50 protein-coding genes and 1 riboswitch (1 of these 51 cut by a window edge) are annotated in these 56,249 nt (G+C 71.1%); of the genes, 22 read left to right on the forward strand and 28 right to left on the reverse strand.

Annotated features, from left to right (window positions below):
• A protein-coding gene (locus H4W80_RS64160; RefSeq protein ID WP_192792097.1) for a helix-turn-helix transcriptional regulator crosses the window boundary here: on the reverse strand, positions 1–120 show its beginning. Its footprint begins 687 nt before the window's first position; 120 of the gene's 807 nt are visible here — the first part of the coding sequence; the start codon lies at positions 118–120; its stop codon lies beyond the left edge, outside the window.
• Between the two features lie 172 nt (positions 121–292).
• Here H4W80_RS64160 and H4W80_RS53585 point away from each other — a divergent pair, with 172 nt between their 5' ends.
• Positions 293–1,621 (forward strand): P-loop NTPase family protein, encoded by a 1,329-nt coding sequence (locus H4W80_RS53585; protein WP_192792098.1) that lies wholly within the window; start codon positions 293–295, stop codon positions 1,619–1,621.
• A gap of 65 nt (positions 1,622–1,686) precedes the next feature.
• Here H4W80_RS53585 and H4W80_RS53590 read toward each other — a convergent pair whose 3' ends face one another.
• From H4W80_RS53590 to H4W80_RS53630, 8 genes are read right to left on the reverse strand one after another with little or no spacing between them, the layout of a single operon-like run.
• Positions 1,687–2,919: a PP2C family protein-serine/threonine phosphatase gene (locus H4W80_RS53590; protein WP_192792099.1), complete on the reverse strand. Its 1,233-nt coding sequence runs from the start codon at positions 2,917–2,919 to the stop codon at positions 1,687–1,689.
• Complete coding sequence (locus tag H4W80_RS53595; RefSeq protein ID WP_225966262.1) at positions 2,885–3,343, reverse strand: ATP-binding protein; 459 nt, start codon at positions 3,341–3,343, stop codon at positions 2,885–2,887. Before H4W80_RS53595 ends, H4W80_RS53590 begins: the two co-directional genes overlap by 35 nt.
• Positions 3,343–3,648 carry an anti-sigma factor antagonist gene (locus tag H4W80_RS53600; RefSeq protein WP_192792101.1) on the reverse strand — a complete coding sequence of 102 codons (306 nt, stop codon included), beginning with the start codon at positions 3,646–3,648 and terminating at the stop codon, positions 3,343–3,345. Before H4W80_RS53600 ends, H4W80_RS53595 begins: the two co-directional genes overlap by 1 nt.
• Before the next feature lie 16 nt (positions 3,649–3,664).
• The gene (locus H4W80_RS53605) at positions 3,665–5,680 is read right to left on the reverse strand and encodes a glycogen debranching protein (RefSeq protein WP_225964181.1); all 2,016 of its coding nucleotides are present in this window, start codon (positions 5,678–5,680) and stop codon (positions 3,665–3,667) included.
• The gene (locus H4W80_RS53610) at positions 5,677–6,012 is read right to left on the reverse strand and encodes an STAS domain-containing protein (protein ID WP_192792102.1); all 336 of its coding nucleotides are present in this window, start codon (positions 6,010–6,012) and stop codon (positions 5,677–5,679) included. The genes H4W80_RS53605 and H4W80_RS53610 overlap by 4 nt, the downstream gene beginning before the upstream one ends.
• 7 nt (positions 6,013–6,019) lie before the next feature.
• Positions 6,020–8,416, reverse strand: a complete 2,397-nt coding sequence (locus tag H4W80_RS53615) for an AGE family epimerase/isomerase (protein ID WP_318787502.1) — start codon at positions 8,414–8,416, stop codon at positions 6,020–6,022.
• Positions 8,417–8,426: 10 nt separating this feature from the next.
• Complete coding sequence (locus H4W80_RS53625) at positions 8,427–10,016, reverse strand: thiamine pyrophosphate-binding protein (protein ID WP_192792103.1); 1,590 nt, start codon at positions 10,014–10,016, stop codon at positions 8,427–8,429.
• A gap of 2 nt (positions 10,017–10,018) precedes the next feature.
• Entirely contained in the window at positions 10,019–10,843 is an 825-nt protein-coding gene (locus H4W80_RS53630) for a type 1 glutamine amidotransferase domain-containing protein (protein WP_192792104.1), read from the reverse strand.
• 152 nt (positions 10,844–10,995) lie between these two features.
• Between H4W80_RS53630 and H4W80_RS53635 the strand changes: the two genes are divergently transcribed.
• The gene (locus H4W80_RS53635) at positions 10,996–12,624 is read left to right on the forward strand and encodes an NAD(P)/FAD-dependent oxidoreductase (RefSeq protein WP_192792105.1); all 1,629 of its coding nucleotides are present in this window, start codon (positions 10,996–10,998) and stop codon (positions 12,622–12,624) included.
• A 7-nt stretch (positions 12,625–12,631) separates the two neighbouring features.
• On the opposite strand, the gene H4W80_RS53640 is transcribed toward H4W80_RS53635, so the two are convergent.
• The 7 genes from H4W80_RS53640 to H4W80_RS53670 all read right to left on the reverse strand — a co-directional run bounded on the left by H4W80_RS53640 (position 12,632) and on the right by H4W80_RS53670 (position 21,491).
• Positions 12,632–14,032: an ATP-binding protein gene (locus H4W80_RS53640; RefSeq protein WP_192792106.1), complete on the reverse strand. Its 1,401-nt coding sequence runs from the start codon at positions 14,030–14,032 to the stop codon at positions 12,632–12,634.
• A complete protein-coding gene (locus H4W80_RS53645; protein ID WP_192792107.1) occupies positions 14,011–15,090 on the reverse strand; it encodes an IS701 family transposase in 1,080 nt (359 codons plus the stop codon). The genes H4W80_RS53640 and H4W80_RS53645 overlap by 22 nt, the downstream gene beginning before the upstream one ends.
• A gap of 112 nt (positions 15,091–15,202) precedes the next feature.
• Positions 15,203–16,783, reverse strand: coding sequence for a GMC family oxidoreductase (locus H4W80_RS53650; RefSeq protein ID WP_192792108.1), 1,581 nt, complete (start codon positions 16,781–16,783; stop codon positions 15,203–15,205).
• A gap of 11 nt (positions 16,784–16,794) precedes the next feature.
• Positions 16,795–18,306 carry a GMC family oxidoreductase gene (locus H4W80_RS53655; protein ID WP_192792109.1) on the reverse strand — a complete coding sequence of 504 codons (1,512 nt, stop codon included), beginning with the start codon at positions 18,304–18,306 and terminating at the stop codon, positions 16,795–16,797.
• Positions 18,306–18,998, reverse strand: a complete 693-nt coding sequence (locus H4W80_RS53660; RefSeq protein WP_192792110.1) for an EthD domain-containing protein — start codon at positions 18,996–18,998, stop codon at positions 18,306–18,308. The genes H4W80_RS53655 and H4W80_RS53660 overlap by 1 nt, the downstream gene beginning before the upstream one ends.
• A 120-nt stretch (positions 18,999–19,118) precedes the next feature.
• Positions 19,119–20,738 carry an FAD-binding oxidoreductase gene (locus tag H4W80_RS53665; protein WP_192792111.1) on the reverse strand — a complete coding sequence of 540 codons (1,620 nt, stop codon included), beginning with the start codon at positions 20,736–20,738 and terminating at the stop codon, positions 19,119–19,121.
• A 150-nt stretch (positions 20,739–20,888) separates the two neighbouring features.
• On the reverse strand, positions 20,889–21,491 hold the full coding sequence (locus H4W80_RS53670) for a TetR/AcrR family transcriptional regulator (protein ID WP_318787503.1): 603 nt from the start codon (positions 21,489–21,491) through the stop codon (positions 20,889–20,891).
• Between the two features lie 80 nt (positions 21,492–21,571).
• Here H4W80_RS53670 and H4W80_RS53675 point away from each other — a divergent pair, with 80 nt between their 5' ends.
• Together H4W80_RS53675 and H4W80_RS53680 are read left to right on the forward strand one after the other, a co-directional pair.
• Positions 21,572–22,408, forward strand: a complete 837-nt coding sequence (locus H4W80_RS53675) for an NAD(P)H-binding protein (protein WP_192792112.1) — start codon at positions 21,572–21,574, stop codon at positions 22,406–22,408.
• 27 nt (positions 22,409–22,435) lie between these two features.
• Complete coding sequence (locus tag H4W80_RS53680; protein ID WP_192792113.1) at positions 22,436–23,281, forward strand: alpha/beta fold hydrolase; 846 nt, start codon at positions 22,436–22,438, stop codon at positions 23,279–23,281.
• A 52-nt stretch (positions 23,282–23,333) separates the two neighbouring features.
• Here the strand turns inward: H4W80_RS53680 and nadA are convergent, their stop codons facing one another.
• On the reverse strand, positions 23,334–24,485 hold the full coding sequence (nadA, locus tag H4W80_RS53685) for a quinolinate synthase NadA (RefSeq protein ID WP_192792114.1): 1,152 nt from the start codon (positions 24,483–24,485) through the stop codon (positions 23,334–23,336).
• A gap of 164 nt (positions 24,486–24,649) precedes the next feature.
• Between nadA and erpA the strand changes: the two genes are divergently transcribed.
• Positions 24,650–25,003 (forward strand): iron-sulfur cluster insertion protein ErpA, encoded by a 354-nt coding sequence (erpA, locus tag H4W80_RS53690; RefSeq protein WP_192792115.1) that lies wholly within the window; start codon positions 24,650–24,652, stop codon positions 25,001–25,003.
• 98 nt (positions 25,004–25,101) lie between these two features.
• A complete protein-coding gene (locus H4W80_RS53695; RefSeq protein ID WP_192792116.1) occupies positions 25,102–26,088 on the forward strand; it encodes a carbohydrate kinase family protein in 987 nt (328 codons plus the stop codon).
• 59 nt (positions 26,089–26,147) lie between these two features.
• Here H4W80_RS53695 and H4W80_RS53700 read toward each other — a convergent pair whose 3' ends face one another.
• From H4W80_RS53700 to H4W80_RS53710, 3 genes are all read right to left on the reverse strand, one after another.
• Positions 26,148–26,582 carry a CBS domain-containing protein gene (locus H4W80_RS53700; protein ID WP_192792117.1) on the reverse strand — a complete coding sequence of 145 codons (435 nt, stop codon included), beginning with the start codon at positions 26,580–26,582 and terminating at the stop codon, positions 26,148–26,150.
• A gap of 63 nt (positions 26,583–26,645) precedes the next feature.
• Positions 26,646–26,891, reverse strand: coding sequence for a sulfurtransferase TusA family protein (locus tag H4W80_RS53705; RefSeq protein ID WP_043638353.1), 246 nt, complete (start codon positions 26,889–26,891; stop codon positions 26,646–26,648).
• Complete coding sequence (locus H4W80_RS53710; protein ID WP_225964185.1) at positions 26,888–28,030, reverse strand: cysteine desulfurase family protein; 1,143 nt, start codon at positions 28,028–28,030, stop codon at positions 26,888–26,890. The genes H4W80_RS53705 and H4W80_RS53710 overlap by 4 nt, the downstream gene beginning before the upstream one ends.
• Positions 28,031–28,220: 190 nt before the next feature.
• Between H4W80_RS53710 and ctaC the strand changes: the two genes are divergently transcribed.
• The 4 genes from ctaC to H4W80_RS53730 all read left to right on the forward strand — a co-directional run bounded on the left by ctaC (position 28,221) and on the right by H4W80_RS53730 (position 32,478).
• Complete coding sequence (ctaC, locus tag H4W80_RS53715) at positions 28,221–29,000, forward strand: aa3-type cytochrome oxidase subunit II (protein ID WP_465263722.1); 780 nt, start codon at positions 28,221–28,223, stop codon at positions 28,998–29,000.
• Positions 29,001–29,038: 38 nt separating this feature from the next.
• A complete protein-coding gene (gene ctaD / locus H4W80_RS53720) occupies positions 29,039–30,661 on the forward strand; it encodes an aa3-type cytochrome oxidase subunit I (protein ID WP_192794292.1) in 1,623 nt (540 codons plus the stop codon).
• Complete coding sequence (locus tag H4W80_RS53725; protein ID WP_185072874.1) at positions 30,661–31,074, forward strand: cytochrome c oxidase subunit 4; 414 nt, start codon at positions 30,661–30,663, stop codon at positions 31,072–31,074. Before ctaD ends, H4W80_RS53725 begins: the two co-directional genes overlap by 1 nt.
• Before the next feature lie 201 nt (positions 31,075–31,275).
• Positions 31,276–32,478: a L,D-transpeptidase gene (locus H4W80_RS53730; RefSeq protein ID WP_192792120.1), complete on the forward strand. Its 1,203-nt coding sequence runs from the start codon at positions 31,276–31,278 to the stop codon at positions 32,476–32,478.
• Positions 32,479–33,453: 975 nt separating this feature from the next.
• Here the strand turns inward: H4W80_RS53730 and trpD are convergent.
• On the reverse strand, positions 33,454–34,500 hold the full coding sequence (gene trpD / locus H4W80_RS53735; RefSeq protein ID WP_192792121.1) for an anthranilate phosphoribosyltransferase: 1,047 nt from the start codon (positions 34,498–34,500) through the stop codon (positions 33,454–33,456).
• Between the two features lie 6 nt (positions 34,501–34,506).
• A complete protein-coding gene (locus H4W80_RS53740; protein WP_090930538.1) occupies positions 34,507–34,905 on the reverse strand; it encodes a hypothetical protein in 399 nt (132 codons plus the stop codon).
• Positions 34,906–35,115: 210 nt separating this feature from the next.
• Between H4W80_RS53740 and ctaE the strand changes: the two genes are divergently transcribed.
• From ctaE to qcrB, 4 genes are read left to right on the forward strand one after another with little or no spacing between them, the layout of a single operon-like run.
• Complete coding sequence (gene ctaE / locus H4W80_RS53745) at positions 35,116–35,769, forward strand: aa3-type cytochrome oxidase subunit III (RefSeq protein ID WP_192792122.1); 654 nt, start codon at positions 35,116–35,118, stop codon at positions 35,767–35,769.
• A gap of 14 nt (positions 35,770–35,783) precedes the next feature.
• Entirely contained in the window at positions 35,784–36,593 is an 810-nt protein-coding gene (qcrC, locus tag H4W80_RS53750) for a cytochrome bc1 complex diheme cytochrome c subunit (RefSeq protein ID WP_192792123.1), read from the forward strand.
• A complete protein-coding gene (gene qcrA / locus H4W80_RS53755) occupies positions 36,590–37,702 on the forward strand; it encodes a cytochrome bc1 complex Rieske iron-sulfur subunit (RefSeq protein ID WP_192792124.1) in 1,113 nt (370 codons plus the stop codon). The genes qcrC and qcrA overlap by 4 nt, the downstream gene beginning before the upstream one ends.
• Positions 37,699–39,357 carry a cytochrome bc1 complex cytochrome b subunit gene (gene qcrB, locus H4W80_RS53760; RefSeq protein WP_192792125.1) on the forward strand — a complete coding sequence of 553 codons (1,659 nt, stop codon included), beginning with the start codon at positions 37,699–37,701 and terminating at the stop codon, positions 39,355–39,357. Before qcrA ends, qcrB begins: the two co-directional genes overlap by 4 nt.
• A gap of 396 nt (positions 39,358–39,753) precedes the next feature.
• Here the strand turns inward: qcrB and H4W80_RS53765 are convergent, their stop codons facing one another.
• Positions 39,754–40,041 carry an Lrp/AsnC family transcriptional regulator gene (locus H4W80_RS53765; RefSeq protein ID WP_080041188.1) on the reverse strand — a complete coding sequence of 96 codons (288 nt, stop codon included), beginning with the start codon at positions 40,039–40,041 and terminating at the stop codon, positions 39,754–39,756.
• A gap of 17 nt (positions 40,042–40,058) precedes the next feature.
• Positions 40,059–41,783, reverse strand: coding sequence for a DEDD exonuclease domain-containing protein (locus H4W80_RS53770; RefSeq protein WP_192792126.1), 1,725 nt, complete (start codon positions 41,781–41,783; stop codon positions 40,059–40,061).
• Positions 41,784–41,858: 75 nt separating this feature from the next.
• Here H4W80_RS53770 and H4W80_RS53775 point away from each other — a divergent pair, with 75 nt between their 5' ends.
• The 3 genes from H4W80_RS53775 (at position 41,859) to H4W80_RS53785 (ending at position 46,530) form a co-directional block, all read left to right on the forward strand.
• Positions 41,859–43,364, forward strand: coding sequence for a serine/threonine-protein kinase (locus tag H4W80_RS53775; protein WP_192792127.1), 1,506 nt, complete (start codon positions 41,859–41,861; stop codon positions 43,362–43,364).
• The gene (locus H4W80_RS53780) at positions 43,354–44,793 is read left to right on the forward strand and encodes a serine/threonine-protein kinase (protein WP_192792128.1); all 1,440 of its coding nucleotides are present in this window, start codon (positions 43,354–43,356) and stop codon (positions 44,791–44,793) included. Before H4W80_RS53775 ends, H4W80_RS53780 begins: the two co-directional genes overlap by 11 nt.
• Positions 44,794–44,955: 162 nt before the next feature.
• Positions 44,956–46,530, forward strand: coding sequence for a hypothetical protein (locus tag H4W80_RS53785; RefSeq protein WP_192792129.1), 1,575 nt, complete (start codon positions 44,956–44,958; stop codon positions 46,528–46,530).
• A gap of 209 nt (positions 46,531–46,739) precedes the next feature.
• Here H4W80_RS53785 and H4W80_RS53790 read toward each other — a convergent pair whose 3' ends face one another.
• The 3 genes from H4W80_RS53790 to H4W80_RS53800 are packed head-to-tail and all read right to left on the reverse strand — an operon-like array spanning position 46,740 to position 49,068.
• Positions 46,740–48,347 (reverse strand): PH domain-containing protein, encoded by a 1,608-nt coding sequence (locus H4W80_RS53790; RefSeq protein ID WP_192792130.1) that lies wholly within the window; start codon positions 48,345–48,347, stop codon positions 46,740–46,742.
• Positions 48,344–48,844 carry a PH domain-containing protein gene (locus H4W80_RS53795; protein WP_192792131.1) on the reverse strand — a complete coding sequence of 167 codons (501 nt, stop codon included), beginning with the start codon at positions 48,842–48,844 and terminating at the stop codon, positions 48,344–48,346. Before H4W80_RS53795 ends, H4W80_RS53790 begins: the two co-directional genes overlap by 4 nt.
• Positions 48,841–49,068: a hypothetical protein gene (locus H4W80_RS53800; protein WP_192792132.1), complete on the reverse strand. Its 228-nt coding sequence runs from the start codon at positions 49,066–49,068 to the stop codon at positions 48,841–48,843. Before H4W80_RS53800 ends, H4W80_RS53795 begins: the two co-directional genes overlap by 4 nt.
• Before the next feature lie 105 nt (positions 49,069–49,173).
• Here H4W80_RS53800 and H4W80_RS53805 point away from each other — a divergent pair, with 105 nt between their 5' ends.
• Both H4W80_RS53805 and H4W80_RS53810 read left to right on the forward strand, forming a co-directional pair.
• The gene (locus H4W80_RS53805) at positions 49,174–50,385 is read left to right on the forward strand and encodes a sensor histidine kinase (protein ID WP_192792133.1); all 1,212 of its coding nucleotides are present in this window, start codon (positions 49,174–49,176) and stop codon (positions 50,383–50,385) included.
• Positions 50,382–51,029 (forward strand): response regulator, encoded by a 648-nt coding sequence (locus tag H4W80_RS53810; RefSeq protein ID WP_192792134.1) that lies wholly within the window; start codon positions 50,382–50,384, stop codon positions 51,027–51,029. The genes H4W80_RS53805 and H4W80_RS53810 overlap by 4 nt, the downstream gene beginning before the upstream one ends.
• On the opposite strand, the gene H4W80_RS53815 is transcribed toward H4W80_RS53810, so the two are convergent.
• Entirely contained in the window at positions 51,030–52,091 is a 1,062-nt protein-coding gene (locus H4W80_RS53815; protein ID WP_192792135.1) for a phosphotransferase family protein, read from the reverse strand. It abuts the gene before it with no gap.
• Between the two features lie 144 nt (positions 52,092–52,235).
• Here H4W80_RS53815 and H4W80_RS53820 point away from each other — a divergent pair, with 144 nt between their 5' ends.
• The 3 genes from H4W80_RS53820 (at position 52,236) to H4W80_RS64165 (ending at position 55,831) form a co-directional block, all read left to right on the forward strand.
• Entirely contained in the window at positions 52,236–53,558 is a 1,323-nt protein-coding gene (locus tag H4W80_RS53820) for an NYN domain-containing protein (RefSeq protein ID WP_192792136.1), read from the forward strand.
• 140 nt (positions 53,559–53,698) lie between these two features.
• A complete protein-coding gene (locus tag H4W80_RS53825) occupies positions 53,699–54,673 on the forward strand; it encodes a C40 family peptidase (protein ID WP_318787506.1) in 975 nt (324 codons plus the stop codon).
• A 392-nt stretch (positions 54,674–55,065) separates the two neighbouring features.
• Positions 55,066–55,230, forward strand: a riboswitch (cyclic di-AMP (ydaO/yuaA leader).
• Positions 55,231–55,303: 73 nt separating this feature from the next.
• Positions 55,304–55,831 carry a C40 family peptidase gene (locus H4W80_RS64165; RefSeq protein ID WP_192792137.1) on the forward strand — a complete coding sequence of 176 codons (528 nt, stop codon included), beginning with the start codon at positions 55,304–55,306 and terminating at the stop codon, positions 55,829–55,831.
• Positions 55,832–56,249: the final 418 nt, after the last annotated feature.

The following is a 56,249-nucleotide window of genomic DNA, read 5'->3' on the forward strand; positions in this document are numbered from 1 at the left end:
CCGCAGCCCCTTCGTCCTGCGTCCCCCTTCGGGGAAGCCCACCTGCCCCGGCGTGACCCGTGCGCGCCTGCTCCGCAGGAATCGTGCGAGCTCGTCCCGGCTCCACCCGTCGCCTGACACAGAACCCCCCGTGTGTGCCTCCACCGCGTCAGCAGATCAGGATCGCAAGGCTGAGTCTAGAAGCCTCACAGAATATTTGTCACCTCTAGCCGGATTGCGTCATTTCGGCATTGACGTTACGGCATTGTTCCCAAAGCATGAATTTGTCCATTCAATTAAGGGGATTATCCAGATGAAGTGGCATTTCATCGACCGGAGCGACCAGATCGCCGCGATTCGGTCAGCCCTCGGGGCTTCCGGCGCAGGCCCGATTGTCCTGGCCGGGGAGCCGGGCTCCGGCCGCAGCCGGCTGGTGGAGCGCGTGCTCGCCTCGTCCGAGGCGGCGCGCTACGAGATCGTCCGGCTGCGGCCCGCGGACGGTCCCGGCGAGGTCGCCGCCCGCGTCGGGGCGGCCGCCGGGGACCGTCCGCTGCTGCTCGTCATGGACGACGCGCAGGTCAGCGAGGACGAGAGCCTGATGGCGCTGCGCTCGGCCGCGGGCGGGAGCCCGGGGGCCAGGGTGCTGGTCACGACGCTGTCCGGGCCCGCGGCGCGGCGCCCCGACCCGGTGGACTGCCTGCGGTTCGAGCCGGGCGCGTACACGGTCGACGTGCCGCCGCTCACGATCGAGGAGGTGGCCGCCCTGCTGGCCGAGGTGGCCGGCGGCCACGTACGGCAGGCCACCGCCGGCGCCCTGCACTCGGCGACCGGCGGCAACCCCCGCCTGCTGCACGACTTCCTGGTGGGGCGCCGGCTCACCGAGCGCCTGACCCGGGGCGCCGCCGGGTGGGAGTTCCAGTGCGCCACCGAGTGGCTGCCGCCGATGGACCCGTCCGCGGCCACCCCGCACCTGGTGAAGGCCACCTGGGACGCCTGGGCGGAGCTGGCCTTCGACCGGGCCTTCGAGCTGTGCAAGGCGGCGGCGTGGTGCGGCGAGGGGCACACCGTCTCGGTGCCGCTGGCGCACCTGCTGCTGCTGCGCGGCAGGGGGCGCGACAGCATGTCGTTCCTGGACTCGCTGCCCGAGGGAATGGTGGAGAGCACGCCGCATCTGGCGCTCGCCCGCGCGGTCAACCTCGCCTGCGGGCGGGGCCGGCCGGAGGCCGCCGCCGAGTTCCTGCTGCGCGCGGCGGTGGCCGCCGGGCCGGCGCAGCGGCCGCTGTTGCTCGCCTACCGGGCCTGGATCATGGCGTTGAACGGCCGCGCCGCCGACGACGTCGGGACGATCACGCGTACCGACAGGGAGACCGCCCTGTTCGTGCACGCGGCGCAGGCCATGGCCCGCCTGCGGACCCGGCCCGAGGAGGCGGTCTTCCACCTGCGGCGCGCGCTCGCGCTCGCCGCCGGGGGAGCGGAGGCGGGGCCGCCCTGGCTGGCGGCGCATCTGACGGCGTACCTGATCGACGCGCTGCTGCTGGCCGGGCGGGCGGACGAGGCGACGCTGCTGGCGGAGGGCTTCCACGGCGGGGAGCCCGCCTCCGGCTGGGACGTCGCCGTCGCCATGTCGATGGTCGCCGCCTGAGAAGCATGGTCGCAGCCTGAGAGGCCCGGACCACGTGCTGCGGCCGTGGTCCGGGCCGGGCCTTTTCAGGACGGGTTCCGGCTCAGCGCCAGGGTGGTGATGTCGTCGGACTGCTCGGCGGCGCCCACGAAGGTGCGCACCGAGGCGTCGACCGCCGAGAGCAGGCCGGAGGCGTGCGCCCCGGCCCCGGCCAGCACCTCCTGGAGCCGGGGGGTGCCGAACAGGCCGTGGGCGGAGTTCCTGGCCTCGACCACCCCGTCGGTGTAGGCGAACAACGAGTCGCCGGGCCCGAGCTGCACGTGACCCAGGGTGTAGGAGCTGTCGGCCAGGATCCCGACCGCGGGCCCCGTCGGCGGCAGCATCGTCTGGCTGCCGTCGGCCCGCACCACGACGGGCGGATTGTGCCCGCCGTTGATGTAGACCAGGTCCCCGGAGTACGGGTCCAGCACCCCGAAGAACATCGTCGCGAAATACGCCTGCTTGATGTGGTTGCGGGCCATGTAGCGGTTGGTCCCGACGACCGCCTGGATCAGCGGCCCCGCCCCCAGCGACAGCAGGGGCAGCGCGGACTCTCCCGGCGAGCCGTCCAGGGCCACGGCGGTGGCGTCGTCGCCGACGTCCTGGACGAACCCGGTGTGCTCGGCCGTGTGCCGCAGCAGTGTCCTGATCAGCGCCATGAACAGCGCCGCCCCCACGCCCTTGTCGCACACGTCGGCCACCACCAGCGCCAGCCTGCGCCCGTTGACGAGGGTGAACACGTCGTAGAAGTCGCCGGCCACCTGCCGGGCCGGCCGGAAGCTGGCGGCGATCTCCCAGCCGTCCAGCCTCGGCAGCGACTCCGGCAGGAACCCGGCCTGGATGTCGCGGGCGATGCGCAGCTCGCGCTCGTACTCCCGCAGGCTGGCCAGCGCCGCCATCTCCTCCACCGTGGTGCTGAGCTGCCAGCGTTCCCAGCAGGAGTTCGCCCGGCTGCGCAGCAGGCCGGGCAGGAACGGGCGGGTCACGTAGTCGAACCCGCCGCGCACGCACTCCTCCAGCGCGGCGATGTCGTCGTCGGGGAAGGCCACGATCGTGGGCATCCGCCCGTCCACCAGGAACCGCTGGCTGACCAGCGCCATCCGCTGCAGCCCCAGCGCCGCCGAGATCAGCAGCAGATCGGGGTGCGGGTGGCGCAGGACCAGGTCGTCCGGGACGGCGAGCTGCACCTCGAAGCCCTCTTCGCGCAGCGCCCCGTCGAGTTCGAGCACCGCCGTGGACATGGGGTTAGCCGGCTCGGCAACCACCAGGGCCGTCGGCATTCGCGCCTCCAAGCAGTCGCATGATCAGGGTGTTGCGGTTGCGTCCGCCGACGTACTCGTAGTGGAACTCGTCCACCTTCCCCATGGCGAGGAGCAGCCCGTAACCGCCTTCCTCGCGCAGGGCGGGCGGCACTGCCAGCCGCGGCGCGGGATCGTATCCGGCGGGGTCGAACGGCGGCGCGTCGTCCTCGATGCTGACCCGCAGCCGGTCGCGCTCGATCTCCCCGGACAGCTCCACGACGCCCGCCCCGCCCCGGTAGCCGTGCTGGGCGATGTTCGTGGTGATCTCGTCCGTCGCCAGCCGCAGCCAGTACGCCTGGCGGGAGGTCAGCCCCGCCCCGTCTGCCAGCGCCTCGATGAAGTCGGCCACCACACCCGGCAGGGATACGTGCTGGACATCGATCTTGAGCCGGCAGGCGAGCATCACTGCATCACGATGCTGCGGTCGAAGCCGGTGAGCCGGATCGTCTCGGCCACCTCCGGCTTGGTCCCCACCAAGGTGATCTCCGAACCGCGCGGCAGCTTCTGGTGCGCGAACACCAGGCAGCGCACCCCCGCCGACGACATGTACGTCAGCTCGTCGAGGAGCAGCACCAGCTTGCCCACCTGCCGCCCCACGGCCTGCGACACCAGTTCGTTGAGCTCGGGGGCGGAGCTGCCGTCGAGCTCGCCCGCCAGCCGGATCGTGGCGGTGTCGCCCTCCACGTTCATCTTCATCCTGAAGGACATGACATGCTTCCCTTTCCTAATGCGTGACCAGGATCGCGACGCTTCTGGGGCCGATGGACAACTGTGACTGGTTGGCCAGCGGCGGTTCCGAGCCCGGCTCGAAGGCGTCCATCGGCGGGGCGGCGGCGGTGTCGGCGAACAGGTGCCAGGTCTGCCCGCGCGGCGCGGGTGGCAGCTCCAGCGTGTGCGACTCCCAGTGGGAGTTGGCGGCGACGTAGACGCAGTCGCTCCCGCCCCCGTCGAACAGCGCGGCCAGCACCCGCGAGTGCGCCGACCAGTCCGGCGACCAGGCGCTCACGCCGTGCCAGTGGACCGATCCGGGAGAGCCGCCCCTCAGCACCGGGTGCGCCCGCCGGAAGGCGATGGCGCGCCGGGTGAAGCGGAACAGGTCGGCGTTCTCCTCCCGCAGCCCCCAGTCGAGCCACGTGAGCGGCCCGTCGTGGCAGTAGGCGTTGTTGTTGCCGAGCTGCGTGCGGCCGAGCTCGTCGCCGGCCAGCAGCATCGGCACGCCCCGGCTGGCCAGCAGGAGCAGCAGCGCGTTGCGCTGCTGCCGGGCGCGCAGCGCCAGCACCGCCGGGTCGTCCGTCGCGCCCTCGTGCCCGCAGTTCCAGGAGTTGTTGGCGTCGTCGCCGTCCCGGTTGCCCTCGCCGTTGGCCTCGTTGTGCTTGTGGTCGTAGGAGACCAGGTCCCGCAGCGTGAACCCGTCGTGCGAGGTGACGAAGTTGACCGTGGCCGCGACGCCCCGCCGGCTGTACATGTCGGGCGAGCCGACCATGCGGGTGGCCAGCTCCCCGGTGACGCCGAGATCGCCCTTGACGTACCTGCGCACCGTGTCGCGGTAGCGGCCGTTCCACTCCGACCAGCGGCTGTAGTGGGGGAAGCTGCCCACCTGGTAGAGCCCGGCGGCGTCCCACGCCTCCGCGATCAGCTTGCGGTCGCGCAGGATCGGGTCGTACGCCAGCGACTCCAGCAGGGGCGGGTTGTGCAGCAGCTCGCCGCCGGACCCCCGCCCGAGGATCGCCGCCAGGTCGAACCTGAAGCCGTCGACGTGGCACTCGGCCGCCCAGTAGCGCAGGCAGTCCAGCACGAACCCGCGCACCACCGGATGGTTGCAGTTGAGCGTGTTGCCCGTGCCGCTGAAGTTGTAGTAGTGCCCGTCGGGGGTGAGCATGTAGTAGGTGGCGTTGTCCAGCCCCTTGAAGCTGATCACCGGCCCGCGCTCGTCGCCCTCCGCGGTGTGGTTGAACACCACGTCGAGCAGCACCTCGATGCCCGCCCGGTGCAGCTCCTTGACCAGGTGCTTGAACTCGTCGACCTGCATGTGGTCCCGGCCGGTGGCCGCGTAGGACGCCTTGGGGGCGAAGAACCCGATGGGGCTGTAGCCCCAGTAGTTGACCCCGGTGAACACGTTGTCGGTCTCGTCGAACTCGAACACCGGCATCAGCTCGACGCAGTTGACCCCCAGCTCCCGCAGGTACGGGATCTTCTCCACGAGCCCCGCGTACGTGCCGGGCGCCGCGACCCCGGAGGAGGGGTGCCCGGTGAAACCGCGCACGTGCAGCTCGTAGATCACCAGGTCCTCGTGCGGCAGGTGCGGCGGGCGGTCGTCCTCCCAGTCGAAGTCGTCGAGCGTCACCCGCGACCTGTGCCGGTAGGGGCCGTGACCGGTCAGCATCCTGGCGTACGGGTCGCTGAGCACGAGGTCCGGGTCGAAGCGGTGGCCCTCCCACGGCCGGCGGGGGCCGTCCACGCGATAGCCGTACTCCAGGCGCTCGACATCGAGGCCGAACACGGTCATCGCGTGGACGCTGCCCACCCGGAACGACTCCGGGAAGGGCAGCTCGGCCATCGGCTCGGGCTCGCCCTCCCGGTAGAGCACCAGCGTCACCGAGGTGGCGTGGTTGGAGAAGACCGAGAAGTTGACACCCCCGGGCACCCGCGTGGCGCCGAACGGCAGCGACCGCCCAGCGCGCACGGGGTATCCGGCGATCCGCTGCGTGGGGTAGGCGTCGATCGGCTCCAGGACGGTCATACGGTCAACGCCTCCACGCCTTGTTCGACCGACTCGACCACGGTGAAGAACCCGAGGAAGCCGGTCGCCTCCATGATCGCGCGCACCTCGGGGGACAGGCCCGTCAGCGCGAGGCGTACCGTGCCGTGCTGGGCCTGCCGGTAGATCAGCAGGAGCACCCGCAGCCCGGCGCTCGACATGTACAGGGTCCGGGACAGGTCCAGCACCACGAGACCGTCCTCGGGGAAGAGCGCCTGCAGGTCCTGCTGGACCTGGGGCGCGGTCTCGCTGTCGAGCCGGCCGTCCAGGCTGATGACGGTCACCCCGCCGCGCGGCTCTTTCCACAGTCGCATGGACATGTCACTCCTCCACGGGCGCGAGATGGGCGCGCACGGTCACCGGCGAGGCGGAGTCGGGCAGCTTCACCGTCATCGCCGCGGCGTCGAAGAGCTGGTACGGCGAGCCGTCCACCTCCACCCACTCCAGCCGGACCCGGCCGGGCGGCAGCGCGTCGGGCGCCACCCGCAGGACGCGGTCGGTGAACCCGTCGGGCCGCGGCCGGAACCACAGCGTCAACGGCTCCTTGTCGATCAGCAGCCGCTGGTAGACGGTCGCCAGGAAGCACAGCTCGGCCGCGTGGCACATGCTCATCGAGTGGCTGCCCTTGAACCGCTCGTTGCCGAGCAGGTACGGGTGGCCGTCGGCGAGCACGTTGAAGTAGATCCCGCCCTCGTCGTGGTCGAGGAAGAAGGCGCTGTAGAAGGCGGCCGACTCCCGCGCCCTGCGCACGAACTCCTCCTCACCCACCAGCCCCGCCAGGATCTGGTAGGCGAGGATCGCCTGCTCCTGCTGCCACCAGGCCTTCCTGTCGTGCCAGACGAACCGGTGGACGTGCTGGCCTGGGGCGAGCCTGCGCTCGACCACGTCGTACCAGCCGCCGCGCTGCGGGTCGCTGCCGAAGCCCGGCATCTTCTCGCCGATCTCGGTCGCCAGCGTCCGGTAGCCGTCCTTGGGCCGGATCGACATCATCCGCATGAGGTTCCAGGCGATCTTGAGGTTGTGCCCGACGACCGCCCTGTCCTGCTGCCAGTGCCAGGTGGTGTCCGGCGTCCAGTCGGCGTGGAAGCGCTCCTGCACGTACGGGCTGTCCTTCCTGGGCATGTGCTTGGCGATGAGGTCGAACGTCTCCTCCAGCATGTCGGCGTGCCGCTCGTCGCCGGTGGCCAGGAACAGGTTGATGAGGTAGGCGGGGGCGTGGTCGCCGACGGAGTTCCAGTTCTTCCTCGACCGGTTCGGGCCCAGCGACTCGTGGTGCGGGCTGAGCAGGATCGGGTCGATGTGCGAGTAGTAGCCGCCCCGCTCGGGGTCGTGGAAGAACTTGCGGAACAGCCGCAGCGTGCCGTCGATGTCGGAGGCGATGCGCGGGTCCCCGGTGAGCCGGTAGAGCTGGGTCGGGCCGGCCAGGGCGTAGATCTGCTCGTACATCGGGATCGCGTCGTAGTCGTCGCCGAACTCGGAGGTGAACAGCTTGCGCTCGACCCCGTCGCGCACGTCGATGCCGTGGTACCAGTACACGACGTCCTCGTCGCGGTCCACGAAGCGCATGTGCTCGCGCAGGTAGGCGGCGCCCTGCTCGGCCACCTCCAGGAAGTCCTCCTCGCCCGTGAGCATGTAGGCCGAGGACATCCCGTAGACCATCCGGGAGATCGTGTCGGTCTCCTGCACGTCCTGGCCGGCCTTCTCGCCGCCCAGCCGCAGCATGGTCCGGTACGCCGAGTAGTCGATCGGGCCGTCGGCCCCGAACTGCGCCTTGCGGTAGAACCGGCCCAGCTCGCGGATCTGCTTGACCCACCAGTCGGGCTGCTCGAAGGCGTACTGGCCGGGCTGCCTGCCCAGGAAGATCAGCGTCTTGGCCTCGATCGTGTACGAGCCGTTCTCGTGGTAGAAGATCCCCTTGACGAACACGTAGGTGCCCGGCGTGAGCAGCTGCTCCAGGTGCGCCGAGGCGTCGAGGTACGGCTCCGAGAGGTTGCGCACGAACTCGGCGGAGGTGGTGCCGGTCAGGCGCACCCGCACCGGCCGCCCGTCGTTGGTGCGCAGGCTGATCTCGCCGTGCTCGAAGCCGGTGACGTAGCCGGCCACCAGGTCGGAGAAGGTGAAGTCGGGCCGGTAGACCGTCTCGGTGCCGCGGTCGGCGGCCACCAGGTCGATGATCATGCGGGCGAACGCGGCGCAGTGCTCGGCCGTCCGGCCGGTCACCAGGTCGCGGTCCACCACGACGTCCTGGTCGGTGTAGACGGCGCCCATGTTGCGCACGTCGCCGACCAGGTTGTTGTGGCACGTCACGCGGCGGCCCTTGACCGCCTCGGCGATGGGCGCCGCCAGCCAGAGCCCGTGGCAGATGACGCCCTTGACGATCCGGTGGTCGTCGAAGGCCTCCTTCAGCAGCTTCACGGCGGGGGCGAGCTCGTGGACGTCCTCGGTGTAGCGCAGCCGGTCCGACACCATGCCGGACGGCACGATCAGCACGTCGATCCGGCTCAGGTCGGCCTTCTCCAGGTCGCCGCTCACCGTGAACGGCTCCTTGAACTCGTGGCCGTGGAAGGTCAGCGAGTCCTGTCCCCACAACCGCGTGAGGAACTCGACCCGCGCCCCCTCCTCGGTGAAACGCCGCTGGTAGTAGTGGAGCTCCTGCTCGACGTAGTCGCTCTCCATGAGGATCGCGACGGTGCGCCCGGCCAATCGCTTCTCACGCACGGTGTACCTCTCAGGTGGTAATCAGATCGACGAGGAACGGCCCCGGCGCCGCGAGCATCCGCTGGACCGCCGCCTCCACCTGGGCGGGCTTGCTCACCTTGACGCCGGGGACACCCAGGCTCGCGGCCAGCTTCACGAAGTCGATCTGGGGGTGGGACAGGTCGAAGCCCTGGGGGTGGGGGTGCGCGGCGATGCCGCGCTCGCGCCAGTACTGCTCGAGGTTGTCGTCGAGCAGCTGGTAACGGCGGTTGTCGCAGATCACGAAGCGGGCGGCCACGCCGTACCTGACGGCGGTCCAGAGGGCCTGGATGGTGTACATGCTGCCGCCGTCGCCGGTGAAGGCCACCACCTCGGCCTCGGGGCGGGCCAGCTTGATCCCGATCGCGCCGGGGATGCCGACGCCGAGCGAGCCGCCCCTGGTCTGGAAGTAGGCGCCGGGCCGGCGCGGCGGCAGCCGCCTGAGCAGCGCGGGGGCGGAGGTCAGCGCCTCGTCGAAGACCACCAGCCCGTCGCCGGCCCTTGCGGCCAGCTCGCCGGCGAACAGGTCCATCATGCTCTCGCCGTACACCTCGGCCGGCTCGCGGGCGGGCCCGGGGCGGCCGGGGCCGAGCAGGCCGGCCAGCGCCGCCAGGGTCGGCTTGGGATCGGCGACGAGCGCGACGTCGGCCGGCAGGTTCTTGGCGATCTCGTAGTCGTCCAGGTCGATGTGGACGATCTTCGCCCCCTCCGGGAAGGGGCTGGCCAGCAGCGGGAACACCTCGGGGAAGAGGTACGTCCCGACGACGAGCGCGGCGTCGGCCCCGGCCAGCGCGGCGGCGCTGTGCTCGCCGAACATGTGCCCGAGGTCGCCCCGGTGCAGCGGGTGGGTGGTGTCGATGGTCAGCTCCGAGGAGTTCACCGTCCACACCGGGGCGCCGAGCGCCTCCGCGACCCTGGCCAGCTCCTCCTGCGCGCCGGACACCGAGACCCCGTCCCCGGCCAGCACCACGGGCCGCCGGGCGGCGCGCAGCACCGCCGCGGCCCGCTCCAGCTCCTCCGGCACGGGCACCGTCGCCCGGCTGGGGATCGTGCTGGCCACGGCGGGCTCGTCGGTGTCCTCGTCGAGCACGTCCATCGGCAGTGCCACGAAGACGGGCCCGCGCGGCGGCGTCATCGCGATCTTGACCGCGCGCCGCAGCACCCTCAGCACCGAGCCCGGGTGGGTCACCCTGGTCGCGTACTTGGTCACCGGCCGGGCCATCGCCACCAGGTCCACCGCCATCTGGCCGTCCAGCGCCTCGTAGCGCACCCCCGCCTCGCCGGCGATCACCACCAGCGGCGAGTGGCCGCGCTTGGCCTGGTAGAGCAGGCCGACCCCGTTGCCGAGGCCGACCCCGCTGTGCAGCTGGACCAGCGCGGGCCCGCCGGTGGCGCGGGCGTAGCCGTCGGCGATGCCGAGCACCGCCGACTCCTGCAGCGCCAGCACGTACCGGAAGCCCGGCGTCTCCTCCAGCACGTCCAGGAACCCCTGCTCCACGGTCCCCGGGTTGCCGAACATCACCGAGATGCCGTCGGCCGCGAACTGCTCGAAGATCGCCTCTTTGGCGGGACGGGTCGCCATGGTCACCAGCCGTACCGGCGCAGGCCGGACTCGAGCACCTCGACCAGCTTCTCGCCGGACAGGTACGAGTCGGGGGTCGAGCGGCCCGTCACGAACGGGTGGTCCACGATCACCGACGTCTCCTTGCCCACGTTGCCGTGGTAGCGGCCGTCGGGGGCGGTGGCGTCGCGCAGGATGTACTCCAGCGGGTACGGCGGCGGCCCCATGTTGAAGTCGACCCCCAGGAAGCCGGTGCCGTCCTTGTAGTCGTACTCCTTGCAGTGGCCCGTCACGTGCTTGCCGCGCAGGATGCTCGCGCGGTCCTCCCAGTCGCGGGCGAAGGCCAGGCAGGCGACGCCGTAGCACTCGGCGAGCACCGGCTTGTCCGCCCGGACGAAGGAGAGGATCAGGTCGTGCACCCGGCCGTTGTTGGCCAGGTCCACGATCGGGCCGCTGCCGCCCACGAGCACCAGGGCGTCGTACTTCTCGACGTCGCGGTCCAGCCGGGCGAGCTCCCGGTAGTAGCCCTCGACCTTGCGCAGGTATCCGTCCTCGCTGTTGTAGGGGCGTTCGGGGATCCACTCGGCGAGGCTGACCGGGGAGTCCAGCCGGTCCGACTCGTCGAGCTGCCTGGCGGCCACGGCCACCTCCGGCGTGGTCACGGAGCGGCCCAGCGGCGGATCCACGTACCCGGGGTCGAGACTGGGCGGCAGTGCCCGCGCCCGCTTGCCGGTGGGGGTGGCGAACACGCTCCGGTAGCCCTGCCGGTCGAAGGCGGCCAGCGGGCCGACGAGTTCCTCTCCCCAATATCCGTACTCGGAGAGAACAATAAGAATGGTGCGCGTCATGCGTGGATTCAAACAACGAGTGGTTTTCCGGGACAAGCCCGGCCCGCCGATTCCGTCAAGTCCATGAAAGTCGCCGGCACTTCGTCAGGTGCCGGGGGCGGCCGCGCGGAAAATGGAAACAATGGCCGTAGCCGATTCTGGAGGGTCGTGACATGCCCGAGCAGCGGCGGCCGGTTCTGCTGGCCGTGGACGACGACGATCATGTGCTCCGCGCGGTGCGGCGCGACCTGTCCCGCGCCTACCAGGAGCGCTACCGGGTGGTGGCGTCGAGCTCGCCGGTGGAGGCCACGCGGATCCTCGACCGGCTGCGCGAGCGCCGCGAGGAGGCCGCGCTGATCCTCTCCGACCAGCGCATGCCCGAGATGACCGGGACCGAGTTCCTGGTGGAGGCCGGCCGGCGCTTCCCCGCCGCCCGCCGCGTCCTGCTGACGGCCTACGCCGACACGAGCGTGGCCATCTCGGCGATCAACGAGGTGCGGCTGGACCACTATCTCGTCAAGCCGTGGGAGCCGCCGGAGGAGCGGCTCTACCCCGTGCTCGACGACCTGCTGTCGGACTGGGAGTCCGCCCACGAGCCCCCGTACCAGGGCATCCGCCTGGTCGGCCACCGGTTCGCGCCCGCCACGCACCGGCTGCGCGACCTGCTCACCCGCTACCGCCTGCCGTTCAGGTTCGAGGAGGCGGAGCCGGGCGACCCGGCGGCGCCCGAGGTCGTGCTGCCCGACGGGCGCCGGCTGGCCCGCCCCGGGCACGGCGAGGTGGTGGCGGCCCTGGGCCTGGCGACGGAGCTCAGCCACCCGCACTACGACGTGGCGATCGTCGGAGGCGGCCCGACCGGGCTGGCCGCGTCGGTCTACGCCTCGTCCGAGGGGATGGCGACGCTGCTCATCGAGGCGTACGTGCCGGGCGGCCAGGCCGGCACCTCCAGCCGGATCGAGAACTACCTCGGCTTCCCGTCCGGGATCTCCGGCGTCGATCTGACCAACCGCGCCATGGCGCAGGCCCGCAGGTTCGGCGTGGACGTGCTGGCCCCCGTCGAGGCCAGGCGGCTGAGCCGGGCCGGCCGGGCCTGCGTGCTGAACCTGTCCGACGGCAAGGAGATCACCGCCGCCACCGTGCTGCTGTCGCCGGGCCTGTCCTACCGCGGTCTCGACGCCGAGGACGCGGGCCGCTTCGAGGGGGCCGGCATCTACTACGGGGCGGCCCTGACGGAGACCGAGTCGTGCGTGGGGCGGCACGTGTGGATCGTGGGCGGCGCCAACTCCGCCGGCCAGGCGGCCCTGCACTTCTCCCGGCACGCCTGCCACGTCACCATGGTGGTCCGGGCGGACAGCCTGGCCAGCGGCATGTCCGCGTACCTGGTGGACGAGATCGCCGCGACCGGCAACATCACGGTCATGACGAACACCCTCGTGGTCGCCACCGGCGGCGCGGACCGGCTGGAGCACATCACGCTGCGCGACACCCGCAGCGGCGAGGTGAGCACGCGGGAGGCCGAGCACGTCTTCGTGTTCATCGGCGCCCGCCCGCGCACCGAGTGGCTGGACGACCTCGTGCGCAGGGACGCCCACGGCTTCCTGCTGACCGGCCCCGACCTCGGTCCGGTGGCGGGGCTGGCGAGCTGGGACCTGCCGAGGCAGCCGCTGCTGCTGGAGACGAGCGTGCCGGGCGTGTTCGCCGCCGGCGACGTGCGCGCCAACTCCGTCAAGCGGCTGGCCTCGGGCGTCGGCGAGGGCGCCATGGCGGTGTCGATGATCCACCGCTACCACTCGGAGAGCTGACCCCCCTTCATGCGGGGTCCCGGGCCAGCGGCAGCCGCACCACGAACCGCGTGTCGCCCGGCCGCGAGTCGACCTCCATCGTGCCGCCGTGCCGCTGCGCCACGATGTCCATGCTGACGTGGAGCCCGAGACCGGTCCCCTTGCCCAGGTCCTTGGTGGTGAAGAAGGGCTGGAAGACGTTCGGCAGCGCCTCGGCGGGGATGCCGTGGCCGGTGTCGCGGAACTCCACCACGGCGTGGTCGCCCTCCCGCCTGGTGCTGATCGTCAGCTCGCCCTCGCCGCCCATGGCGTCCACGGCGTTGTCGATGAGGTTGGTCCAGACCTGGTTGAGCTCGCTGGGGAAGGCCTGCAGGTCGGGGACGCCGCCGTACTCCCGGCGTACGCGGATGTTGCGCAGCTTGGGCGCCATGAGGGCCAGCGTGGCCTCCAGCCCCTCGCGCAGGTCGGCGTCCCGCTGGGGCGCGCGGTCCAGGTTCGTGTAGGCCGAGGTGCGCCGTACCAGCTCCACCACCCGCTCGGCCGCCTCGGCCGCGTCGCCGGCGAGCGTCCGGATGCGCAGCACCGGCACCAGGTACGCCAGCGCCGCGGCGAGCGCGTCCGGCCGCAGCCCGGCGGCGAGCCCGTCGAGCTCGGCGCGGTCCACGCCGTGCTCGGCGAGGTCGTCGGCCAGGTCGATGGTCTGGCCGAGGCCCTGCTCGCGCAGCCAGTCGGCGACGTCGTCGGCCGCCTCCGCCTCGGCCAGCGGGTCCAGCGCGGCCCCGGAGCCCACCCGGTCCTGGAACCGCGCGACGAGCCGCGCCTCGGCCTCCTCGCCCGTGCGCCCCCACTCGACCGCGGCGGCGGCCACCCGGGGCGCGAGGCCGCGCAGCTCCCGCGCGGCCCGCAGCGCGGCCGCCGCCGGGTTGTTCAGCTCGTGGGCCAGACCGGCCGCCAGCATGCCCAGCCCTTCCAGCATGCGGCTGCGCCCGGCCTGGCGCTCCATGGCGTTGATGCGCCCGGCCAGCACCGGCAGCAGCACCCGGCAGACCTGCGGGCAGCGCTCCAGCATGTCGAAGAACGCGTCCTTGCCGTAGGCCACGACCCGCGCCGGCCCCACGGCCAGCGCGGTGGCCAGGTACTCGTCGCTGGTGAGCAGCGGCAACTCGCCGATGAACTGGTGCTCCAGCGCGTCGCCGAGGTGCCGGGTGAGCACCTGCTCCCGCCCGCCGACCAGCTTCGAGACCACGATCTCGCCGTCCAGCAGGATGTAGAAGCCGTCGGCCGGCGCGCCCTCGACGAACAGCGCCTGCCCGTCGCCGAGCTCCCTGACGGTCCCGGCGCAGGCGAGCCAGTCGAGCTGCTCGTCCGACAGCCCGGCGAACAGCTCGATCCCGGCGAGCCGGCCGGTCAGCCATGCGGGCGCAGGCACAGTTCCTCCGTCTCCCGTCCGTCCAGGCCGCCGCCCAGCAGCCGGTACGCGTGGGCCACCGACACCAGCGTGACGTGGTGGTGCCAGCCCTGGAAGGAGCGGCCCTCGAAGTGCTGCAGGCCGGACTCGGCGGCGACCGACGCGAGCACGGCCGCCGCCCTGTTGCGCAGCCCGACCAGGCCGGCCAGGTCGGACACCCGGTTGCGGCCCAGGTCGGTCAGCCACATCGCCCGCGCCCCCGAGCGCGGGTACCAGCGGTGGCCCGCCCCGGGCGGCCGCGCGCCCGCCTGCCCCTGCACGACCTGCAGCCGGGGCCGCAACGGCTCCAGCACCGGGCGGGCGGGCAGTCCGGCCCCGCCGGCCGGCAGCGTGCCGGGGGCGACGCGGACGAGGTAGGGCAGCCCGCGCTCGGCGAGCCCGGCGAGGAGGAGCTCCACGCCGGGCATCGACCTGCCGTCCACCACGATGGGCGCCGGGGGCAGCCCCCAGTCGACCACCATCTCGTCGATGGCCTGCAGCAGGTGCCGCCAGTGCGGCCGGCTGTGCTCGTGGGCCGGTACGCGGGCCCGGCTGCGCAGGCCGTCGTCCTCGTCCCACGAGCGGGGCAGCAGCAGCCGCCAGTTGACCGGGCAGCCGCCGTCCTCGCCCACCATCACGACCGCCAGGCCGAGCTGGCAGTTGAGGAGGCGGCCCGCGGAGTTGGCGAACTGCCGCGCCACGCCCACCGACTTGGACCCGTTCTTCGGGAAGACGACCTCCTCCAGCACCCACGCCTTCGGGCGGATCGCCTCGACGAGCAGCTGGGCCAGGCGCTGCCGGACGGGCGCCCAGTCCCAGGGGCTCTGGTTGATGAACTGCTGGAGGCACTGGTCGACGGGCCGCCCCACGACCTGGTTGGAGATCCGGCGGATCGACTTGCGGCCCTGGACGGAGACCAGGCCGTTGACGTAGACCTCGCCCCACCGGCGCTGATCGGAACGGAGGAAAGACGCGAACAGGTCCTCACAGAAAGGAGAGAGCCAAATCTCGCGCGAATGCAAATCCGCGTAGACGGTCATACGACCAACCCCTATAAATCGAACATCCCCCTTTCCTTGAATTATTGAAATGTTCCGGGCCGGCTGACAGGACGAGGTTGTGCTGGCACTCTCGCTGCTACCTATGAGACTTCTACTTATGGGACCGGACGAGGTCGGCCGCGCGCTCGCCGATCATCACGACCGTGGTGTGCGGGTGCGCGTTGACCAGCGAGGGCATGACGGAGGCGTCGGCCACGCGCAGCCCCTCCACGCCCCGCACCCGCAGCCGGGGATCGACCACGGCCGAGGCGTCGGTGCCCATCCGGCAGGAGCCGGCGAAGTGGTAGTAGGACCCGGTGTTGGCCTTCACCCAGGCGCGCAGCTCGGCGCGGGTGGTCACGCCGGGCCCTGGGGCGACCTCGGTCAGCCCCCACCTGCCGGTGAACGCCTTGGTGCGGTAGATGTCCCTGGCGACCTCCACGGCGGTGACCGTGCGCTCCAGGTCCACCGGGTCGCCGAAGTAGTTGGCGTTGATCCGCGGGTAGGCGGTGGGGTCGGTGCCCGCCAGCCGTACCCATCCCCGGGAGACCGGCGACACCAGGCCGGTCAGGCTGAGGACCACGTGCGGGTCCACGAGCTCCCGCACCGGCGCGACCGGCTGGCCGGTCTGCACGCGGCGGATGACGTTGGCGAAGAACTTCTCGCCGAACGGCGCGCGGTGGACCAGTGCGACCTCCAGGTCGGGGACGGGCAGCCCGTCCTGCGACCCGCAGAAGAGCGCGACCTCGGTCACGTTGCCGCGCGGGTCGTCGCCCGGCTCGGCCAGGTAGCCGATCGGCCCGATGACCAGCGGGTGGTCGTGGAAGTTGGCCCCGACCCCGGGCAGGTCGGCCACGACCGGGATGCCGAGCTCGGCCAGGTCGCCGGCCGGGCCCAGGCCCGACAGCAGCAGCAGCTTGGGCGACTGGATGGCGCCCGCGCACAGCACCACCTCGGCCTCGGCCCGCGCCGTGTGCGCCTGGCCCTCGCGCAGGTACTCCACGCCGGCGCAGCGGGTCCCCTCGAACAGCAGCCGGGCCGCGAGTGCCGCGCTCAGCACGGTGAGGTTGGGCCGGTCGAGCGCGGGATCGAGGTAGGACTCGCGGGCGCCCCTGCGCCGGCCGTCCTTGATGTTCACGTGGTGCCAGCCCGCGCCGAACAGGCCCGCGTTGAAGTCGTCCAGGCGCGGGTGGCCGAGCTCGACGCAGGCCTCGATGAACGTCTCCGACACCGGGTTGCCCGTCTCGGCCGCGTCGGCCACGGTCATCGGACCGTCCTTGCCGGCCAGCGGGTTGTGCCCGTCGCGCTGGTCCTCCAGGCGCTGCAGCCACGGCAGCACGTCGTCGAAGGACCAGCCGGGACACCCGTGGTAGGCCCAGTCGTCGTAGTCCTGGGGACGGCCCCTGGTGTGCATCATGTGGTAGATGTTCGAGGTGCCGCCCAGGCCCCGGCCGGCGGCCGAGTAGACGCGGTTGCCGTCCAGGCCGGGCTGGGGCTCGCTCATGTACGCCCAGTCCAGGTCGGTCAGCAGCACCTCGTTCCACCGCCACGGCGTGGTGACCGCGTCGGTGACCTGCGCGTCGCCCGCCTCCAGGAGCAGCACGGAGGCGTCGGGGTCCTCGCTGAGCCGGGCGGCCACCACCGAGCCGGCCGCGCCGGCGCCGATGACGATGTACCTGTAGGTGTCTGGCACGGTCGGCTCCTTCATGTGAGCAGGTCGGCCGCGCGCTCCCCGATCATGACGGTGGCGGCGGCGGTGTTGCCCGCGGGGATGGACGGCATGATCGAGGCGTCGGCGACGCGCAGCCGCTCGACCCCGTGGACGCGCAGCGCCGCGTCGACCACGGCCAGCGGGTCGCGTCCCATGCGGCAGGTGCCCACCGGATGCCACACGGTGGTCGCGGTGGCGCGGACGTAGGCGGGCAGGTCGGCGCCGTGGCCGGGCGCGCTCTCCCGGTCGTGCAACGAGCACATCGAGCTGCTGTGCGCCAGCTCCCTGGACAGCTCGATCCCGCGTACGAGCGCCGCCAGGTCGGCGGGGTCCTCGAGGTAGCGGGGATCGACCAGGGGCGCGTCGGCGGGATCCGCCGACCGCAGGGCGAGCCTGCCCCTGCTGCGCGGCCGCGCGAGCACGGGGGCGAAGGTGAAGGCGGGCCCGTCGACGCGGTACTCGTCGGCCACGAACTGCACGGGGCCGAACAGCATCTGGAGATCGGGGTCGTCCGGCGGGAACAGCCCCGCTTCGGCCAGCAGTTCGGGCAGCGGCAGGATCGACCGCGCGGCGTAGGCGACGCCGAGGATGAGGTGGTCGTGCAGGTTGGCGCCGACGCCGGGCAGGTCGGCGGCGACCGCCAGCCCGTGCTCGCGCAGGGCCTCGGCCGGGCCGATCCCGGAGAGCATCAGCAGCTTGGGCGTGGCGAGCGCGCCGCAGGAGACGATCACCTCGGCGCTCGCCCCGGCGCGGTGGACGGCGCCGTCGCGCACGTACTCCACGCCCGTGGCCGTCGCGCCGTCCAGCAGCACGCGGGTCGCCGTCGTGCCGGTCTCGACGGTGAGGCGGGGATGCCCGCGCAGCGGGTCGAGGTAGGCGGAGGCCGTGCTCGAACGCTGGTTGTCCTTCGTCCTGGTGGACTGGTAGGCGAAGGCGCCCTCCTGCGCGGCGCCGTTGTAGTCCCAGTCCTCCCCGCCGGGGAAGCCCAGCTCGGCGGCGGCGCGCAGGAAGGCGCGCGACACCTCCGACATCGCGGACAGGCGGGCCACCTTCATCGGCCCGTCCGCGCCGTGGTACGGCCCGGCGCCCTCCTCGTAGTCCTCGGCCCGCTTGAAGCAGGTCAGCACCTCGTCGTACGACCAGCCCTCGTTGCCCTGGGCGGCCCAGCCGTCGTAGTCGCGGCGGTTGCCCCGGACGTACAGCATGGCGTTGACCGAACTGCCGCCGCCCAGCACCTTGCCCTGCGGCAGCGGGATCGTCCGCCAGCCCAGCCCGGCCTGCGGAACCGTGACGTACGGCCAGGTGACGGCGGGGTCCTGCCAGAGCGAGGCCATGCCGGGGATGCCCGTCTGGCGGATGGCCGCCAGACCGGCGTCGCCGCCGGACTCCAGCAGGAGCACGCGTGCCCCGGTCCGCTCGACGAGCCGGGCGGCGACGACCGCCCCGGCCGCGCCGGCGCCCACGACGATGTAGTCGTATCCCTTTTTCTGGTCACCGGCGGACATCAGCGGCTCTCCGGCCCGATGACCCAGTGCTCGGTGACGGCCATCCGGTGTACGTACCTCGGCTCGACCAGCGTCTCCATGTCGGCCACGACCTTGGCGTACTCGGGCGAGGCGAGCGCCGCCTCCATGGCGTCCCTGTCGTCGAACCACAGGAGGTGAGCGGCGTCGAGCATTGCCTCGCCGATGGCGTACGCACCGTCCCTGACGTGGCACTGGAGGTAGCGGCGCAGCCCCGGCACCTGCGCGACCAGCTCGGCGTGCGGGCCGAGGTCGGCGCTCCTGAAGTCGGCCAGCGGCAGCCCTTCCTTCCGCTTGACCAGCACGATCAGCTTCACGCCCGACGGCGGGGCGAGCTCGGGCCCCGGCACCAGTTCGTGCGCGTCGGTGTCGAGCACGACCGTGCGCCAGAACGCCGCCCAGCGCGGCTCGTCGGCCCGCGCGCCCTCCAGGAACTCGGGCGTCTGCAGCGACTCGAGCTGCTCGCGCTCGTCGCGCAGCCAGATCTCCGCGACGCCGCTCCACAGCGGCTCGCCCTCGTCGGGCCGGAGCGGGATCCGGGTGTCGATCAGGTACTTCCTGATCTGCGGGATCTTGCTGGCGTACCGGACGGCGTGCACGTTCAGCCAGTACTGCTGGAACTCCTCCTCCGTCATCCCGGGCTTGGGCGCGGCGAAGATGAGCTGATGGATCACGGTGTTCTCCTCCGTCACTCGGTGTGTCCGACGCTAGGAGCGCGCGTCCGCGCCGGGAAGCGCGCCCGGCGGCGCCGCGCTGACAAAGTCAAGTAGGGTGCGGCACTTGGCCAGGTGCCGCTACGGCAGCGAGACCGACTGGGCGTGCCGGAAGACGTCGCGGGGGTCGTAGACCGCCTTGACCTGCTGGAGCCGGGCGTAGTTGCCCTTGTAGTACAGGGTCTGCCACGGCACGCCGGAGCGGTTGAAGGCGGGGTCGGTGATGTCGGGGTCGGGGTTGTTGATGTAGCAGCCGTCGGCCTGATCGCCGGGCACCGGATAGCCGCCGGTGGCCGCCCACACCGAGCCGTACAGGTCGCGCAGCCAGCCGATGTTGGCGGCGTCGGCGGCCGGGTCCTGCCACTGGGTCTCGAACAGCGTCCAGAACGCGGCGTCGCGGTGCGCCAGCGCGGTGCGCGTGGCGGGGACGGCGTTGATCGCGCCGCCGCTGAACCCGGCCAGGGTCACTGCGGCCGCCGGGTTGGCGAAGTCCGTACGGGTGAGCGCGTCGTACATCGCGCCCGCCTGCGCGGCCGTGTACGAGCGCCGCAGGTAGGCCGACTTGGAGGAGCCGCGCAGCGTCGGATTGATGAACGAGGGGATGCTGGCGGCGATCAGCTTGACCGCGCGCAACCACGGGAGCCGCTGCGCCGGCTGGGCCGCCACCACGGCGTCGGCGCCGAGTCCGGCGGTCAGGGCCCCGAGGTAGTCGGCGAGGATCCGCGCCGCGTCGGGGGCGGTGGCGTCGACCTGGGTCAGCAGGAAGACGTTTCCGCTGGAGCGGTGCGAGAGCGAGGCGACGCCGGACAGGATCCTGGCGGGGGAGTCGGGCGCGGCGTGTCCCTCGTACCAGGCGCCCCAGTTCGTGACCAGGGTGGCGAACTTCGTGCGGTCCAGCATGCTCCACGGGATGCCGACGGCGCTGAGCAGCACGTCCTTGGGCGGGTTGACGAGCAGGCGGCTCGGGTTGGCGCCGCTCGTGCCCGGCGTGCGGAACCAGAAGCGGGTGACGATGCCGAAGTTGCCGCCCCCGCCGCCGGCGCACGCCCACCACAGATCGCGGTTGGGGTCGCCCGGATCGCGCGAGGCCGTCACGGCGCGGGCGGTGCCCGAGCGGTCCACGACCACGACCTCGACCGCCGCCAGGTGGTCGATCACGGCCCCGAACTGCCGGGACAGGAAGCCGTACCCGCCGCCGGTGGCGTGGCCGCCGATGCCGACCGTGGGGCACATCCCGCCGGGGACGGTCACGCCCCACTTCTTGAACAACGTGTCGTAGACGCCCGACAGCCGGGCGCCGCCCTCGACAGCGAACGCGCCCCGCTGCTGGTCGAAGTAGACCTCGTCCAGCCCGGACAGGTCGATGACGACGTCCACGTCGGAGTTGAACACGAACGGGGCCAGGCAGTGGCCGCCGGACACCACCGAGATCCGCCTGCCCGCGTCGACCGCCTCCTGCACCGCGGCGACGACCTGGGCGGTCGAGCTGACCACGCGCACGTAGTCGGGCGCGCCGACCCAGCGCTGGTTGTAGCCCACGGTCAGTTCCTGGTAGCGGGGGTCGCCCGGGTAGACGGTGACCGGCCCGGTGATCGGCGCGCCGGATGACGCGGTGGCTCCGGCGGGGGACGCGGGCAGCGTCGCGGCACCCGCCACCAGCGCGGCGCCGCCCAGTAATCCCCGCCTCGACGGACGTTCCATGATCGCTCCTTCAGAGGGTGATCGTCAGGACCTCCTCATGGTGTCCCGGCCTCCCGCGGATGCCGCGAAAAAGGATCGGAGTCCGTTACCTCCTGCCGCCTACCTCACGAAGAGGGCGGCGGACCTCACGAAGTGCGTTCTCGACGGCCTTCAGGCGGCGGGGGCCTCGGGCAGGGAGTCGAGCCAGTCGAGCAGGCGGGCGCCCTGGCGGGTCATGACGTCGGGATCGCGCAGCGCGTTGGCCAGCAGGGACATGCCCTGGTAGGCGCCCACCAGCGTCAGGGCGAGGTCCCAGGGGTCGGGCTGGCCGAGCTCGCGGAACTGGCGCTCGACCCAGTCCAGCAGCAGCCGGATGACGCGTCCGGCCTCCGCGTCCAGGCCACCCTCGGGGCGTTTGTCCAGCTCCGCGGCGAGCGTCCCGGTCGGGCAGCCGTAGCGGGCCGCGAGGTCGCGCTGGCCGACCCACCCCTCCACGAGGGCCTTCAGGCGCTCCCTCGGGCCGTCGAGCCCGTCCAGGCGGGCGGTGAGGAGCTCCAGCTGCCGCGCGTGCTCGGCGAGGGCGGCGGCGACCAGGTCGTCCTTGGTCTTGAAGTAGTAGTACACGTTGCCCACGGGGACGTCGGCGGCGTGGGCGATGTCGGCGATGGTGGTGCGCTCCGCCCCCTGCCGGTGCACGACCTGGGCGGCGGCGGCCATCAGCCGCTGGCGCTTGGCGGCCGCGGTCCTCGCCCGCGAACCCATTGAGTCAGTCACCTGACTAACTATATGCGGCGAAGCCGTGCTAGGGTCTCCCTCAAGTAAGTCAGTCGACTAACTAACAACTGGGAGAGATCATGATCGTAGTCACGGGCGCCACGGGGAACGTCGGGCGGACGCTGGTCCGGCTGCTGGCCGAGGCGGGGGAGCAGGTCACCGCCGTGTCCCGCCGCATCACGGACGCCGACGTGCCGCAGGGCGTGCGGGCGGTCGCCGCCGACCTGGCCGACCCCGTCAGCATGAGCGCGGCGCTGGAGGGCGCGGACGCGGTGTTCCTCCTCACGGGCGGCGACCTGTTCGCCACGGAGCCCAAGGAGATCGTCGCCGCGGTGAGCGGGCCGGGCAGGATCGTCCTGCTCTCCTCGCAGGGCGTGGTGACCCGCCCGGACAGCGCGTCCCACGGCCGCTTCGGAGCGGAGGTGGAACGCGCCGTCATCGACTCGGGGGCGCGCTGGACGATCCTGCGGCCGGGCGGCTTCGCCTCCAACAGGTACGCCTGGGCCGGCTCGATCCGCGCGGACCGCACGGTCGCCGCGCCGTTCGGCGACGTCGGGCTGCCGATCATCGACCCCGACGACATCGCCGCCGTGGCCGCCGCAGTCCTGCGGGAGCCGGGCCACGACGGCCGGACCTACGAGCTCACCGGGCCGGAGCCGGTGACCCCGCGGCAGAACGCCGAGGCCATCGGCCAGGCGATCGGCGAGCCGATCGCCTTCGTCGAGCAGACCCGCGAGGAGGCCCGCGCGCAGATGCTGGCGTTCATGCCCGCGCCGGTCGCGGACACCACGCTGGACATCCTCGGCGAGCCGACCGAGGCCGAGCGGCGGGTCAGCCCGGACGTCGAACGCGTGCTGGGCCGGGCCCCTCAGCCGTTCGCCGCCTGGGCCCGGCGCAACGCCGCCGCCTTCCGCTGAGCCCCGCCCCGGGTGGATCATGCCCGCATGGAAGAGATGATCGTGACCGACGACGGGGTGCGGCTCTGGGCGGTGCGCGGCGGCGAAGGCCGTCCCGTCGTCTTCTGCCATGGCGGGCCGGGCCTGTGGGACACCTTGGAGGACGTGGCCGGGCTGCTGTCCGGCGTCGCGGCCGTCCACCGGTGGGACCAGCGCGGCTGCGGCCGCTCGCAGCGGCTCGGCCCGTACTCGATGGCCCGTACGGTGGCCGACCTCGACGCCGTGCGCCGCCACTTCGGCCTGGAGACGATGGTGCTGCTCGGCCACTCGTGGGGCGCCCAGCTGGCCCTGCGCTACGCCCTGGACCACCCCGGCCGCGTCCGCGGGCTGGTCTACGTCTCCGGCACGGGCATCGACCCGAGCGACACCTGGCGCGAGGAGTACAGGCTGCGCCTGCGCGGCGCGGTGAGCGGGGACGTGGAGCGCTGGGCGGAGCTGGAGAGCCGCGAACGCACGGCCGCCGAGGACCGTGAGTTCGCGGTGCTGCAGTGGTCGGCGGACTTCGCCGACCGCGACCGGGCCATGGAGCACGCCGAACGCATGGCGACCCCCTGGCTCGGCGTCAACTTCGAGTGCAACGCCGCCCTGAACGCCGAGGGCAAGCGCGACTGGGGCACACCGGTGCTGCGGGCCGCCTGCGCGGCGCTGGCGGTGCCGGCGCTGATCGTCGACGGGGCCGAGGACATCCGGCCCCGCCGGGCGGTGGACTCGCTGGAGCGGGCGCTGCCGGACGCCTCGCGGGTGATCCTTCCGGGCGCCGGTCACCTGCCCTGGGTCGAGGACCCGGAGGGTTTCCGGGCCGCGGTGACCGCGTTCCTGGCCCGCGTGGGTTAGCTAGGGGAGGGCGAGCATGCGGTCCAGGGCCACCCGGGCCCAGGTGGGTTAGCTAGGGGAGGGCGAGCATGCGGTCCAGGGCCACCCGGGCCCAGTGGGCGGTGTCCTCGTCCACCGTGATCTGGTTGACGACCTCCCCGAGCACCAGGGACTCCAGGGCCCACACCAGGTGCGGCAGGTCGATCCGGTTCATGGTCGAGCAGTAGCACACCGTCTTGTCCAGGAACGAGATGCTCTTGTCCGGGAACGCCTGCGCCAGCCGCTTGACCAGGTTCAGCTCGGTGCCGATCGCCCAGGCGGAGCCCGCGGGGGCCGACTCCAGGGTCTGGATGATGTGCTCGGTCGAGCCGACGTGGTCCGCCTTGAGCACGACCTCGTGGCGGCACTCCGGGTGCACCAGGACGTTCACGCCGGGGATGCGCGAGCGCACGTCGTCCACCGACTCCGCGGTGAAGCGGCCGTGCACCGAGCAGTGGCCGCGCCACAGGATCATCCTGGCCCGCTCCAGTTGCTCCCGGGTGAGGCCGCCGTTGGGGCGGTGCGGGTTCCAGACGACGCAGTCCTCCAGGGACATGCCCATCTCCAGCACCGCCGTGTTGCGGCCCAGGTGCTGGTCGGGCAGGAACAGGACCTTCTCGCCGCGCGAGAACGCCCAGTCCAGGGCGCGGCGGGCGTTGGAGGAGGTGCAGACCGCGCCGCCGTTCCTGCCGCAGAAGGCCTTGATGTCGGCGCTGGAGTTCATGTACGTGACAGGAATCACCTGATCGGCCAGCCCCGCGTCCTCCAAAGCCTCCCAGCACTCCTCGACCTGGTCGAACGTGGCCATGTCCGCCATCGAGCACCCGGCCGCCAGGTCCGGCAGCACGACCCTCTGGTGCTCGCCGGTCAGGATGTCGGCCGACTCGGCCATGAAGTGCACGCCGCAGAAGACGATGAACTCCGCCTCCGGCCTGGCCGCCGCCAGCCGGGCCAGCTTGAAGGAGTCGCCCGTGACGTCGGCGAACTGGATGACCTCGTCGCGCTGGTAGTGGTGCCCGAGCACGAACAGCCGGTCGCCGAGCGCCTCCTTCGCCTTGCGGGCCCGTTCCACCAGGTCGGGGTCCGAGGCGGGCGGCAGCTCGCCCGGGCATTCGACCCCCTTCTCGCTGTGCGGATCGGCGCCCTGGCCGAGGACGTAGAGCGGCAGCCCAGTCTGGGTGGCCATGGCCAAACCCCCTTATCGTCGAAGTGACGATACTCATCATGACATATGGGGGATACCTGTTTATTCCGGGGGTCGGGGCCCTGGGAATGTGTGGCATGGGCCAGGTGTTGGTAGCGTCATTAGTAGGACGTCGGAAACAGACAGCCGGGTTAGGGAGTCAGCAGATGACGGTTGAGAGCAGCGAGACCACGGCGCAGGGCCTGATCCTGACTGACGCGGCCGCCGCCAAGGTCAAGAGCCTGCTTGAGCAGCAGGGTGAGGAAGGTCTGCAGCTGCGGGTCGCCGTGCAGCCGGGTGGTTGCTCCGGCCTGCGCTACCAGCTCTTCTTCGACGACCGGTCGATGGACGGCGACGTGGTCTCGGACTTCGGGGGCGTCAGCGTGGTCACCGACCGCATGAGCGCTCCTTACCTCATGGGGGCCTCGATCGACTTCGTCGACACGATCGAGAAGTCGGGGTTCACCATCGACAACCCCAACGCCACGGGCTCCTGCGCCTGTGGTGACTCCTTCAACTAGTCGGTGGCCGCCGGGTCCCGCTCGCCTTTGTGCGAGCGGGACCTTCGCGTATTCTCGTGGGGCTCATAGGCCTGCTGACAACGAGGAAGAAGAATCCCGTGCGCATCGCCGTTACCGGCTCAATCGCGACAGACCACCTGATGACCTTCCCAGGAAGCTTCGGCGATCAGCTCATCGCCGAGCAGCTCGATCGGGTGTCACTCTCGTTCCTGGTGGATGACCTTCAGATCCGTCGTGGCGGCTGCGCCGCGAACATCGCGTTCGGCATGGCCTGCCTCGGCCTCAAGCCGATCCTGGTGGGAGCCGTCGGCAACGACTTCGCCGACTACCGCTCGTGGCTGGAGCGCCACGGCGTCGACTGCGATTCCGTGCACGTCTCGGAGACCCAGCACACCGCGCGTTTCCTGTGCACCACCGACCAGCACCACAACCAGATCGCCTCGTTCTACACCGGGGCCATGGCCGAGGCGCGGCTGATCGAGCTGAAGCCCGTCGCCGACCGCCTGGACGGTCTCGACCTGGTGCTGATCAGCCCCAACGACCCCGACGCGATGCTGCGCCACACCGACGAGTGCCGCCGGCGCGGCATCCCGTTCGCCGCCGACATCTCCCAGCAGCTCGCGCGCATGGCCGACGAGCAGATCCGCCAGCTCGTCGACGGCGCCGCCTACCTCTTCTCCAACGACTACGAGAAGGGGCTCATCGAGCAGAAGACCGGCTGGTCCGACGAGGAGATCCTGCGCCGGGTGGGCGTCCGGATCACCACGCTCGGCCCCAAGGGCGCCGTCATCGACCGCAGGGGCGAGCCGTCCATCCACGTCGCCCCCGCCCCCGAGCGGGGCAAGGCCGACCCCACCGGAGTCGGCGACGCCTTCCGCGCCGGGTTCATGGCGGGGCTGGCCTGGGGGCTGCCCCTGGAGCGCTGCGGCCAGGTCGGCAACCTGACCGCCACCCACGTGCTCGAGCGCGTCGGCGGCCAGGAGTACGAGCTCGGGCAGCAGGTCTTCCTCGAGCGGTTCGGCGCCGCGTACGGCAGCGAGGCCGCGGCGGAGATCGCCGAGCACGTGCGCTGCTACCACCCGTAGACGCCGCTCGGCCGCCCCGGCCTTTGCGGCCGGGGCGGCCTCGGGCCGTCCCGTACGGCTCAGTCCCTCGCGTAGACGTGGTGCATGAACTCGGCGAGCTTGTCGTCCGGGAGGTGCTTGGCCAGGTCCGCCTCGGCGATCATGCCGACGACGCGGTTGTCCGACAGCACGGGGAGCCGCTTGATCTGGTGCTGCTCCATCAGCGTGAGCGTCTCGTCCACGGACGTCTCCGGGGTGACGAAGACGAGGCCCCCGGCCAGCTCGCCCGCCGTCGTCCTCGACGGGTCGTGCCCCGAGGCGATGCACTTGACGACGATGTCGCGGTCGGTGATGATCCCCTTCACCCGCTCGTCGGGGCCGCACACGGGCAGTGCCCCCACGTTCATGTTGCGCATCAGCTGCGCCGCCCGGTCGAGCGTCTCGTGCGCGCCGATGCACTCGGCTCCCGGATGCATCACGTCACGGGCGGTCTCGTGCGGATGTCCTCTGGTCATGGCTTTCCCCCGAAAGTCGGTGACTTCGTACGGGAAGCCCCTACCCCACTTTCGGGGGGAATGTCAGTAATTGCGCCGGACGTGGATGGCCCAGCCGCCCTCGGGCAGCTCGTACGAGCCGACGTGCCGGTGCGACTTGAGCCTGCACCACGCCGGAACGTCCGTATAGGCCGCCGGATCGTCGGCCAGCACGGCCACCACCGCGTTGAGCGGGACGTAGTTGATCTGCTCCGCCAGCATGATGATCGGGATCGGGCACTTCTTCCCGAGCGCGTCGATCGTCAAAGCCGGCTGGGTTACCTCGGTCATGCGACTCCTGCGTCCTGCCGGATGCGGCGCACCAGATCGGGCAGCACGGCGAGGAATCTGTCGACCTCGGCCGCGGAGGCGCCCCTGGGCAGCGACACCCGGACATTGCCATGCGTCAGCACGCCCATCGCTTCAAGAACGTGCGATGGACGAAGCGTACTAGCGGTGCACGAGCTTCCTGACGAAACAGCGAAACCAGCCTTGTCCAGCTCGGTCAGCAGAGCCTCGCCGTCGACGTACAGACACGAAAAGGTCACGATGTGCGGCGCCCGGTCGACCGGGTCGCCGATCACCTCCACGTCCGGGACGATCTTCGGCACCGTCTCCCTGATCCTGGCCACGAGCCCCGACAGCCGCGCCTGCTCCTGCGCCGCGTCCGCGGCCATCGCGCGCAGCGCGGCCGCCGCCGCGACGATGCCGGGCACGTTCTCGAACCCCGGCACCCGCCGCCGCTCCCGCTCGTCCTCGGGCAGGAACGAGCGGAACCGCGTGCCCTTGCGCACCACCAGCACGCCCACGCCCGCCGGGCCGCCCCACTTGTGGGCGCTGGCCGTCAGCACCGACCAGCCGGGCGGGATCGGCATCCTGCCGGCCGTCTGCGCCGCGTCCACCAGCAGCGGAACCCCGTGGGACCGGCAAGCCGCGGCCGCCTCGGCCACCGGCTGCACCGTGCCCACCTCGTGATTGGCCGTCTGCAGGCAGGCCAGCGCGGTGCCGGGCCGGGCGACCGCCTCGGCGAACCGGTCGAGATCCACCCGCCCCGTCAGGTCCACGCCCACCGTCTCGACCGTGCCGCCGTCGCGTTCGTGCAGGCCGCCGGCGTGCAGCACGCTGGAGTGCTCGACCGCGCCGGTGACCAGGTGGCGCCCGGCCCTGCGTCTGCCGTGTAGGGTGCCGAGCACGCCGAGATGCACGGCCTGCGTGCCCGACGAGGTGAACGACACCTCGTCCGCACGCGCGCCGAGCGCCTCGGCCACCTCCGTGCGGGCCTGTTCGAGCAGCAGGTGCGCGCGGCGGGCCTGGCCGTACAGTCTCGCGGGGTCGGCCCAGCCGACGTCGATCGCCGCCAGCAGCGCCTCGCGTGCCTGAGGGTGGAGCGGCTCGCTCGAAGCCGCGTCGAAATACGCCACGAGACTCATCGTCCCACTTGCGGCGCCATCGAGGGGTCGCGCGGTAGGGCGAAGCACCTGCACGCTAATGTGTCTGCAATCAGCTGTGCATCTGGAAATAGAAGCGCCCAAGAGAAAGACTCTTGGGCTTCATCTGTGGGGTAGGCGATCCGTGAGTCCGACTCGCCGTACGACGCGGCGTTCGTTGGCCCGGCGCAGGGTGCCGCGCGCCGCCGCTTTGGCGTTGCTGCTGGCCACTGCTACGGCGTGTGCTAATGACGTTCCGAAGGCCGACTGGTCTCGTGGTCTTCTTCCCGACCACGTCACCGAACAGGCGGGCGTGGTCCAGAGCCTGTGGAACGGGGCCTGGATCGCCGCACTCGCCACGGGCGCGGTCGTCATCTTTCTGATCGTGTGGGCGGCCATCTTCCACCGCAAGCGCAGGTCCTCGGCCGATCTGCCGCCGCAGGTGCGCTACAACCTGCCGATCGAGATGCTCTACACCTTGATCCCGCTGGTCATGGTGTCGGTGTTCTTCTTCTTCACCGCGCGTGACAGCCAGGTGCTGAGCAAGGTCGACGGTGACGCGACCGTCAAGGTCAAGGTCGAGGCCTTCCAGTGGAGCTGGCGCTTCACCACGACCGTCAACGGCAAGACGCTGGCCCCCGTCGCCGGCACGCCGGTGAGCGACTATCACCAGGGGCCTCAGCTGGTCCTGCCGACGAAGACGAAGGTCGAGTTCGACCTGTCGACCGACGACGTCATCCACTCGTTCTGGGTGCCGGAGTTCCTGTTCAAGCGGGACGTCATCCCCGGCATCAAGGAAGGCAACCCGGGCCGCAAGTTCGAGATCACCACTCTGGGCCGCACGGGGGTCTTCGCGGGCCGGTGCGCCGAGCTCTGCGGTGTCGACCACAGCCGCATGCTGTTCTCTGTGAAGCTCGTCGAGCCGAATGAGTGGAACCAGTACATTACGAACCAGGCTGGGAGTGCCCAGTGACCGCCATCCACGAACCCCTTCGCGTGCCGGCCAGGCCCATGACCAAGGGCCAGGTGATCGCCAAGTGGCTGTCCTCCACTGATCACAAGATCATCGGACACCTCTACCTGATCACGTCCTTCGGCTTCTTCCTGATCGGCGGCGTCATGGCGCTGATCATGCGGGCCGAGCTGGCGCAGCCGGGCATGCAGTTCACCAGCAACGAGCAGTTCAACCAGCTGTTCACCATGCACGGCACGATCATGCTGCTGATGTTCGCGACGCCGCTGTTCGCCGGCTTCGCCAACGAGCTGATGCCGCTGCAGATCGGCGCCCCCGACGTGGCGTTCCCGCGCCTCAACATGGTCAGCTACTGGCTCTACCTGTTCGGCAGCCTCATCGCCGTGTCCGGCTTCTTCACGCCGGGCGGCGCGGCCTCGTTCGGCTGGTTCGCCTACACGCCGCTGTCCAACGCGATCAACTCGCCCGGCATCGGCAGCGACCTGTGGATCATGGGCCTGGCCCTGTCCGGCCTCGGCACGATCCTCGGCTCGGTGAACTTCATCACCACGATCATCTGCATGCGCGCGCCCGGCATGACCATGTTCCGCATGCCGATCTTCACCTGGAACGTCCTGCTGACCAGCATGCTCGTGCTGATGGCCTTCCCGGTGCTGGCCGCCGCGCTGCTGGTGCTGGAGTCGGACCGCAAGCTCGGCACGCACGTCTTCGCCCCCGACAACGGCGGCGCGCTGCTCTGGCAGCACCTGTTCTGGTTCTTCGGCCATCCCGAGGTCTACATCATCGCGCTGCCGTTCTTCGGCATCGTGACCGAGGTCCTGCCGGTCTTCAGCCGCAAGCCGATCTTCGGTTACATCAGCCTCGTGGTCGCGACGATCTCGATCGCCGGTCTGTCCATCACGGTCTGGGCGCACCACATGTTCCCGACCGGGCAGGTGTTGCTGCCGTTCTTCTCGTTCATGACGTTCCTCATCGCGGTGCCGACAGGCGTGAAGTTCTTCAACTGGGTCGGAACGATGTGGCGAGGGCATCTGTCCTTCGAGTCGCCGATGCTGTTCTCCGTCGGCTTCCTCGTCACGTTCCTCCTGGGCGGTCTGACGGGCGTCATCCTGGCCTCGCCGCCGCTCGACTTCCACATCAGCGACACCTACTTCGTCGTCGCCCACTTCCACTACGTGGTCTTCGGCACCGTCGTGTTCGCCATGTTCGCGGGCTTCTACTTCTGGTGGCCCAAGTTCACCGGCAAGATGCTCGACGACAAGCTGGGCAAGCTGCACTTCTGGCTGCTGTTCATCGGCTTCCACACGACGTTCCTCATCCAGCACTGGCTGGGCATGCTCGGCTTCCCGCGTCGTTACGCCGACTACAGCCCCGCCGACGGCTTCACCGACCTCAACATGATCTCGTCGGTGGGCGCGTTCGTGCTGGGCGCCTCGACGCTGCCGTTCTTCTACAACGTCTGGAAGACCTGGCGCAGCGCGCCGAAGGTCACCGTCGACGACCCCTGGGGCTACGGCGGCTCGCTCGAATGGGCGACCTCCTGCCCGCCGCCGCGGCACAACTTCACCTCGCTGCCGCGCATCCGGTCCGAGCGTCCCGCGTTCGACCTGCACTACCCGCACGTGTCCGCCAAGCCGTCGGCGACGGAGGTCGAGGCCTGATGAAAGTACAGGGTTGGCTGTTCCTCGCGTGCGGCCTGTTCTTCGCGGGTGTCGACGTCGCCTACTGGTTCTGGACCAAGGCGGCGACGGGTCACGGTGAGCCGGTCGGCACCACGGCCATGGCGATCTCGGTCGGGTTCGCGTTCATGGTCGGCTACTACCTGATGTTCACCGCCCGGCGCATCGGCGCCCAGCCGGAGGACGACAAGCAGGCCGACATCAGCGAGGGCGCGGGCGAGATCGGGTTCTTCAGCCCGAGCAGCTGGTGGCCGCTGTTCCTGTGCCTGGCGGCGGCCTTCGCCTTCGCCGGGTTCGTGATCGGCTTCTGGATGTTCCTGATCGGGCTCTTCCTGGTCATCATGGCCATGATCGGCTTCGTCTTCCAGTACTACCGGGGTCACTTCTCGCACTGACCCGGACTGCCTGAACGGGCGTCTCCCTTGAGGGGGGACGCCCGTTTTTTTGTGTTCTTTAACGGTGATCCGATGTGGTTATTCGATCACTGAGGGTAGTAATGAGAAGTCTGCTATGCGGACCGCCGCTAAGGGCCTTTTCGGGCGCAACAGGGTGGTGAGCAGGGCAAGGGGTTCGTTGTCGGGACGAGGGAGTCATACGTGGGGCGCGTAGCGAATGGATCGGCCGGTCTGCTGGCGCTGACGCTGCTGGCGGCGTGCTCGGGGGCCTCGGCCCCGAAGCCTGAGGGGGTCGCCATGGCCGGCGGGGCCCAGGGGCCCGCTGTGACGTTCTCTCCGCAGGACAAGGCCGCGAACGTACCCACAGACCAGCCTGTGGTCGTCTCGGCCCGTGGAGGCACGCTCAAGAGCGTACGGGTGGACGGTGGCAAGGCCGGGGCGCTCAAGGGCGTCCTGAGCGCCGACGGCACCAACTGGCGCAGCACCGTCACCGCCCGCCCCGGGGCCAGCTACACGATCACCGCCGTCTCCGCGGACGCCACGGGCAAGCAGACCCAGACCACCAGCGCGTTCTCCACGGTCAAGGGCAACAAGACCTTCGACATCCAGACCATCACCCCGAACAAGGACGACACCGGCCTGACGGTCGGCGTCGGCATGCCCATCATGATCGCCTTCGACAAGCCGATCGCCGACCGGGTGTCCGTCGAACGCAACCTCACGGTCCGCAGCTCCAGGCCCGTGGAGGGCGCCTGGCACTGGTTCGACGACAGTCACGTGGACTTCCGGCCGCTGGAGTACTGGCCCGCGTACACGAAGGTGCGCCTGGAGGCGAAGCTGGCCGGCGTGCGCGGCGGGCCCGGCATGTACGGCAAGCGCGACGTACGGCTCGACTTCAAGATCGGCCGCTCGCAGATCACCAAGGGCAGCACGGACGAGCACGTGCTGTACGTCCGGCGCGACGGCAAGAAGATCCGCGAGATGCCGATGAGCGCGGGGCAGGGCGGGCAGTGGAAGTTCTACACCACCTCCGGCATCCACCTGGCGATGTCGCGCGAGGACGCCACGCTCATGACCTCGCCCGGGATCGGGCCCGGCGGGGCGGGCTACTACTCGCTGATGGTCTACCACACCGTCCGCATCTCCAACAGCGGCGAGTACGTGCACAGCGCGCCCTGGTCGGTGGGCTCCCAGGGGAACTCGAACGTCAGCCACGGGTGCGTGAACATCAGCCCGGAGAACGCGATCTGGTTCGTCAAGAACACGCTGATCGGGGATCCGATCATCATCACGGGGTCGCCGCGGAAGCTCGAACCGACGAACGGGTGGGGGCACTGGCAGGAGAACTGGAAGGACTGGCTCAAGTGGAGCGTGCTCAAGGACGGGCCGACCATCACGTTCTGATACCGATTCGCGCCGCTGATTACGGCCCGCCCCGACCCGCCACACCCGGGGCCGGCCACGCTCCGGGCTCGCCACACTCGGGGCCGGTCACGCTCCGGGCTCGCCACACTCGAGGCCGGTCACGCTTCGGGTTCGCCACACTCGGGGCTGTACGCGCCCCGGCCCGGCGGTGCCTCGGCGCGCTCGCCAGGACGGGGCCCGGCACCCAACGGGACGTGGGGCAACGCGAGCCCGCGCCGCACCGCGGACGGCGCCGTTCCGGCCTGCCCTCCCCGTCATCGTGCGCGCCCCAGGGTCGCAGGCGCCGCCTCGGACATCGCAGGTGCCGCCTAGGGCACCGCGCGTGCCGCCCTAGTACCGCAGGTGGCGCCTCAGCACCGCCCGCGTGCCCTCAGCACCGCCCGCGTGCCCTCAGCACCGCCCGCGTGCCCTCAGCACCGCCCGCGTGCCCTCAGCACCGCCCGCGTGCCCTCAGCGCCGCGGGTGCCGCCTAGGGCGTCGCGCGTGCCGCCCTAGGGCCACTGGTGCCGCCCGCGTGCCGCCTCAGCGCCGTCCGCGTGCCGCCTCAGCGTCCGAGCACGGCGCTACGGGGGCCATGGGGCTGGCGGCGGTGGGGAATCGAGCGGGCGTGGGGGAGCCCGGGCGCGGGAGGGGCCAGGCCGTCTACGGGCGGCGCTGAGGAACGGGGCGGGCTGAGCCGTCTACGGGCGGCGCTGAGGGACGGGACGGGCTGGGTGCGCGGGAGTTGGGCGACGGCGGAGCCACTGGCCGGCCGCTCAGCCGCTGCTCCGGTCCGCTCCCGCGCCACCGTCCGCTCCCGCGCCGCCGTGCGGGCCCCGGCGCTGGGGCGTTGTGCGCGCCGCCGTGCCGGTCCCGGGGCTGGGGCGTCGTCCGCGCCTCAGCGGCGAGCGGGCGGAGGGCGTACTCCCGGAGGGAGGCGCGCCCTTTGCCGGAGGCGCGCCCTGAAAGGGGTGCTCAGGCGCCGTTGGCGGCGGCGCTGACCTCGATCCAGCGGTCGAGGGTGGCGGCGGCCGCGCCGGAGTCGACGGCCTGGACCGCGCGGGCGTAGCCGTCCGTCATGGCGGCGTCGAGGTCGTCGCCCGGCCCGTTGAGGGCCACCAGGGCCGCCGCGGCGTTGAGGAGGACGGCGTCGCGCACCGGCCCCGTCTTGCCCCGCAGCAGGTCGTGTACGGCCTGGGCGTTGAAGGCCACGTCCCCGCCCCGCAGCGCGCCCACGTCGGCGCGCGGGATGCCGAGCACGGACGGGTCGAAGGTCGTCTGCGTGGCCGTGCCGTCCTTGACCACCCAGACCGTCGAGGTGTCCGCGATGGTCAGCTCGTCGAGCCCGTCGTCGCCGCGGAAGACCAGCGCGCTGACGCCGCGCTCGGCGAAGACGCCCGCCAGCACGGGCAGCATCTTGGCGTCGAAGACGCCGATGGCCTGGGCGGCCGGGCGGGCCGGGTTGGTGAGCGGGCCGAGGAAGTTGAAGATCGTGGGTACGCCGATCTCCTTGCGCGTCGGCCCGGCGAAGCGCAGCGCGGGGTGGTAGACCGGGGCGAAGCAGAACGCGATGCCCGCCTCCGCGGCCACCCGCGCCGTCTGCTCCGGCGTGAGGTCGAGCCGGATGCCCAGGTGCTCCAGGACGTCGGCGGCGCCGCACGAGGACGAGGCGGCGCGGTTGCCGTGCTTGACGACCCGGGCGCCCGCGGCGGCGGCCACGATGGCGGCCATCGTGGAGACGTTGACGGTGTGGGCGCGGTCGCCTCCCGTGCCGACGACGTCGACCACGGGCCCCTCCACGCTCAGCGGCGTGGCCAGCTCCAGCATGGTGCGGGCCAGGCCCACGACCTCGGCCACCGTCTCGCCCTTGGCGCGCAGCGCGACCACGAAGCCGGCGATCTGGGACGGCGTCGCGGCGCCGGACATGATCTCCCGCATCGCCCAGGCCGACTCGTCGGAGGTGAGGTGCTCCCCGGACAGGAGAGCGGACAGCAGGGTGGGCCAGGTCGTCCGGGAGTCCATGGGCACCTACTTAGCGTTGAGTCGGGTCGAGGAGCGACGCCGCATGAGGTCGGCCACGGTGTCGGCCAGGACCATGGGCTCCAGCGGCTGCGGCACCACGGCGTCGGCCTTGGACCAGTCGGCCAGCCAGCGGTCGTCGCGCCTGGCGATGATCAGGCAGATGGGCGGGCAGTCGTAGACCTCGTCCTTGGCCTGGCGGGAGACGCCCATGCCACCCGCGGGCTGCGTCTCGCCGTCGAGGACGGCCACGTCGATCTCGCCCGAGCCCAGCCACTGGTGGACCTTGGGCTCGGTGGCGCATTCCACGATCTCCACGAGGGGTACGTCGGCGGCGGGGCGCCTGCCGATGGCCTGGATCACCTCGGCCCTGGTGGCGGCGTCGTCGCTGTAGACGAGGACCCTCATCGTGTCGTCGGTGCTCCCAGTGGACGTCACTGTCGCGCTCGCTATTCCTTGTAGCAGTATGGTCACCTCGGATCGTACCGGTGCGGCGGTGTGCATTCCCAGGCCACCATGCCTGACAGGGGGTTTTGGGGCGATTCTCCCAGGTTGCCTCCCGGTTTGTACCTGCTAACCGGGGGGTCGTGCGCGGGACCGACCACCGAAGCCGCAATAATGCTGCCCGTGGCGACAGCATCCGCAATAACTTCGACGACGACAGCACAGTCGTACCGCAGACCCAATCTGGTCAGTGTCGGGACGATCGTCTGGCTGTCCTCTGAGCTCATGTTCTTCGCGGCGCTGTTCGCGATGTACTTCACCATCCGGTCGGTGAGCGTGGGCAACGGCTTCGATTGGGGCCCCGCCTTCCACAAGGTCGGCCTGGAGGCCGCCGAGGGCGCTCATCTGAACATCCCGTTCGCGACGGTCAACACGATCATCCTGGTTCTGTCGAGTGTGACGTGCCAGCTGGGCGTGTGGGCCGCGGAGAAGGGGCAGGTCGGCAAGCTCCGCTTCTGGTACATCGTCAGCTTCCTCATGGGCGCGGTCTTCGTGGCCGGGCAGCTGTACGAGTACGCCGAGCTGGCATCAGAGGGCGCGACCTTGTCCGCCAACCCCTACACTTCGGTGTTCTACCTGACGACGGGCTTCCACGGCCTGCACGTGACCGGTGGCCTATTCGCGTTCCTGTTCATGCTGGGACGCACGTACGCCGCGAAGCGCTTCACGCATGAGCAGGCCACCAGCGCGATCGTTGTGTCCTACTACTGGCACTTCGTAGACGTCGTCTGGATTGGTCTTTTCGCGACCATCTACATCATTCGTTAAGGAACGGGATCTCTGTGACTAGGATCACCGCTTGGCGGCGGCATCCCCTCGCGAGATATGCCGTCCTGATTTTGGCGTTGGCGCTGGTCGGGATGGTATACGCCGCCTTTGTCCAGGCGGGTAAGCCTGCCGACGCGGCACTGGCGGCAGGCAAGGTCGATGACGTGGCCGAGGGCAGGAGCTTGTTCGTCAAGCACTGCTCCAGCTGCCACGGCATGAACGCGGAGGGCACCAAGACGGCGCCCACGCTCGTCGGCGTCGGCGCCGCGGCGGTCGACTTCCAGATGAGCACCGGCCGCATGCCCGCCGCCAACCCGGGTCCGCAGGCGCCGCGCAAGCCGATGGCGCCCTGGGTCGACGAGACGAAGATCAGGCAGATCGGCGCCTACGTGCAGTCGCTCGGCGGCGGCCCGCAGGTCCCGGGGCAGGAGCAGGTCGACGCCAAGCTCGGCGACGCCGGCAAGGGCGGCGAGCTGTTCCGCGCCAACTGCATCCAGTGTCACAACTGGGCCGGCGCCGGTGGAGCCCTGACGCAGGGCAAGTACGCTCCCAACCTCAACTCGGCGACCCCCACCCAGATCTACGAGGCGATGGTCACCGGGCCCCAGGCGATGCCGGTCTTCAACGACACGACGATCACGCCTGAAGAGAAGCGCAGCATGATCGCCTACATCACGCAGGTCCGCGAGCAGAAGGACCCGGGAGGTTTCGGCCTCGGGCGCATTGGCCCGGTGACCGAAGGTCTCGTAGCGTGGATCGCAGGCCTCAGTGTCCTCGCACTCGCCGCCATCTGGATCACCGCGAAGAAGCGACAGAAGTCATGACAGACAACGAGCACGAGATCGAGCAGCCCGATGAGCGCGTACCCAAGCGCGTCATCGGCACCCCCGCGCCGGGCACCTCGATGCTGGGCACCGCGGAGGCCACGGACGTAGAGAAGAACGTCCCCGGCGTCACGCTGCCTGACGAGAGCAAGGCCCGCAAGGCCGAGAAGATCGTGGCGCTCTGCTTCACGATCACGTTCCTGGCCGCGATCGCGTTCATCATCTCCTACGTGGTCTTCCAGGTCGGCAGCCCCGAGGCGACCGGGGTGTCCAACCTCGCGCTGGGCTCCTCGCTGACCGTGGCGATCCTGGGACTGGCGATCGGCATCGTGATCTGGGTACGCATGATCATGCCGAAGTACTCCCTGGTCCAGGACCGCCACCCGATGGCCTCCGCCGAGGACGACCGCGAGGTCGTCGCCGACACGTTCGTCCAGGGCGCCAACGAGAGCGGCTTCGTCAAGCACAAGCTGCTGCGCCGCACGCTGCTGCTGGCCGCCGCGCCCCTCGGCCTCGTGCCGGTGGTGCTGCTGCGCGACCTCGACAACAGCAAGATGCCGGGCGCGAAGTTCAACAAGCTGCTGCGCCACACGGTCTGGGGTGAGAAGACCAAGGAGGGCAAGCCGCTCAGGCTCGTCGTCGAGGGCACCGGCCAGCCGATCCGGGCCGCCGACTTCAACTCGCCCGGCGGCATCCTGTCGGTGGTCCCCGAGGGCTACGAGCACGACCTCAACGCCCTCGCCAAGGCCACGCTGATCCTGATCAAGTTCCGCCCGGAGGAGCTCAAGAGCGGCGTCCGGCAGAACTGGACGCACGACGGCATCGTGGCGTACTCCAAGATCTGCACGCACGTGGGCTGCCCCGCGGCCCTGTACGAGCAGAACACCCACCACATCCTCTGCCCCTGCCACCAGTCGACGTTCGACGCGGCCGACGGCGCGAAGGTCATCTTCGGCCCGGCCGCCAGGCCGCTGCCGCAGCTGCCGATCACGGTCGACGCCGAGGGCTACCTGATCGCCCAGGGCGACTTCCAGGTCCCCGTCGGTCCGAGCTTCTGGGAACGCGGTGACGCCGAGCGCGCGGCGAGGGAGAAGGGAGGCCAGGCATGAGCGAGCTGAACGCCGTGCCCAAGGCCATCGCCGGCCCGTCGACTTTCCTCGACGACCGCCTGGGCGGGGCCAATTTCCTCAAGCGCAACCTGCGCAAGATCTTCCCGGACCACTGGTCGTTCCTGCTGGGTGAGATCGCGCTCTACTCGTTCGTCATCCTGCTGCTGACCGGTACGTTCCTGACGTTCTGGTTCAAGCCGAGCATGATGGAGGTCGCCTACGACGGCTCGTACGCGCCACTCAAGGGCGTCATGATGTCGGAGGCCTACGCGTCGTCGCTGGAGATCAGCTTCGACGTCCGGGGTGGTCTGCTCATCCGGCAGATGCACCACTGGGCGGCCCTGATGTTCGTGGCCGGCATGATGGTCCACATGCTGCGGGTGTTCTTCACGGGCGCCTACCGCAAGCCGCGCGAGCTCAACTGGATCATCGGCGTCCTGCTGCTGACGCTGGCGCTCGCCGAGGGCCTGACCGGCTACTCGCTCCCCGACGACCTGCTCTCCGGCGCCGGTCTGCGGATCACCGAGGGCGTGGCGATCTCGCTGCCGCTGGTCGGCACGTACATCACGTTCTTCCTGTTCGGCGGGGAATATCCGGGTGAGGATGTCATCGCCCGGTTCTACTCGCTGCACATCCTGCTCATCCCGGGCATCCTGCTGGCGCTCATCTCGGCTCACATGGTGCTCATGTGGGTGCAGAAGCACACGCAGATGCCGGGCAAGGCTCGCAACAACCACAACGTGGTGGGCGCGCCGTTCTACCCGGCCTTCATGCTGAAGGCGGGGGCGTACTTCCTGTTCACGCTGGCCACGGTGGCGGGTCTGGCGACGTTCACCCAGATCAACCCGATCTGGCTGTTCGGCCCCTACACGCCCGCGGACATCTCGGCGGGTTCGCAGCCCGACTTCTACATGGGCTTCCTCGAAGGCGCGCTGCGCATCATGGTGCCGTGGGAGATCAACCTCTTCGGCACGGCCCATGCGGGCACCCTGCCGCTGAGCGTGATCATCCCGGCGCTGGTGCCGATGGGCATCATCATGACGGGCCTGGCGCTCTATCCGTTCCTCGAACGCTGGGTGACGGGCGACAACCGCGAGCACCACATCGCGGACCGGCCGCGCAACAACCCGCACCGCACCTCGATCGGCATGGCGGCCATCGCGTTCTACGGCGTGCTGTGGCTGCTGGGCGCCAACGACGAGATCTCGGCGAACTTCCACGTCAGCCTCAACGTGACGACGTACGCCGGGCGGGTGCTGATCTTCGTCGCGCCGGCGCTGGCGTACATCATCACCTACCGCATCTGCCTCGGCCTGCAGCGCTCCGACGCCGCGGTCGTCTCGCACGGTGTGGAGTCGGGCGTCATCAAGCGGCTGCCGCACGGTGAGTTCATCGAGGTCCACACGCCGCCGTCGGACGACATCGAGGCCCACATGCGGGGCAAGGAGCCGGTGGCGATGCTGCCGGTGGCCGAGGACACCGCGGGCATCCCGCCGAAGGGCATGCGCGGTCCGCTCGGCAAGCTGCGCGCTCGCATGTCGAAGGCGTACGGCGGGGAGAAGATCCCGCTGGACGACGGGCACGGACACGGGCACGAGGAAGAGCACGCCGCCATCGGCTCCGGTGGCGAGGACGACCGCAGCCTCACGCACTGACACCACCTCTTCGCCACACACGGCACGGGCCCGGACGACACGTTCGTCCGGGCCCGTCGCCGTCTTCGCCCCTGGGCGCGGGGAAGGCGGGTGCCGTGCCTGGGATCCGCGGGCGCGCCCGGCCGGGGCGGGGAACGCCGTCACAGGCGCTCTCGCGAGGTGACGGGCGTGGCTGAGAGAGGTGACGGACCCCGGCCGAAGGCGCGGCAGGGAGGTGGCGGACCCCGGCCGACGGCGCGGTTGGCAGGCGGGCCTGCCAGAAGGCGGCGCGGCCGGGAGCCGGGAAGTCGCGCCGGTCGCGGGCGCTCAGCCCGAGAGGTCCCGAGGCGGAGCGGCGGCGGGCACGCCGTGCTGAGCGCCGGGACGGGTCAGCCCGTGTGGGTCAGCCCGTGTGGGTCAGTCGGCCTCGGGGAAGCCGATGGAGAAGGCGGCGTCCAGGTCGTGCTTGGAGTAGGCGCGGAAGGCGATGTGCGTCTCCGTGTGCAGCACGCCGGCCACCTTGTTGATCCGCCCGGGGACCACCTCGGCGATCTCCTCGTACGCCGCCACCCGCACCATCGCCAGCAGGTCGTATTCGCCGGTGATGGAGTAGACCTCGCTGACGCCCTGGATCTCGGCGATCGTCTGGGCGACCTCCGGGATCCGGTCTACCTCTGCATTGATGTGGACGATAGCCGTGACCATGCATCAACTCTATCGTTTCACCTCAAAGGTCGCCCCTCCCGATTGCGGAGCTGATCAAGGTGGCGGTACGCGAGGTCGATGCGGGCCTTGTGGCGGGCGGCGCCCCAGGCGGGCAGGCTCCACTCGCCCTCCACCTCCACCAGCCGCACCCCGGGCGACTCCAGCCAGCGCAGGATGCACTCGGTCTCCTCGGCGCTGGCCGCGTGGATCGGGCCGGCGCCCGGGATGACCGCCTCGGCGGTGGCCGTCAGGGAGGCGACGAAAGCGGTCGGATGGGTGCCCTTCGGCATGACCCCGGCCGCCGCCAGCCGCCCGTACCGGATGACGTGGATGTCCCATCCGCCGCCGAACGCCGGGCTGGCGGCCACCAGCTGCGGGATGCGCGTGATGGCGCTCAGGCGCTGCATGCGGGCCGCCGTGCGGACGAAGGCCGCCAGCCGGTCGCGGTCGACCGACGCCTCCTCGTAGCGCTGCTCCACCGACAGCCGCTCCATGCGCGCCGACACGGCGCTGAAGACGAGCGAGGCGTCGAGCGTCATGGCCCGGCGCGCGCTCTCCGCGTGGAGCGCGTATTCCTCCTGGCTCTCCTTGCCCTCGCAGGGCGCGCCGCAGCGGCCCATCTCGTGCAGCACGCAGGCCGCCCGCCGGGTGCGCAGCGTGACGGGCTGGGTGCACTGGCGCAGGGGGACCGCCTCGTGCAGGGCGATGCGGGCCTCGTCGGCCAGCCGGGCGCTGCCGAACGGGCCGAGGTAGGTGGCCCCGTCGTCCTTGAGCTCGCGCACGATCGACAGCCGCGGGAACGCCTCGGTGGTGAGCTTGAGCCAGACCACCTTCTCGGGGAAGCGGGAACGGCGGTTGTAGCGCGGCTTGGCGCCACCGATCAGGCGCAGCTCCCTGACCTCCGCCTCCAGGGCGGTCGAGCAGACGATGTGGCGCACCCGCTCGGCGATGCCGATCATCTCGCGGATGCGCGGGCGGGTCTCGCCCGCGGTGAAGTAGGAGCGCACGCGGTTGCGCAGGTTGGTGCTCTTGCCGATGTAGAGGACCTCGCCGCGCTCGTCCTCGAAGAAGTAGACCCCGGGGGCGTGCGGCACCGACTCGGCCAGGTGGCGCTTGCGCTGCTGCTCCGGCGTGGGGGCGCGGACGAACGACTTGAGCTCCTCGAGCGTGTGCACCTGGAACGAGCCGGCCCGCTCGATCAGCCCGTGCAGCACCTCGACGGTGGCCCTGGCGTCCTGCAGGGCGCGGTGGCACGGCTCGGTGGAGCTGCGGAAGAACCTCGCCAGCGTGGCCAGCTTGGCGTTGGGCACCTCGTCGCGGGTCAGCACGCGGCGGGCCAGGTCGACGGTGTCGACGACCGGATTGGCCGGCGGGGGATAGCCGTGGGCGGCGCAGGCGGCCTTGACGAAGCGGGTGTCGAAGCCGGCGTTGTGGGCCACCAGCGTGGCCCCGCGAATGAACTCCAGGAAGCTCGGCAGCACCGCCTCGATCCGCGGCGCGGCCACGACCATCGCGTCGGTGATGCCGGTCAGCACGGAGATGAACGGCGGGATCGGGCCCCCGGGATCGACCAGCGTCGAGAACTCGCCCAGCACCTCGCCCGCCCGCACCTTGACCGCGCCGATCTCGGTGATGGCGTCGTCGGACGGGGCGCCGCCGGTCGTCTCGAGGTCGAAAACGACGAACGTGACCTCGCTCAGCGGAGTGCCGAGCTCGTCGAGAGTGCCTTGAACCGAGTCCACGTTCCAAGACCATAGAGAGAAGGACCGACAGGAACGAATAACCATCGCTCTTGATCCTTAGTTACCCTTCCCTGTATGTCCTCGGGAAGACTTGCCGGCCGCTATGCCCTGTTGCGCCCGCTCGGCGCGGGCGGCATGGGGAAGGTGTGGCTGGCCAGGGACGAGATGCTCGATCGTGAGGTCGCGGTCAAGGAGCTCACGCTGGCCGAGGGCATGTCACCCAAGGAGCGCTCCGACTCGGTGATGCGGGCCGTGCGCGAGGCGCAGGCCACGGCGAGGCTGCGCCATCCCGGCATCGTGGCGCTGCACGACGTGGTCGTCGAGCAGGAGCGGCCCTGGCTGGTCATGGAGCTGCTGCGGGGCCGCACGCTCGGGGAGACGGTCCGAGAGTTCGGGCCCATGCCGGCTGATCATGCAGCGCGGGTCGGCGCCGACGTGCTGGAGGCGTTGATCGCGGCGCACGCGCTGGGGATGCAGCACCGCGACGTCAAGCCGGGCAACGTGTTCCTCACCGAGAGCGGGCGGGTGGTCCTCACCGACTTCGGCATCGCCCGGCAGGAGGGCCAGGCCACGCTCACCGAGCAGGGGCTGATGATCGGCTCGCCCGGGTTCATCGCGCCCGAGCGGCTGGCCGGCGAGCCGGGCGGGCCCGCCAGCGACGTGTGGTCGCTCGGCGCCACGCTCTACGTCGCGCTGACGGGCGCGCCGGCCTACGAGGGGTCGGCGGCCCAGCGGGTGCGGGCCACGCTGACGGAGCCCGTACCGGTCGCTCCCGGGCCGCTGGGGCCGCTGCTGTCGGCCATGATGGCGCACCAGCCGGCCGCCCGCCCCGACGCCCGGGTGATCGTGTCCGCGCTCCGGCAGGTGGCCGCCGGCGGGCACGCCCCGCGACTGCCCGTCAGCCAGGACGTGACCGCGCCGACCAGGGTCAGGCGGCGCGGCAGGAGCGCGATCTGGATCGCCGCGGCGACGGCGCTCGTGCTCGGCGCGGGCGGCGCGACCGCCTTCCTCGTCCTCAGGGACCGGGCGGGCGCGGTCCCGGCCGCGTTCACGGCGCCCATGGACGTGTGCACGCTGATCAGCCAGGAGGAGGTGGGCGTGCTGCTGCGTACGCAGAGCCCGCCCAAGGCGCAGGCCAGCTCCGACGGCGACGGCCCCAAGTGCGGCTGGACGGTCGCCAACACGGGGGTGGGCCTGCAGGTGCAGAAGGACTCCGACACCGTCGACCCGTGGTCGATGACCCCGGCCACGGCCGGCGCGCTCTTCAAGGGCCAGCAGCGCTGGTGGACGCGGACCGGCACGGTCGACTGGACCTGGGACGAGATCGGCGCGAAGACCTCGCAGCGGGCCACGCGCACCCCGGTCCGCGAGATCGCCGGCGTCGGCGAGGAGGCGTTCGGCTTCGAGCTGAAGGGCCCCACGGGCCGCGTGCACACCGCCCAGGTCTACTACCGCCTGGCCAATCTGGTGGTCACCGTGCAGTTCACCACCCTCGCGGACAAGCCCACCGACGAGGAGATCAGGCAGCGGGCGCTGAAAGCGGCCCAGGCGAGCGAGCAGGCGTTGCGCAATGCCGGATGACCTCTATCTGCTGGCCGGCCGCTACCGCCTCATCGAGCGGCTCGGACAGGGCGGCGCGGGCACGGTGTGGCGGGCCATCGACGAGATCCTCGACCGTCAGGTCGCGGCCAAGCAGGTACGCGTGCCGGAGGGGCTCACGCCGCGCGAGCGGGCCGAGTTCGCCGACCTCGCGATCCACGAGGCCAGGTCGGCCGGACGGCTGCGCGACCCGGCGATCGTGCTGGTGCACGACGTCGTCCTGGAGGGCGGCCAGCCGTGGATCATCATGGACCTGGTCAGCGGCCGCTCGCTGGACAAGGTGATCAAGGAGCAGGGGCCGCTGCCGCCCGGGTTCGTGGCCGCGGTCGGGCTGCGCGTGCTGTCGGCGCTGGAGGTCGCCCACGCCCACGGGATGCTCCACCACGACGTCAAGCCCGCGAACATCCTGCTCGACTTCGACGGCTCCGCCATGCTCACCGACTTCGGCATCGCGACGCCGGTGGGCGGCCAGGGCGGCAGGTTCGGCGGCGCGGGCTCGCCCGGCTACATGGCGCCCGAGCGGCTCAACGAGCAGCCCTCGAGCCCGGCGTCCGACCTGTGGTCGCTCGGCGCCAGCCTCTACACCGCGGTGGAGGGGCGGGCGCCGTTCGAGCGGGCGCTGCCCGCGGCGGTGACGGCGGCGGTGCTGCTGCACGAGCCGCCGTTCCCGGCCAGGGCGGGTCGTGACTTCGGCGGCCTGCTCATGGCCATGCTCGCCAAGGATCCGGCGGCCCGCCCCACGGCGGCCCGGGTCCGCCAGGCGCTGAGCGCCCTGGCCGGGCCCGCCCCCGTGCCCCGGCGCCGCCGGTGGCTGGTGCCCGTCGCGCTCGCCGCCGCCGTGACGCTGGGCGCGGGCGGCTGGTACGCCGCGGGCGCGCTGGGCGGCGGGCCCGAGATCGGGAGGTTCGCCACGGCGCCCGATCCCTGCAAGCTGCTCACCGACGAGCAGGCCGCCCAGATCATGAAGGCCAAGCCGGCGCGCGAGGCCACCCGGCCGGGCGAGTGCCAGTGGATCCTGCGTGACGGCGCGGAGGACGGCCGGCGCCGCATCGTCGTCCGCGCCTGGGCGGAGCGGCCCGACGGCGATCTCGGCGGTCCCCAGGTGGCGCAGCGCCGCTTCGCCAGCGAGAAGACCGGCCGCGCCGGCGCGGAGGGCACGGTGATGCGCGAGGTCCGCGGCTCGGTCTCCGACGTCCCGGGGATCGGGGAGTCGGCGATCATCCAGAACAGCTTCAAGGCCTACATCAACAGCGACGCCAAGGGCTGGTCGGACAGTACGGTGCTCTTCCGCACGAGCAACGTGCTCGGCGAGGTGGTCTGGCACCGCGAGAACGTTCCGGTCAGCGACCCGGCGGACAAGGGGCCCGCCCTCGCCGCCGCCCGCCTGGTCTCGGCGGCCCTGTCGAAGTGAGCCCTGTCGAAGTGAGCCCTGTCGAAGTGAGCACTGTCCGAGGTGGAAGTGGGCGCCGCCGGGGAGGGGCCGCTGCCAGAATGGGCGGAAGTGCTGCAAGTACCTTGCAAGGGGGATGACTAGCATGTTTCCCCGCAAGTCAGGGCAACCTCAGGAGTCCCAGTGAACCCCGGTAGCGAGTGGGAGCCGTCCACCACCCCTTACCAGGTGCCGGGCAGGCGCTTCCAGCCGCCCACTCAGCCGCCGACCCAGCCGCCGACCCAGCCGCCGACCCAGCCGCCGACGCTGCCTCCGACGCCACCGCCACCGCCGCCCCGGCGGCCCGCCTGGCTGCTGCCCGCGCTGGCCGCCGCCGTCGTGGTGCTGGTCGCGATGGGCGGGGTGGGCGCGTACTTCGTGGTCAGCAAGGTCTCGCGCCCCTCCCAGCCGCCCGCGGCGCAGAGCGAGCGGCCGTCGCGGGGCGCCTCCTCGGCGCCCGTCGGCCTGGACGTGTGCGCCATGCTGCCCGCGGAGGAGGCCGACCGGCTCGTGCCCGGCGCGACCGTCACCAAGAACTCCAGGGAGGGCGAGTACACGGTCTCCTTCAACTGCGCATGGCAGAACCGGCGCATCTCGTTCGGCGAGTTCTGGCGCAGCAGGGAGATCGACGTCAGGATCGATCAGCACAAGGCCGACGGCGCCAAGACGGGCAGGGCCATGGCGCAGAACTCGTACGAGGTCGACTACGGCGGCGACCGGTACGCCGCGACCGCCAAGCCCTCGCTCAAGCCCGACGAGAAGGAGTACATCTCCCCGATCAAGGAGATCCAGGGCGTCGGTGACGCCGCGCACGCCCAGTACACCTGGCGTCGCAGCGGCAAAATGCTGTGGTACTCCTTCGGCCAGGCCAACGCCCGGGTCGGCGACATGACGATCGAGATCAAGTACCAGGCGGGCCAGCAGCGCAAGGACGCGGAGATCCTGAGCAACGAGACCGCGCAGTCGATCACCGAGGAGAACGCGATCCGCGAGGTGAGCCGGCTGGCCGGGTTCTTCGCCAAGGGCATGGCGGCCTGGCAGGCCCAGCACCCGAACGTCCTGGCCCAGCCGGAGCCGTCGCAGACCCCCGCGTCGCCGAGCGCGAGTGCGAGCGCGACGCCCTCGCCGACCGTCCTGGCGGCCTTCCCCGCGGAGTGCGGGGCCGTGACCGAGGTGGCCACGCGGCTCGTGCCCGAGCCCACCACCAGGGCGCGCGGCACCGAGGCAGGCTCCGACGCCCAGACCGAGTGCCGCTGGCTCAACCTGGACGTGCCCGGGGCGGGCGAGGGGATCACGAAGATCCGCAGCGTCCTGATCACCGTGCACCGGTTCACCAACCGGGCGGGCGCCGCCGACGAGCCGGCGGCCGTGAGCTACTACGCGAGCCAGCGGGGCGGCGACAAGCAGTTCGAGGACTCGTCACTCGGCGGCATCTCCTGGGGCAAGGTCACCGATCTCAAGGGGATGGGCGATCAGGCGTACCAGCAGTACATCCGGAACCGGCACAGCAGGGAGGTCTCCGCGTCGACCGGTTCGATCCTGACGCGCAAGGGCTCGGTGGTCGTGAGGATCGACTTCTCCGGCCACCAGCGGCCCGAGAAGGAGCCGGCCACCTCGCCCAAGGTCGTGTTCATGCCGCAGAAGGAGGCGATGGACGGCGTGGTCACCGTGGCCGAGGCGTTCATGGCCCAGCTGGCGAAGCAGCCCGCGGGCAGCTAGCAGACCCGGTCGAGGAGGGGCGTGGCGCCCCTCCTCGGTGACGGCCGCGCGCGGGAAACATCCCCCTGACGGATCATCCTGTCAACGGTTAATGGAGCTGCAACCCGCTTGCAAGCGCGACAAATACCTTTATGTCTTGCAGGACCTGAGCCGCGCGATCACGTTTGTCCAGTACAGGGGCATGGGCAAACCGAGGGGGATCACGCGGCTCATTTCTTTTCCCGCACCAGGAACGGTTCGAGCAGGCCCGGAACCGCCCGCGCCGCCAACTCCAGGCCGTCGCCGCGGTCGACGTCCACCACGTCGTAGCGGCCCTTGCCCGCGGCGGTGGCGGCGGAGACGGTCAGCAGGCCGTCGCGGCGCTGGAAGTACGACTCGGTGATCGTCCAGCCGGAGACGCCCCTGCGGTCGAGCGCGATCGTCCTGCGTACCACCGCGCCCTGCCTCGTGAGGAGATGGCGGCGGCCGAGCGCGTGGCCGAGGCTTCTGGCGCTCTCGACGGCCAGCCACATCCCGAACGGCAGCGCCAGCGCGGGGACCGCCCAGACGGCGGCGCGCGACCACTGCCACGGCAGCAGCCAGGACGCCAGGCCGGCGGCGGCGGCCAGCACGGCCACCGTCACCAGCGCCCGCACGATCCGCCGCCGCCTGGCCGCCGCCGGATGCGGCACCAGCGAGCCCATCCCCAGCCCGCCCGCGTCCGCGCTCGCGTCGCGTCCGGTGCCTGGAGTGCCGTGGCCGGAGGCACCCGCCTGGGGTGCGGAGGGCGGCGGGGCGGTGGGCAGGGTGGCGATCTCGGCGGCGAGGGACCAGGCCAGGGCGCGGGGGAGGGGCGGGGTGAGGGCGGCGACGTCCTCGGTCTCGTGCTCGTCCGCCTTGCCGAGCCCCGTGGCGATGGTCCTGAGGCGGGCCCCGCCGCCCAGCCGCAGCAGCAGCGGCTCGCTGATCTCCACGCCGCGCAGCCTGCGCTCCTCCAGGGTCAGGGACCGGGTGGTCAGCAGGCCGCGATGGAGGCGGAGGCGGCCGGGCTCGCGTTCCAGCCGGTAGCGCCCCCACGACTCGGCGAACAGCAGGACGGAGCCCAGGACGCCGACGGCCAGGTTCGCCGCGAGGATCAGCGGGACCGCCACCAGCGGCCGCGCCGTCACCCAGTCCCACAGCCCGTCGGCCGCCTCTGTGACGAGCCCCTTGGCCCCGAACGAGTCCAGCGCCTTGTAGAGCGCCCCGAGCACCAGCGCGGCCCCCGTGAACGACCACAGCGACAGCGGCGCGTACCGGATCCACGACCAGCGCAGCCGCGCCAGCGGCCCCTCGCCGGAGGCGGGCCGCTCGTCCTGACGCAGCAGAGTACGGCGCAGCGACTCCGCCTCGTGCCTGGTCAGCGGGTCGAGCACGAGCTCGGTCCCCTCGGCCGCGTGCTCGCCCGTGCCCACCTTGACCACGGTCAGGCCGAACACCCGCGCCACCGGGTCGGCCCGCAGGTTCACGCTGCGGACCCGGTCGAGCGGGATCGAGCGGTGCTGGCGGACGGTGAGGCCGGAGCGCAGTTCGAGGCGTTCCGGGGTGAGCCGCCAGCGCGTCGTACGGAGCCTGGCCACGTCATACGCCACCACGGCGGCGACGACCAGCACCGCGGCCGCCGCGCAGAGCGCCACGACCCCGCCGATCGGCCAGTCGCGGCCCGTCAGGAAACGCAGGAGAGCGGCCACCACGCCGGCGACGATCGCCAGCGACTTGACCGCCGAGGCCCACAGGCTCCGGCCCGCCAGCCGCCGCCAGCCCCCTTCAGGCGAGATCGCTCCGGCATGGTCGTTCACGTGGCGTCCCCCGGCGTGGCCTGGGTGAGGGCGGTGAGGCGTTCGGCCAGTTCGGCCGCCAGCTCGTGGTCCAGCGCCTCGATCTTGATGGCCCCCGCGGAGGAGGCCGTGGTCACCGTGACGTCCGCCAGCCCGAACAGCCGCTGCACCGGCCCCCGCGCGGTGTCGACCCGCTGGATCCGCGACATCGGCGCCACCCGCCAGGTGTGGGTCAGCCACCCCTTGCGCGTGTAGACCGCCTGGTCGGTGACCTCCCAGCGCTCCACCCGGTACGTGGCCCGCGGCCCCACGACGGCCAGCGCCACGCAGCCCGCCGCGAAGAGCGCCACGCACGCCCCCAGCCAGACCGGCCGAGAGGTGAGGATCCAGTACGCCGCCACCGCGGCGGCGGCCACCGGCACCAGGAGGATCAGCCCCTGCACCGTCCACCAGGCGACCGCCCGCGGATCGGCCTGGTTGCGCGGCGGCCGCAGCCCGGCCGGAGTGCCCCCGTTCATCTGCCGCTCTCCGCGCTCTTGCCCGAGTCGGCCACGGCCAGCAGCACGAACCCGAGCACGCCGATCACGATGGCCGCGAACACCTCGTAGCCCTCCAGGAACGGCAGCAGATTGACCAGGAGCAGGTCGTGCGACCACCGCCACCAACCGAGCACGGTGTTCAGCAGACCGCCCAGGCCCTGCAGGAGCAGCAGCCAGCCGAGCAGCGTCAGCACCATTTTCATGGTCCCCAGCGTCGTCCACGGGTCACGGGGGCCGCGTCGGCCGGAGGTCTCGCCCGGCAGCTACTTTGGTCGCTGTCGCCGTGCCCTCGGCAGGGCCTAATCTCGATGAACGTGACGCACGAATACCGGTGGGCGCTGCCGTCGGTGCTGCTCGGCGACGGCGGGGAGGGCGGCCGGGTGCGCCGCTCGACCCGCGACTGGATCGTCGACATCGGCATGTTCCTGCTCGCGTGCGGCATCACGCTCGTCACGCTGCCGGAGCTCCAGGACGAGCCGGAGCCGCTGCAGCTGCTGGAGCAGGTGGTGGGGGCGCTGTCGTGCGTGGCGGTGTGGCTGCGGCGGCGCTGGCCGGTGGGGTTCGCGCTGGTGACGACCCTGCTCTCGTCCTATCTGGAGCTCGCCGGCGGGGCCTCGGTCGTCGGGCTGTTCACCGTGGCGGTGCACCGGCCGTTCAAGATCTCCGGCCCGGTCATGCTGTTCTCCCTCGTCACGCTCGTGCCGTACATCCTGCTGCGGTACCAGACCGAGGCGGAGCGCAGCGAGATGGTGGCCTTTTCGCTGGCGCTGCTGCTGACCGCGTTCGCGTGGGGCGTCGTGGTCAGGGCCCGGCGGCAGCTCGTCTGGTCGCTCAGGCAGCGGGCCGACAGCGCCGCGGAGGAGGCCAAGCGGCTCGAACGCGAGCGCATCGCCCGCGAGATGCACGACGTGCTCGCGCACCGCATCTCCATGCTCAGCCTGCACGCCGGCGCGCTGGAGTTCCGGCCGGACGCGCCCGCCGAGGAGATCGCCAGGGCGGCCGGGGCGATCAGGACCAACGCCCACCTGGCGCTGCAGGACCTGCGCGAGGTCATCGGCGTGCTGCGCCACGCGGGGCCGGGCGGCGAGGACGACCCGGTGCCCGACCGGCCGCAGCCCACGCTCGCCGACCTGCCCACGCTGGTCGAGGAGTGCCGGCACGCGGGCATGGACGTCCGGCTCGACCTGCGGGCCGGCGGTGACGCGCCGGAAGGGCTCGGCCGCAACGTCTACCGCATCGTCCAGGAGGCGCTCACCAACGCGCGCAAGCACGGTGGCGGGGCGCCCGTGGCGGTCGCCGTCTCGGGCACGCGCGGCGAGGGGCTGTCCGCGGAGGTGCGCAACCCCGTCGGGGTGCGCCACGTCCCGCACATCCCGGGCGCCGGGGCCGGGCTCATCGGGCTGACCGAACGCGCCGAGCTGGCGGGCGGGCGGCTGGAGCACGGCGCGACGCCGGACGGCGAGTTCGTGGTGCGCGCGTGGCTACCCTGGCCGGTGGAGACGACTCGGGAGGACGCATGATCAGGCTGCTGATCGTCGACGACGACGCGATGGTGCGGGCGGGGCTGTCGATGATCCTCGGCGGCGCCGACGACATCGCGATCGTGGCCGAGGCCGGCGACGGGTCCGAGGTGCCGCCGCTGGTGGCCGAGCACCGGCCCGACGTGGTGCTGATGGACATCCGCATGCCCGGCGTCGACGGGCTCACCGCCACCGAGGCGCTGCGCCGCACGTCCGCGCCGCCCGAGGTGGTGGTGCTGACCACGTTCCACGCCGACGCGCAGGTGCTGCGGGCGCTGCGGGCGGGGGCGGCGGGGTTCCTGCTGAAGGACATCGCGCCGGGCGACCTGGTGCAGGCCATCAGGAAGGTGGCCGCGGGCGAGCCGATCCTGTCGCCCGCGGTGACGCGGCAGCTCATCACGCACGTGTCCGACGGCGCGGCGGGCGACCGTACCGGGCGGGCGAGGAAGCTGCTCGGCCGGCTCAGCGAGCGGGAGCGGGAGGTGGCGCTGGCCGTGGGGCAGGGCAGGTCCAACGCCGAGATCGCGCGGGAGCTCTACATGAGCGTGCCCACGGTCAAGGCGCACGTCTCGCGCATCCTGTCCAAGCTCGACCTCAACAACCGGGTCCAGGTCGCGCTGCTGGTCTACGACGCCGGCACGTAGTCAGCGGGCCAGGAGCTCCTCGATCGTGGCCCGGTGCAGCACCAGGTCGTCGGGGTCGTCGGGCCGGGGCTGCTCGCCGAAGTGGATCCGGCGCTGCCACACCCTGGCCATGACGATGCCGTGCCGGAGGGCCGCGTACATCTCGTAGAAGTCCAGGTCGCGAGGCTCGTACCCCGTGATTTCCCGATATTTCCTGCAAACGTCTTCGCTGCGCATGAAGTCGGGCATGCCGGGAAAGCCTGCGGAGACCGTGATGTCCTGGAAGAAGCGGTGGAGGAAGATCATCCAGGACAGGTCCAGCTCGGGCGGTCCCACCGAGGCCATCTCCCAGTCGAGCACCGCGACCGGGGTGAAGTCCCTGAACATCATGTTCCCGATCCTGGCGTCGCCCCAGCACAGCACGTCGGGCCCGGGCTCCTTCGGCCAGTGCGACTCGAGCCACCGGAAGGCCCGCTCCAGCACCGGGATCGGCCGCTCGCCGTGGGCCCACTCGTAGTAATCGCGCTGGGCCTCGACGTGCGCGCGCAACCCGGCGGCCCCGAACGGGGCCAGCTCCTCGGGCGTGAACTCCGCCCGGTGCAGCGCCGCCAGGACCGCCACCGCGGCGTCCTGCAGCCTGCGCCGGTCCGCGGGCGCCGCGTCGAGCAGCCAGCTTCCGAACGTGTACGGCATCACGTCCGGCGGCACGTCGCCGTCCTCCCGCTCCATGACGAGGAACGGCGTGCCCAGATGTTCCGGGTCCGGCTCGAACCAGAGGGCCCTGGGCGCTGGGATCCCAGCTTTTTCCCTGGCCAGGCGCATGATCCCGAACTGTGCCCCCAGGTCGTACGAGGGGAACACGGGAACGGCTTCTACCGCAGGTGCGAGCCTGGCTACACAGCGCGTTCGGCTCCCGCCCCAGGAGGCGGTGAAGAAGAGGGTCTCGCTGGACATGCCGTTCTCGGCGGGCCTGGACACTTCGGACACCGAGGCATGCCCGCCGACCCTTCCGCGCAGCCAGCGGGTCAGGCTGCCGCGCAGTTCCACCAGGTCACGGGTGGAGGTGCGGATCTCTTCTGCCATGGTCGGCCTCCTGGGTGAACACCCGTCCCGGCTCAGTCGTATATCCCCAACCAAGCGCTTGTCTAGAGAGAGGTGGCCGTTACGGTCAGGTACGCGGCAGCCGTACCCTTGTCTGAAAGGGCATGTCACGAAGGGACAAGTGGGATGAGTTCAGCGGGTGAAGGCCTGTCTCGCCCGCTTCCTGAGCAGGTGCGGCTCAATGTCGTCGACCTGGCGTCCCAGGTCCTCGGTACGATGCCCGCTGCCTCCATACCGCCGCCCCTTCGCGGGATCGCCAAGTTCGACCCCCGAAAACGCGCCAAACTCGGCAGCGCGCCCATCGCGGCGCAGCTCGAGAACGACAAGAAGTTCCGCGAGCTGGTCGCCGAGTCGGTGGAGGCCGGCTGGCCCGAACTGGTGGCCTCCCTGGCCGAGGGAAACGTCCCGCCGGCCGCCGACCCCGTGCTCGTGGCCGCGGCAGCCTACCTCACCCGTCCGCCCGGCTGGGCGGAGGTGATCGAGGTCGCCCGTACGGACCTGGTGCAGTCGGCGGTGGCGGCCGAGGGGTCGGAGCGCGAGGAGGCCGTCACCCGGCTCCGCGAGCAGCTCGCCGCGCAGAAGACCGCCGCCAAGGAGGAGGCCGACCGGCTGCGCGAGCAGATCAGGGCGGCCCGGGCCGAAAACTCTGATCTGCGGCGCAAGCTCCACGACGCCCGCGAGCGGGCCAAGGCCGCGGTGCGGCGGGCCGAGGAGATGGAGCACGCGGCGGAGGAGGCCAGGTCGGCCGCCTCGGCCGCGGGCACCGCGGGCGAGTCCGAGCTGCGGCGGCTGCGCGAGCGGCTGGCCGACGTGGAGAAGCAGCTGGAGGCCTCGCGCCGGGCCGCCCGCGAGGGCAGGAGCATCGAGGACGCCCGCATCCGGGTGCTGCTCGACGCGCTGCAGGACGCCTCGGCCGGGCTGCGCAGGGAGCTCGCCCTGCCCACGACGATAAGCCGGCCCGCCGACTCGGTCGCCGCGGTCACCGGCGAGCGGCCCGGCGTCCGGGGGGTGCCCGCGCGGGCGCTGGCCGACGACGACCCGCAGCTCCTCGACCAGCTCCTGGCCCTGCCGCAGGTCCACCTGATCATCGACGGCTACAACGTGACCAAGACCGGCTACGGCACGCTCACCCTCGCCGACCAGCGCACCCGGCTCATGACCGGGCTCGGCGGGCTGGTGGCGCAGACCAGGGTCGAGGTGACCGTCGTGTTCGACGGGGCCGAGCTCAACTCCCCGGTGCAGGTCGTGGCGCCGCGCGGGGTGCGGGTGCTGTTCAGCCAGCCGGGGGAGATCGCCGACGATCTGATCCGCCAGCTCGTACGCGCCGAGCCGCCCGGCCGGGCCATGGCCGTGGTGTCGTCGGACCGCGAGGTGGCCGAGTCCGTCAGGCGGATGGGAGCCAGACCCGTTCCGTCTGGCTTGCTGCTGCGCAGGCTGGGCCGGGCCTAGATTACGTCCACCCTTACGGGCGGATTTGCCGTGCTGTGGCAGGGATCGGCGTCGTATCACGAATTGAGCGGATAAGCTGTGACCCCACCCGCCACTTCTGTACTATTTCGCCCCAGATATAATCCCTGGGAGGCGACACAGTGAGGTTTGGCAGGGTGCCGGTGGCCGCGGGTCTCGCGTTCGGGCTGGTCCTGTCCCCTGTGGGAGCCGCCGTCGCTGATCCCAGGCCCACCCTCGGACAGGCCAAGGCCAAGCTCGACAAGCTCAACGACAAGGCCGACAAGGTCGTCGACCGCTTCAACACGGCCACCGAGCGGTACAAGGCAGCCAAGGGCGCCTACACCAAGCTGAACGACCGCTACAAGACCAAGCTGGCGACGGTCGCGGACCTGCGCGCCCAGGTGGTCGGCATGGCCGTCGACAGCTACAAGCTCGGCACCGACCTGACCTCCCTGCCCGGCATGATGAGCGCGGACCGTCCCGACGACTTCCTGATGGGCCTGGCGCTGACCGAGCAGATGTCGAAGGAGCGGGCGGAGAAGCTGGCCGCGTTCGACCGGGAGAACCGTGGCCTGAAGGCCGAGCGCGACAAGGCGGAAGAGGCGCTGGAGGCCGCCGACCGGGAACGGGACGGGGTCGAGAAGGAGCGTTCGGAGATCATGAAGCTGATCTCCGAGCAGAAGAAGCTCCTGAAGAAGCTGGGCGCCTACAACCCCGGCAACCCGAACAGCGTCGGCATCCAGTACACGGGCCCGGCCTCGGGCAACGCCGCCGCCGTCCTGCGCTTCGCCTTCGCCCAGGTGGGCAAGCCGTACGTGTTCGGCGGGACGGGTCCGGGCGGCTGGGACTGCTCCGGCCTGACCCAGGCGGCCTGGCGCGCCGCGGGCGTGTCGCTGCCGCGCACGACCTGGCAGCAGTGGGCCTGGGGCGCGAGCCGCAAGGTCTCACTGAGCGCCCTCCAGCCGGGGGACCTCATCTTCAGCTCGAGCTTGGGTCACGTCAGTATCTACGCCGGCGACGGGAAAATCGTTCACGCGCCGCAGACGGGCGACGTGGTCAAGGTCGTCAAACTCTCGGCGTACGGCGGGCGCCTCGTGGGCGCCATCCGCCCCTAGCTACGACGCGGAATCGTTGATCCCGGCGGCCGAACGGGACGCCATGGGAACGATCCACGCATACGACGCGCCTCGCAAAAGCCGCAACAAGTGTGACAAACGCGACATTTGAGGCCTGACAAACGGGCGCGAAAACAAGTGTGAGCAGAGTCACATTTAGGTAACGGAACCTGGCACTCCAGCAGGGATTTCCCTCCTTACTGACTCCACTATCTGATCTTTACAAGCGGTGTTCCGCTTTGCCGATCCTTGACCCTTCGGCGTAGCTTCTGGCGACGTCGCGGTGAACAAGCCATGTCCTCCGCGAACCCGCATCGGGCTCTCCCGGTGTGAGACAGATAAAGATCCGCTGGTCAACCGCCCAAATGTCCCCATATCAACACATTGATCGGACGGTTGGCCCGCCGAATCCGTGCAGCCAGGAGGCACGGAGCCGGGGACCCAAACGATCCCAGTTCCCAGGGATCAGGGGGTGAATCGGCGCGCGCGTCGCGCCGTAGGGCTACTTCCAGGCCCGAATCCGTCAGCTAACCCGGTAGGCATTCGTGGAAGACACAAGGAGAAATCCTGTCTACCTCCCTGCATAACCCCCGTCTGTCCCGCATTGCCCTGAGTGGCGTAGCGCTCACGATGACCGTGACGGCCGGAGGTGCGATCCTCCATGCCCCAACGGCTCAGGCGGCCACGACCGAGTCGGCTTCGACGTCTGCTTCGACGACCAAGGCGGCCGCGACCGCCGTCACCTCGAAGACGACCTCGGCCGCGGCGCTGAGGGCGGCCAAGGTCGCCCGCCAGAAGGCGAAGGCCGGCAAGGCCGTCGCCGTGGCCAAGAAGCAGGTCGGTGACCCGTACCGGTACGGAGCCACAGGCCCTGGTTCGTTCGACTGCTCCGGCCTCGTCCAGTACGCCTGGAAGAAGGCCGGGGTGAAGCTCCCGCGCGTGGCGGCCAGCCAGTTCGCCCGCATCAGGAACAAGGTCTCGTGGAAGCACCTCCAGCCCGGCGACCTGATGTTCTTCAGGGGGCTCGGCCACGTGGGCATGTACGTCGGCAAGGGCAAGATGGTCCACTCGCCTCGGACAGGCGAACGGGTACGCATCGACAAGCTGGGTGGATGGCGGCGGGCGTCGTTCGTCGGCGCTGTCCGTCCCGGCATGTGAAGAAGCCCCGCCCGGATCATTGTCCGGGCGGGGCTCTCCGCTTTTCAGTTCTCTTACGGCGGAGCACGGGCGGCACCCGCTTTCAGTTTTTACGGCGGAGCACGGGCGGCGCCACCCGCCGTACGTGGCGCAGGGCCTCCAGGGAGACGCCCGCTGACCCGCACCCACCGCCCACCGCAACGGCGCCCCTCAAACCCAGCCACCCTGTCCCCAAGCCCACACCGCCCACCCCACGGCTCTCCAGGGCCCTCAGCTCACGGCCCCTCGCCTCACGTCCGCTCGGCCTCGCGACTCTCGGCCCCACCCCGGCGGCTGACGGCCAACCGATCACGGCCCCACGACGCGCCCCTCGGCCCCTCGGCCCCACGACCCCACGACCCATAACCCTGAGCCCCACGACGCGGCGCTGACACCCACG

This window comes from Nonomuraea angiospora (assembly GCF_014873145.1).
Lineage (GTDB): Bacteria > Actinomycetota > Actinomycetes > Streptosporangiales > Streptosporangiaceae > Nonomuraea > Nonomuraea angiospora.

Excerpts from the sequence above, each read along its gene's own strand:
- H4W80_RS53625 (WP_192792103.1), bottom strand. The coding sequence starts at position 10,016 with ATGGCGACCCGTCCCGCCAAAGAGGCGATCTTCGAGCAGTTCGCGGCC.
- H4W80_RS53600 (WP_192792101.1), bottom strand. The coding sequence starts at position 3,648 with ATGTCCTTCAGGATGAAGATGAACGTGGAGGGCGACACCGCCACGATC.
- H4W80_RS53795 (WP_192792131.1), bottom strand. The coding sequence starts at position 48,844 with ATGAACGGGGGCACTCCGGCCGGGCTGCGGCCGCCGCGCAACCAGGCC.
- nadA (WP_192792114.1), bottom strand. The coding sequence starts at position 24,485 with ATGGCCACCCAGACTGGGCTGCCGCTCTACGTCCTCGGCCAGGGCGCC.
- H4W80_RS53635 (WP_192792105.1), top strand. The coding sequence starts at position 10,996 with ATGCCCGAGCAGCGGCGGCCGGTTCTGCTGGCCGTGGACGACGACGAT.
- H4W80_RS53665 (WP_192792111.1), bottom strand. The coding sequence starts at position 20,738 with ATGGAACGTCCGTCGAGGCGGGGATTACTGGGCGGCGCCGCGCTGGTG.
- qcrA (WP_192792124.1), top strand. The coding sequence starts at position 36,590 with ATGACAGACAACGAGCACGAGATCGAGCAGCCCGATGAGCGCGTACCC.
- H4W80_RS53765 (WP_080041188.1), bottom strand. The coding sequence starts at position 40,041 with ATGGTCACGGCTATCGTCCACATCAATGCAGAGGTAGACCGGATCCCG.
- H4W80_RS53585 (WP_192792098.1), top strand. The coding sequence starts at position 293 with ATGAAGTGGCATTTCATCGACCGGAGCGACCAGATCGCCGCGATTCGG.
- H4W80_RS53595 (WP_225966262.1), bottom strand. The coding sequence starts at position 3,343 with ATGCTCGCCTGCCGGCTCAAGATCGATGTCCAGCACGTATCCCTGCCG.
- H4W80_RS53800 (WP_192792132.1), bottom strand. The coding sequence starts at position 49,068 with ATGAAAATGGTGCTGACGCTGCTCGGCTGGCTGCTGCTCCTGCAGGGC.
- H4W80_RS53675 (WP_192792112.1), top strand. The coding sequence starts at position 21,572 with ATGATCGTAGTCACGGGCGCCACGGGGAACGTCGGGCGGACGCTGGTC.
- H4W80_RS53775 (WP_192792127.1), top strand. The coding sequence starts at position 41,859 with ATGTCCTCGGGAAGACTTGCCGGCCGCTATGCCCTGTTGCGCCCGCTC.
- H4W80_RS53810 (WP_192792134.1), top strand. The coding sequence starts at position 50,382 with ATGATCAGGCTGCTGATCGTCGACGACGACGCGATGGTGCGGGCGGGG.
- H4W80_RS53740 (WP_090930538.1), bottom strand. The coding sequence starts at position 34,905 with ATGAGGGTCCTCGTCTACAGCGACGACGCCGCCACCAGGGCCGAGGTG.
- H4W80_RS53820 (WP_192792136.1), top strand. The coding sequence starts at position 52,236 with ATGAGTTCAGCGGGTGAAGGCCTGTCTCGCCCGCTTCCTGAGCAGGTG.
- H4W80_RS53705 (WP_043638353.1), bottom strand. The coding sequence starts at position 26,891 with ATGACCGAGGTAACCCAGCCGGCTTTGACGATCGACGCGCTCGGGAAG.
- trpD (WP_192792121.1), bottom strand. The coding sequence starts at position 34,500 with ATGGACTCCCGGACGACCTGGCCCACCCTGCTGTCCGCTCTCCTGTCC.
- qcrB (WP_192792125.1), top strand. The coding sequence starts at position 37,699 with ATGAGCGAGCTGAACGCCGTGCCCAAGGCCATCGCCGGCCCGTCGACT.
- H4W80_RS53605 (WP_225964181.1), bottom strand. The coding sequence starts at position 5,680 with ATGACCGTCCTGGAGCCGATCGACGCCTACCCCACGCAGCGGATCGCC.
- H4W80_RS53680 (WP_192792113.1), top strand. The coding sequence starts at position 22,436 with ATGGAAGAGATGATCGTGACCGACGACGGGGTGCGGCTCTGGGCGGTG.
- ctaE (WP_192792122.1), top strand. The coding sequence starts at position 35,116 with ATGCTGCCCGTGGCGACAGCATCCGCAATAACTTCGACGACGACAGCA.
- H4W80_RS53630 (WP_192792104.1), bottom strand. The coding sequence starts at position 10,843 with ATGACGCGCACCATTCTTATTGTTCTCTCCGAGTACGGATATTGGGGA.
- H4W80_RS53710 (WP_225964185.1), bottom strand. The coding sequence starts at position 28,030 with ATGAGTCTCGTGGCGTATTTCGACGCGGCTTCGAGCGAGCCGCTCCAC.
- H4W80_RS53725 (WP_185072874.1), top strand. The coding sequence starts at position 30,661 with ATGAAAGTACAGGGTTGGCTGTTCCTCGCGTGCGGCCTGTTCTTCGCG.
- H4W80_RS53815 (WP_192792135.1), bottom strand. The coding sequence starts at position 52,091 with ATGGCAGAAGAGATCCGCACCTCCACCCGTGACCTGGTGGAACTGCGC.
- H4W80_RS53805 (WP_192792133.1), top strand. The coding sequence starts at position 49,174 with ATGAACGTGACGCACGAATACCGGTGGGCGCTGCCGTCGGTGCTGCTC.
- H4W80_RS64165 (WP_192792137.1), top strand. The coding sequence starts at position 55,304 with ATGACCGTGACGGCCGGAGGTGCGATCCTCCATGCCCCAACGGCTCAG.
- erpA (WP_192792115.1), top strand. The coding sequence starts at position 24,650 with ATGACGGTTGAGAGCAGCGAGACCACGGCGCAGGGCCTGATCCTGACT.
- H4W80_RS53700 (WP_192792117.1), bottom strand. The coding sequence starts at position 26,582 with ATGACCAGAGGACATCCGCACGAGACCGCCCGTGACGTGATGCATCCG.
- ctaD (WP_192794292.1), top strand. The coding sequence starts at position 29,039 with ATGACCAAGGGCCAGGTGATCGCCAAGTGGCTGTCCTCCACTGATCAC.
- H4W80_RS53645 (WP_192792107.1), bottom strand. The coding sequence starts at position 15,090 with ATGACCGTCTACGCGGATTTGCATTCGCGCGAGATTTGGCTCTCTCCT.
- H4W80_RS53780 (WP_192792128.1), top strand. The coding sequence starts at position 43,354 with ATGCCGGATGACCTCTATCTGCTGGCCGGCCGCTACCGCCTCATCGAG.
- H4W80_RS53610 (WP_192792102.1), bottom strand. The coding sequence starts at position 6,012 with ATGCGACTGTGGAAAGAGCCGCGCGGCGGGGTGACCGTCATCAGCCTG.
- H4W80_RS53590 (WP_192792099.1), bottom strand. The coding sequence starts at position 2,919 with ATGCCGACGGCCCTGGTGGTTGCCGAGCCGGCTAACCCCATGTCCACG.
- H4W80_RS53655 (WP_192792109.1), bottom strand. The coding sequence starts at position 18,306 with ATGTCCGCCGGTGACCAGAAAAAGGGATACGACTACATCGTCGTGGGC.